Raw genomic sequence first — 55,491 nt, 5'->3', positions numbered from 1 at the left:
CAGATCCGGCGCCGTGCCGCCATGCCCGGCACACCGCCCCGTCCCCACCGCGCGTCCAGGGGCGGGGCCCGTACATGGCATCCACTGAATTCCGCCCCGTATACCATCCCGCCGGCCCCGATCACGCGTTACGCGTGGCGTCCCAGGATCTGCGCACGGGCCGGTGGCTCTCCATGCGCGACCTGCTGGAGAGCACCCCGGACTGGACCCTGTGGACCCAGCGCACCCAGGTCCTGGCCGCCGTGGCCGCGGGCTCGGACACGGTGCACGCCTGGCTGGCCGAGGAGCCACGGAGCTCGGCGGCGCGGGTGATGCACGCCCGGGTGACTGTGGAGCGGGCGGTCCGGGCGCACCGGGAGCGGCGCCCTGGTGCCCAGCAGTTGTGGCACGAGGCGTGGGAGGGGTGCCGGGCCGCCGCGCAGGCCTCGCCCGAGGACCCCGTGCCCTGGGTCTGCCTGCTGGCGCTGTCGCAGCTCGACGAGGGGCAGCGCCTGGAGGAGCACCGGATGCTTCCGCCGGGTCCCATGCTGTTCCCCGGGCCGTGGGGACTGCTGGCGGAGGCCGACAAGCGCGATCCGTTCAACCGCGAGGCCTATCACCGGATGCTGCAGTTCGTGTACGCCCGCCAGTCGGGCGGCACACTGTCGGAGGCCGTCAACTTCGTGCAGTGGGCGTCCTCTTCGGCCCCTGAGGGCTCGCCGCTCCATGCGCTGCCGCTGTACGTCCGGGTGGAGCGCTACCGGCGCGAGAACGGCAACGAGAAGGCGCTGGACCTGCACTGGGTCACCGAGGACGGGGAACGCGACGCCCGGCGCGCGCTGGCCGTCTGGTTCGCGCGGGCCGAACCGGCTGCCCGATCGCTCCTCGACCTCAACCATCTGGCCCACGCGCTGTGGGGCTCGCTCCGCTTCGCGGACGCAGCACCGGTTTTCCACGCCATGGGCCCGTACTACACGTCCGCCCCCTGGGCCCACCGCACCCGCACACCGCAGGGCCCGGCGGGCGCCGAGGACGTGTTCCTGCGGGCCCGGAGCCGCTGTCTCGCCGCCGAGCACGAACCCGGGAGGGACCCGCACGGCTGACCGGCCGGCGCCCTCCCCCCAAGTCCCCCCACACACCCGTCCCCCACCGGAGGTCATCTCCATGTCCATATCCGCCTCGACACCGTCGAGCACGGCCCCGGCGCCCCAGAAGGACGAGGAGGCGCGGCTGCGCGAACTCGGCTACCAGCCGGTGCTGGCGCGCCGCATGGGCGGCTTCGGGAACTTCGCGATCAGCTTCTCGGTCATCTCGATCCTTTCCGGCTGCATGACTCTGTACGGCTTCGGCATGTCGGCGGGCGGCCCGTCCGTGATGCTCTGGGGCTGGGCCGGGGTCGGTCTGTTCGTGCTGTGCGTGGGCATGGCTCTCGCCGAGGTCACCAGCGCCTACCCGACGTCCGGCGCCCTGTACTACATGGCCGACCGGCTGGGCGGCCGCAAATGGGGCTGGTACACCGGGTGGCTCAATCTGCTGGGCCTGCTGGGAGCCATCGCCGGAATCGACTACGGGGCGGCCCTGTTCACGGGTGCGCTGCTGAACCTGCAGTGGGGTTTCGACCCCACCCCCGGGTCGACGATGGTGATCTTCCTGTGCATCCTGCTGCTGCACGCCGTGCTGAACCTGTTCGGTGTGCGCCTGGTCAGCGTGCTGAACTCGATCAGCGTGTGGTGGCACCTGGGCGGTGTCGCCGTGATCGTGGGCGTGCTGGCGGTCGTGCCCTCGCACCACCAGTCCCCCTCGTTCGTCTTCACCGAGTTCGTGAACGGTACCGGCTGGGAGAACCCGGTCTACGTCGCGGCGATCGGCCTGCTCCTGGCCCAGTACACCTTCTGCGGCTACGACGCCTCGGCCCACCTCTCCGAGGAGACCTCGAACGCGTCGGTGACCGCGGCGAAGGGGATCGTCCGGGCCATCTGGGTGTCATGGGTCGCCGGGTTCGTCCTGCTGGCCGGACTGACCTTCGCCATCCAGGACTACGCGGGCACGCAGAACACCTCCACGGGGGTGCCGCCCGCCCAGATCCTGATCGACGCCCTCGGTACGGCGGGCGCCACCGCGATGCTGCTGATCGTGATCGCGGCGCAGCTGTTCTGCGGCAACGCGGAGGTCGCCGCGGCGAGCAGGATGGTCTTCGCCTTCAGCCGTGACAACGCGCTGCCGGGATCCGCACTGTGGCGCCGGGTGAGCGCGCGGACACAGACGCCGGTCCCCGCCGTGTGGCTGTCCGTCGCCGTCGCCGCGCTGCTCGCGGTGCCGTCGCTGTACTCCGCGACGGCGTACGGGGCCGTCACGGCGATCAACGTCATCGGGATCACTCCGGCGTACGCCATCCCGATCTATCTGAAGCTCCGCGCCGGGGACCGATTCGAGCGCGGTCCCTGGCATCTCGGCCGCTGGTCGAAGCCGATCGGCTGGATCGCCGTGGCGTGGGTGGCGGTCGTGACCGTGCTGTTCCTGCTGCCGCAGTCCTCGCCGGTGACCATCGACTCGATGAACTACGCGTCCATCGCCCTAGTCGCCGTCCTGGTGCTGGCCACGGTCTGGTGGTTCGTCGCGCGGCGTACGTACAGCACGCCGGTCGCCTACGGGAACGCCCGTGAGCAGGCGGAGATCGCCGAGGGCATCGTCTGACCTCGCCCCTGGGCGGCCTTCAGACGAGCAGCAGCTGAAGGCCGCCCAGGACGGTGGCCCCGATCACGATCCGGTCGAACAGCTTCTGGTTGATCCGGCCGACGCAGGCGCGGCCCAGGTACGCGCCCGGGAGGACGAACAGCACAAGGACGGCGTCGAGCAGGAGCGACTGCGCGTCGATGAGGCCGAGTCCGACGCTGAAGGGCACCTTGGACGTGTTGACGATCAGGAAGAACCACGCCGACGTCCCGAGGAAGCCCAGCTTCCGGAAGCCGGCGGACAGCAGATAGAGGGACATCACGGGGCCGCCCGCGTTGGCGACCATGGTGGTGAACCCCCCGAGCACTCCGTACGAGCGGGCTTTGAGGCGCCCTCCGCGCGTGGGGCCGGACGTGTCCTCCTCCGTGGCCTCGTCGGGGCGCGCCCGCCGTCGCCACACGGTGACCCCGGCCATGAGGAGCAGGATCGCGCCGATCGAGGTGCGTACGGCGGCGTCGTCGGCCCACATCATGAAGACGGTGCCCGCAAGCACGCCCACGGCGACGGCGGGGAAGAGCCGCAGCAGGGTCGGCCAGTGCGCGTGGCGGCGGTAGACCAGCACGGCGAGCATGTCGCCCGCGATCAGGATCGGGAGCAGCACGCCGGTCGATCCGCGTGCCGGGAGTACGGCGGCGAAGACGGCGAGGCTGATCGTGTTGGCACCGCTCACGGAGGTCTTGGAGAAGCCGACGAGCGTGGATGCCGCCGCGAGCGCGGCCAGTTGCCAGAGTGTGATGGTGTCCATTGCGGGTCAGATGGTAGACACATATTCCTTTGGGCGGATCATCGTCCCGTCTTCCGATCGCACCGCGACCCGCCCCGCTCGCTATGCTGCGACCGCTCACGAAACGTTCAAACGAACACGGCACAGCGGTAGGCAAGGGGGCCAGCATGCGGGAGCCGGTCGAGCTGAGGCGCAAACGCATACTCGCGGTGGTGCACGCGCGGGGCGCGGTGAAGGTGAGTTCGCTCGCCACCGAGCTCGACGTCTCGGCGGTCACGCTGCGGCGGGACGTCGAGGAACTCGCCGTGGCGGGGATGCTGAGGCGCGGGCACGGGGTGGTCCGCCCGATGGAGGACGCCGGCCCGACGGAGCCGGAGCCCACAGCACGGGGCGGGCGGCCCGGCGGGGACGGCGGCGCCGTGGCCCTCGTCGTCCCGGAGCGGCATTCGTATCTGTACGAAACCCTGCACGGCGCCAGGACCGCTCTGGAGGAGGCCGGGGTCCGCATCACCCTGCGCATCGCCCCGCAGGCCGCCGGAGCCGAACGGCCCCAGGTGGAGCGGGCGCTGGCCGCCGGTGTGCGCGGACTGCTCATCGCTCCGCGGTGGCGCAGCGCGGCCGTCGAGGAGGCGGACTACGGCTGGCTCTCCGGGATCGGGGTGCCGACCGTCCTGATGGAGCGGCGCGCCCGTCCCGGCAGCGCGCTCCACGCCCTGGACTCGGTCTGCTCCGACCACTGGTACGGAATCCATCTGGCGGTCGACCACCTGGTCTCGCTCGGTCACCGGCGCCTGGTGCTCGCCGCCAGGAACGACAGCCCCACCGCGCGCGCGATCCGGGCGGCCTTCGCCGACATCGCGGCGGCCCGTCCCGAGGTGGAGGACTGGTCGGTCGTGCTCAGTTCACCGACGGCGGGCCCGGGCGACGGCCCCCAGGAGGCCGCACCGGACCTCGCGGCGCTGATGCGCGAGCGCGGGGTCACGGGGGCCGTTCTGCACGGCGACGAGGACGCTCTGATGCTGGTCCAGCGGCTGGCGGAGAGCGGGATACGGGTCCCGCGGGACTGCTCCGTGGTGGCGTACGACGACGTGGTCGCCGCCCTGGGCACCACTTCACTGAGCGCCGTCGCCCCGCCCAGGGCCGACATCGGGCGGGCTGCCGCGGAGTTGCTGCTGCACCGGCTGGGGCATCCGGCCGGCACCACCGGTCCGGTGCGCAGGATCGAGCTGCTGCCCCGTCTCGAAGTGCGGGGATCGACCTTGAGGCTGAGCACTCCGGAGAGCTGATCGTTTGAACACTTAAATCTTCTTTTGATCGATCTATTGACCGCTATCGATCAGCCGATCAGTATTCCCCGTGTCTCGAACCAGAGCCGCGGGAGGCGCACATGTCCGGTCGACAGAGCCGTCGATCCGTGCTCGCCACGATCGCCGCACTGCCTCTCGCGGGCGCGCTCAGCGCCTGCGGGAGCGGTGGCGGGGACACACGATCGGGCGGTACGAGCAGTACCGGCAGAACCGTGAGCCGCAGGACCGGCGGGAGGACGCGGATCACCTTCTGGTCCGCGCTGCGGGGCAGCCAGGAGGTCGTGGACGCGTTCAACCGCGGGCACCGCACCGTCCACGTCGACTTCCAGCAGATCCCCTCGGGGGCGCAGGGCGGCTACGCCAAGCTCAGCAACGCCGCCCGGGCCGGCAACGCCCCGGACGTCGCCACCATCGAGTACCCCCAGGTGCCCGGCTTCGCCATCGACGGGGTGTGCCGTGACGTCACCGGCCTGGTCAGCGACGCGCTCCGCGCGAAACTCCTGCCGCAGGCGCTGGAACTGACGACCTTCGAGAAGCGCGTGTTCAGCGTCCCGCTCGACATAGAGCCGATGGTGCTGCACTACCGCACCGACCTCTTCGAGCGGTACGGGCTCACCGCGCCGGCGACCTGGGAGGACTTCGAGGACGCGGCGAGGACCGTACGCCGCAGGAGCGCCGAGCGCCGGATGGCCCTCTTCCCGACGGACGGCGACACCCATCTCGCCGCGTTCGCGTGGCAGGCCGGCGCGCAGTGGTTCGACACGGCGGGCGGCGCCTGGAACGTCTCACTGGCCGACGCGCCGACCCGCCGGGTCTCCGCGTTCTGGCAACGGCTCACCGACCAGGACCTGGTCTTCATGAACGCGGTGGAGAGCCGGCACAGCGACGTCCAGATCGGCAACGGCCTGGTCCTCAGCAGGCTCAGCGGCGCATGGGACGCGGGCGCCCAGATGAAGGCCCGCCCCGGCCAGAAGGGCCGGTGGGCGCTCGCCCCGATCCCCCAGTGGGACCCGGGCGACCCCGGAGTCGGAACCCACGGCGGATCGACGTTCGCCGTGACCAAGGACAGCGCCCACCCCGAGGCCGCGATGGAGTTCATCGAATGGCAGGTCTCACACCCGGACGCGCTGCGCGCCCGGCTCTCCAGCGGGGCCAGCAGCCAGTACCCGGCCGCACCGGGGCTCGTCGAGGTGGGGCGGCAGGCCTTCGACCGCGCCTACTACGGCGGCCAGGACATCTACAGCCTCTTCGAGCAGGAGGCGCACAAGATCCGGCCGGGCTGGATCTGGGGGCCCCGGATGACGGCGACCGGCAAGCTCATGAAGGACGGACTGGCCCGGGCGAGCGGAGGCCAGGGCTCCATCATCGGAGCGGTCCGGGCGGCGCAGGAGGGCACCATGCCCGACCTGAAGGCACTCGGCCTCTCGACCACCCGCCGCTCCAGCTGACCGGCGGCCGGCATCCCGTAACCATCAGCAGAGAGGCAGGTGACACCCATGACCAGCGCCACCCCCGTGTCCGTCCCGGCGGATGCGCCGGACGCTCCCGCCCGCCCGTCGCCACGGAGTCCGGCCGCGGCAGCGCCCGCGGCCGGCCGCAGGTCCGCACGGCGGCGTGAACTCGGCGCCTGCGGCGTCCTGATGACGCCGTTCTTCGCCCTCCTGGTGACCGTCTTCCTGATCCCGGTCGCCACCGCCGTGTACCTGAGCTTCTTCAGCGACGACCAGCCGGGCCTCGGCTTCGGCCCGGAGCGCACGGTCTTCGCCGGACTGCGCAACTACACCGCCGTCCTGGCCGACCCGACCTTCCTCGGCGGGCTCGGCGTCGTCGCCCTGTACTGCCTGGTCTACATCCCCCTGATGGTGACCGGCGCGCTCGCCCTCGCACTGCTGCTGGACTCCGGCGTGGTCCGCCTCCGGGCCACCGTCCAGCTCTCGCTCTTCCTGCCGCACGCCGTGCCGGGCATCATCGCCGCCCTGATCTGGCTGTACCTCTACACCCCCGGCATCAGCCCGGTGATCGACCTGCTCGCCGGGGCCGACATCACCGTCGACTTCCTCGGGGTGCACACGGTGCTCCCGTCCATCGTGAACATCGCCCTGTGGAGCAACCTGGGCTACAACATGGTCGTCTTCTACGCAGCCCTGCAGGCCGTGCCCCGCGAGGTGATCGAGGCGGCGGTCGTCGACGGAGCGGGCCCGGTCCGTACCGCGCTGCGGGTCAAGGCCCCGCTGGTGCGGTCGTCGATCGTGATGGTCGCCATGTTCACCCTGATCTTCGCGCTCCAGCTCTTCACCGAGCCGATGCTGCTGAGCCAGTCCACCCCGATGATCAACTCCCGCTTCTCACCCAGCATGTACATCTACGACGCCGCCTTCACCCGCAACAACTACGGTCTCGCGGCGGCCGCCTCGGTGATCCTGCTGCTGTTCACGATCGCCCTCTCCTACGGCGTCACCCGCTGGACGAACCGCTCCGACGCAGCCGAGGAGGGCGCCCGATGAGCGCGCCGACCGCATCCCGTACCGTCCTGCCGCTGCGTCCCAGGCTGCTCGGGCGCTCCGTCGTCAACCTCGTGGTGTTCGTGTCCGTGCTCTACACCCTGCTCCCCGTCCTGTGGCTGGTGCTCGCCTCCGCCAAGGACCGGGACGCGCTGTTCAGCAGCAACATCCTGTCGCTGGGCGACTTCTCCTTCGTACGGAACATGAAGGACCTGTTCGCCATCGACGGCGGGCTGTACGGGCGCTGGTACGGCAACAGCCTGCTGTACGCGGTGGTGGGGGCCGCGCTCGGCGCGCTGATCAGCGTCGCGTGCGGCTACGCGTTCGACAAGTACCGGTTCGCCCACAAGGAGAAGCTGTTCGGAATGGTCCTGGCGGCCGTGATGGTGCCGCAGACGGTGCTCGCCCTGCCGCTCTACCTGATGGCGTCCGGCGCCGGGCTGGTGAACACCTTCTGGGCGGTCTTCATCCCCGTCCTGTTCAACCCCTTCGGGGTCTACCTCGGCCGGATCTTCAGCCAGGGGTACGTGCCGGACGAGGTGCTGGAAGCCGCGCGGATGGACGGCGCGGGCGAACTGGCCGCCTACTTCCGGGTGGCGCTCCGCATGCTGGGACCCGGGCTGGTCACCGTGTTCCTGTTCCAGCTCACCGCCATCTGGAACAACTTCTTCCTTCCCATGGTCATGCTCTCCGACCAGGACCTGTATCCGGTCAGCCTCGGTCTCTACACCTGGAACAGTGCCGCGTCCGTGTCGCCCGAGTACTACCCCGTGGTGATCATGGGATCGCTCCTCGCGGTGCTGCCCCTGATCCTCGCCTTCGCCCTGCTCCAGCGCTTCTGGCGCTCCGGACTGACGGCGGGCGCCGTCAAGTAGCCGTACCGCCCCGCCCGGACGACCGCACAGGAGAACCATGCCCAGCACTCCCCCCGCCCGCCGCCGGCCGCGCGCCGCACTCGCCATGGGAGCGGACGCCGCCGCCGCGGTGCTCTCGCCGGACTCCCTGGCCGCCCTGTCCGAGGTGTGCGCACTCGCGCCGCCGGTGCTCGACGACTTCTCGACCGGAGCGGCCCGTGCCGTGCTCGCGGACACGGAGGTCCTGGTCACCGGCTGGGGCTGCCCGCCGATCCACGCGGGCGTGCTCGCCTCCGCGCCGGCGCTGCGGGCCGTCGTCCACACCGCGGGCACGGTACGCGGTCATGTGACCGAGGCGTGCTGGGAGCGGGGCATCGAGGTGTCGTCGGCCGCCGCGGCCAACGCCCTGCCGGTGGCGGAGTACACGGTCGCCATGATCCTGCTGTCCGGCAAGCGGGTCCTGGAACGGGCCCGCGACTACCGCGCCACCCGGGCACGCGACGTCTGGCTCGCCACACCCCCCGACGTGGGCAACTACCGGCGCACAGTGGGCATCCTGTCCGCCTCGCTGATCGGCAGGCGGGTGATCGAACTCCTGCGGCCCTACGACCTGCGGATCCTCCTCCACGACCCGTACGTCACGGACGCCGAGGCGGCCGCTCTGGGCGTCCACCCCGTCGGCCTGCCCGCCCTGTTCGCCGGGAGCGACGTGGTGAGCGTCCACACGCCCCTGCTGCCCGCGACGACGGGGCTGGTGAGCCGGGACCTGCTCACCTCGATGCGGCCCGACGCCGTCCTCGTCAACACCTCCCGGGGGGCGGTCGTCGACCAGGAGGCCCTCACCGACGTACTGCGGGCCGAACGGATCAGGGCGGTGCTCGACGTCACCGACCCCGACCCGCTGCCGGCGGACCATCCGCTGTGGGACTGCGACAACGCCCTGATCACTCCTCACCTCGCGGGCTCCCAGGGCAACGAACTGCGGCGGCTGGCCGACCTGGCCGTCGGCGAGGTCGCCCGCTGGGCGGCGGGCGACGGCTTCGCCCATCCCGTACGACGCGAAAGGCTGGCATTCCTCGCATGACCTCCACTCCCTTTCAACTCCCCTCCGAGGACCGTGATTCGAGCCCGTACACCGGCTTCACCCGGGCGCACTGGGAGGCGGTGGCGGACGGCCTGCTGGACGCTGCCTGGAAGTGGGCCACCCCCGGCGGCGCCATGCTCGACCTGCCGGGGCGCCCCTCGCGCTCCGGTGTCCGCTCCGACGGTCTGGAGGGCTACGCGCGCACGTTCCTCACAGCCGCCTTCCGGGTCGCCGGCGCGGACGGAAAGGACCCGCACAACCGGCTGGAGCGCTACGCAGACGGCCTCACCGCCGGCACCCTCACCGCCGGGAGGGACGACGCCGAGTCCTGGCCCCTGATCCGGGACCACACCGTGTTCGGGCAGCCGATGGTGGAGTCCGCGTCCGTCGCCATCGGCCTGCGGCTCACCCGGCCCTGGCTGTGGGACCGGCTGGACGCGGGCACCCAGGACCGGGCGGAGGAGTGGCTGCGCGGCGCGCTGCGGCACACCCCCGCCCCGAACAACTGGTACCTCTTCCCCTACTCCGTGGCCGGCTTCCTCGAATCGGTCGGCCGGGGCGACGGGGAGACCGCCCGGGCGCGGCAGCGGGCGCTGGACCTGCTGGAGGGGTGGTACCGCGGCGAGGGCTGGTACTCCGACGGGGACGGGCGTGCCTTCGACCACTACAACGGCTGGGCGCTGCACCTGTATCCCGTTCTGGACGGCTACCTGTCCGGGGAGACGGACCTGTCCGCACCCCACGGCGCGCGCCTGCGCGAGCATCTGGAGAGCTTCTCGCTGATGTTCGGCGCGGACGGTGCCCCCATGCACTTCGGCCGCTCGCTCACCTACCGTTTCGCGGCGGGCGCGGCCGTCGCGATGGGCGCGGTCACCGGTCACACGCCGCTGTCCCCCGGCGTCTCGCGCCGGCTGATCAGCGGCTCGCTCAAATACTTCCTGGAGCGGGGTGCCGCCGGGGACGACGGCCTGCTGAGCCTGGGATGGCACGGCCCGCACGACGCCACGCTCCAGGAGTACTCGGGTCCCTCGTCGCCGTACTGGGCGTCGAAGGCGTTCGTGGCGCTGCTCGCGCCGGAGGAGCACCCGCTGTGGACGGCGCCCGAGGAACCCGCTCCCAGCGAGGGCCCCGACCGGGTGCTGTCCCTGCCGTCGCCGGGACTGCTGGTGCAGTCCACCCGGGCGGACGGCATCGTGCGGCTGCACAACCACGGCAGCGATCACGTCCGGCCCCATGAAGGCGACACGGCGCAGGTGTCGGACCCGCTCTACGCCCGGCTCGCCTACTCGACGGCCACCGGCCCCACGGCCTCCGGCAACGCCGCCGACAACCATCTGGCGATCCTGGTGGCGGGTTCGCGCAGCCGCCGGGTGCGGATCCACCCGCTGGGCGCGGGGCACGGGGACGGCTGGGGGTGGGCTGCCTCCTGGCACCGCCCCGTCTTCCCGGAGGGCCCGCCCACCGCACCCGGGCTGCGGGTGGAGAGCGTGACCGTGGTCCGGGGGCGTCACGAACTGCGGGTGCACCGGGTCATCGGCGCACCGGCAGGTGCCCGGGCCGAACAGACCGGGTGGGCGACGGACCCCGTGGGCACGGTGCGTTCGGCGCTCCACCCCCTGTGCGGCTGGACGGAGGAGGAGACCGTACGGGCGCCGCAGGGCACGGCGTTCACGCCGTGGGCGGTGCTGCCCCGGCTGGCCGCCCAGGTGGAGGGCACGGAGCTGCTGGTGGCCGTGGCCTCGCTGACGGCCGATCCGGACGCCGTCCCGCTCGACGCCGCAGTGGACTCGGTGGAGGTGAACGGGGAGAAGGTGACCGTGCGTTGGGCGGACGACGGCGCGGTCACCCGCGTGGCCCTCGCGCCGCTGGAGGTGACCCACGCGCCGTAGGGGACGGGGACCTTACGGGCCGGCACCCGGCCGTCGAGTCCCGGTCCGGGCTCCGCCCCGCATCGGGACACCGCTTCGCGGCGGGACACATCCGGGGGAATCCCGCGAGCCGTGCCGAGTCCTGCGGCGGCCACCGCCCGGCGGCCGTACTGTCGGAGCCGAACCGAGGAGGACTTCAGATGCGCAACGTGACCTACTCCATGGGCGTCTCCCTTGACGGCTACATCGTGGGACCCGACGGCAGGTTCGACTGGACGGAGCCGGATGCGGAGGTCTTTCGATTCTGGATCGACGAGATCCGGGACATCGGCGTCCATCTGCTGGGGCGACGCCTGTACGAGACGATGCTCTACTGGGAGACCGCCGACCAGGACCCGGCTCTCGACGACGCGTCGCGGGAGTGGACCTCACTCTGGAAGCCGCTCCCGAAGGTGGTGTTCTCGACCACGCTGTCGACGGTGGAGGGCAGTGGTGCCCGTCTCGCCTCCGGCGGTCTGGCGGACGAGATCGAGCGGCTGCGGGCCTCGCCGGGCGAGGGCGACATCGCGATCGGCGGCGCGGCCCTGGCCGCCGCGGCGGCCGATCTGGATCTGATCGACGAGTACCGGGCCGTGGTCCACCCGGTACTGGTCGGGGGCGGCATTCCCTACTTTCCCCGGCACGAGCGCCGGTCCGACCTCGAACTCGTCGAGACGCGCTCCTTCGCCGCCGGCGCCCTCTACCTCCGCTACCGGGTGGTGCGCCCCGGTGGTTCCGGGAAGTGACGGGTCGTCGGCCGACGGGTCGTCGGCCGACGTGTCGTCGGTTGACGTGTCGGACAGCGTGCTCCGGCATCCCTCGTGGCGCGCGCGGGGTGCGGGCTACACGTCGGTGCGGATCACGACCGCGAGCGTGCGGGGGCCGTGTACCCCCTCCACCCGCTCCAGCTCGATGTCGGAGGTGGCCGAGGGCCCGCTGATCAGGGTGGTCGGCCGCTCCGGCACCAGCCTGGCCACCGCCTCCGGCACCCCCGCCACGACGGAGGAGAGGTCGACGACGCAGACATGGAGGTCGGGTACGAGCGACAGCGCCCGCCGGCCCTGGTCCGGCGACCCGTCCAGGAAGATCGTCCCGGTCTCGGCGCAGGTGACCGCCGAGGCGGTCACGACCCCGTCCAGTGCGTCGAGAGAGGGTGCGGGAATGTCGGCGGAGTCCCGCTGCGTCTCGCCGTCGTATCCGGTGAGCCACTGTTCGTCGAGGCCGGGCGGCACACCGATGCGCCGGGCGCCGCGCTCCCGCAGGATCGCGCCGATCACGTCGGCCGTGCGGTCGGCGGTGCAGGGGTGGACCTGCGCCTTGTAGTCGACGAGTCGGTCGGTCAGGAGCCCGATCCGTTCGTCGTCGGGGAGCGTACGCCCGGTGCGGTAGGCGCGGGGGATCGTCGCCTCGGGCGCGGGGGCGAGAGCCAGGGCGTCCCTGATCCGGCCGAGCACGGTGCTGCGTGCGTCCGTCGTGGTCACCGGTCCTCCTTCTCGTCCTGGGCAGTGCCCCGGGCGCCCTCGTCGGCGGCGGCGCGCATGGCCGCCGATCCCTCGGCCGAAGCGAGCCACGAGCGGAACGACTGCTTCGGCGGGGCGGGCGTGTCCCGGCTGTCGCTCCAGCCGTCGAAGGGGGCGGGCAGCCGGGAGATCGTCCCGTCCCGTCCGCCGGCGACCCGGCCGAGTGCGGCGGCCTTCTGCGCCGCCGTGAACAGCTTGGGCCTGCTCATCACCGCGGCCGCGGCCTTCATGGCCAGCTTCTCCGCGGTCGTGCCCGACTCCTCGGTGTGCTGGTGACGCAGTTCGACGAGCATCGAGGGAATGTCGATCTTGACGGGGCAGGCGTCGAAGCAGGCTCCGCACAGGCTGGAGGCGTACGGCAGCGAGCTGTTGGGGTCGTCCTTGGCCGCGTGCATGCCCGCGAGCTGGGGCGTGAGGACCGCTCCGATCGGACCGGGGTAGGTCGATCCGTAGGCATGGCCGCCGGCTCGCTCGTACACGGGGCAGACGTTCAGGCAGGCGGAGCAGCGAATGCAGTTGAGGGCCTCGCGGCCGATCGCGTCGGCGAGCGCGGCGGTGCGGCCGTTGTCGAGGAGGACCAGGTGGAAGTTCTGCGGCCCGTCGCCCGGGGTCACCCCCGTCCACATAGAGGTGTACGGGTTCATCCGCTCCCCGGTCGAGGAGCGCGGCAGCAACTGCAGGAACACTTCCAGGTCCTGATAGCGCGGCAGGACCTTCTCGATGCCCATGACGGTGATGAGGGTGTCGGGCAGGGTCAGGCACATGCGGCCGTTGCCCTCCGACTCGACGACGGCGAGGGTCCCGGTCTCGGCGATGCCGAAGTTGGCGCCGGACACGGCAACCCGCGTCGTCATGAACTTCTCCCGCAGGTACGTGCGGGCGGTGGCCGCCAGGTGCGCGGGCACGTTGTCGAGCTCGGGGTCGACGCCGGGAATCTCGTCGAGGAAGATCTGCCGGATCTCGTCGCGGTTGCGGTGGATCGCGGGCACGAGGATGTGCGACGGCTTGTCGTCGGCGAGCTGCACGATGAGCTCGGCGAGGTCGGTCTCGTACGGTGTGATGCCCGCCGCCTCGAGGTGTTCGTTGAGGCCGATCTCCTGCGTGGCCATGGACTTCACCTTGATGACGTCGCTGCTGCCGGTCTGCCGGATCAGCCGGGTGACGATCTCGTTGGCCTCGGCACCGTCACGCGCCCAGTGGACGGTGCCGCCGCGTTCGGTGACGTTGCGTTCCAGCTCCTCCAGGAGGTCGGGGAGCCGGTTCATGGTGTCCGTCTTGACGGCCGATCCGGCGTCGCGCAGGGCCTCCCAGTCGGGGAGTTCGGCGGTGACGTGAAGCCGTTTGGCCCGGATGGTGCGGGTGGCCCTCCCCAGGTTCCGCCGCAACTGCTCGTTGCGCAGCTCGTCGTGGGCCGCCTCCGGGAACGGGCGGTCACCGCGCAGGTTTCCCGTGCCGTACGGCGAGCGGGGCGGGGCTGCGGGCATGCCGAGGAACGTGCTCATCGGGTGGCCTCCAGCGGGGCGTAGGGCGCGGTCCGGGTGGAACCGAGGATCTGGGCGAGATGCAGGGTCCGCGTGCCGGACCTGATGCGGGAGAGACCTCCGCCGATGTGCATGAGGCAGGAGGAGTCCCCGGCCGTGCACACATCGGCACCGGTGTCCGAGATGTGGCGCATCTTGTCCTGGAGCATCGCGGTGGACGTCTCGGCGTTCTTGACGGCGAAGGTGCCGCCGAAGCCGCAGCAGGCGTCGGCCTCGGGCAGTTCGACGAGGTCGATGTCCTCGACGGCGCGCAGCAGCCGCAGCGGCTTGTCGCCCACTCCGAGCAGGCGCAGGGAGTGGCAGGTCGGGTGATAGGTGACACGGTGCGGGAAGTACGCCCCGACCCGGGTGACGCCGAGGACGTCGACGAGGAGTTCGGAGAGTTCGTACGTCTTGGACCTCACCGCGGCGACCCCGGCGCGCAGCGGCGCGTCACCGTAGCGCTCGGCGACGATCGCGTGCTGGTGGCGTACGGAGCCCGCACACGAACCGGACGGCATGACGACGGCGTCGATCGAGGAGTCCCCGAACTGCTCGGCGAAGTTGCGCACCAGCGACACGGGTTCGCGCTGGTAGCCCGTGTTGACGTGCATCTGGCCGCAACAGGTCTGGCCGGGCGGGAACACCACGTCGTGGCCCAGGCGTGCGAGCAGCAACGCGGTCGACTTCACCGCCTCGGGGAAGAGCGTGTCACCCAGACAGGTGGCGAAGAGTCCGATACGCATGGGGCCTCCTCGGGAAGTTATGGTCCGACCATACTAGCCTCGGTCCGAATCGGGAAGCGGCCGCGCGCACGCGGCGGCAAGGAACGGTCGGGACCGCCGCGCGGGGGCGCCGCGCCAGAACCACACCCGAAGTGGCGGAACCCGATCCCGACACCTCGGCACCACAAGCTCTCCGGGGTCGGCATGATCACTGCGGTTGACGCATGCCTATATCGGAATATGATTGGGCCATGGCACGAGCAGCGACGACGTCGGACGTCTTCAACGCGATCGCCGAGCCGCAGCGCCGGAAGATCCTGGTGCTGCTGCGGGCGGGCGAGCGGCCGGTGAACGAGTTGGCCCAGGAGCTGGGGATGACCCAGCCGGGCACGTCCAAACACCTGCGGGTGCTCAAGGAGGTCGGGCTGGTGCGGGACCGCAGGGCGGGCAAGCAGCGCCTGTACGGCCTCGACGCCCGCGGACTGCGACCGGTTCACGAGTGGACTGGCGGGTTCGAGGCCTTCTGGAACGCGAGCTTCGGCCGGCTGGACGAGTACGTGCAGGAACTCAAGCAGCAAAAACAGGAGGACTGACCCATGAAAGCGACAGCGCGTGACGCGTCCCCGCAGTCGGCTGCGGCCGACCGCGAGATCGTGATCTCCCGGGCCATCAGCGCCTCGCGGGAGCTGGTGTTCGAGGCATTCACCGAGGTGCAACACCTGTCACGGTGGTGGGGCCCGGACGGATTCACCACCACCACGCGAGCGTTCGAGTTCCGCGTCGGCGGGGCGTGGGACTTCGTGATGCACGGACCGGACGGGACGGACTACCAGGAGTGGATCTCCTGGACCGAGATCACCGCGCCCGAGCGGATCGCATTGCTCCACGGTGAGTCCCACGACGACCCGAACGCCTTCGAGTCCGTATTCACGTTCGCGGCCGACGGCCCGGAGACCCGCATCGAGATGCGCACGCTGTTCCCGACCAAGGAACTGCGCGACGAGGCCGTCGAGAAGTACCACGCCGTCGAGGCCGGCCGGCAGACCCTGGGCAACCTGGCCGCCTACGTCACCGAAACCCTGCGGAAGGGAGCGGAGGGCTGATGGCCGGGAAGGTGTTCTTCAGTGTGTCGATGTCGCTGGACGGGTTCATCGCGCCCCAGTCCTCCGAGGAGTTGATGGGGCGTCAGTGGATGGAACTGCAGCAGTGGATCTTCCCGCTGCGGTTCTTCCGGGAGAACCTGAAGCTGGGCAGGGGCGGCGAGGAGGGCCGCGACAACGACATCGCGCGGGAGACGTTCGAGCGCACCGGCGCGAGCATCATGGGCAAGCGCATGTTCGATGCCGGAGAGACGATGTGGCCGGAGGAAGCGCCCTTCCACACGCCGGTGTTCGTCGTGACGCACGAGAAGCGTGACCCCTGGGAACGGCCCGGCGGAACCACGTTCCACTTCGTCCACGACGGCATCGAGACCGCACTCGACCGGGCCCGCGAGGCAGCCGGCGACCGCGACGTCCGCATCGCGGGCGGCGGCGAGACGATCCTGGAGTACGTGAACGCGGGCCTGGTCGACGAGTTCTCGATCGCGCTGTCCCCGGTGCTCTTCGGCTCCGGAATCCGCCTGTTCGAGGGGGTGGACGCGAGCCGGGTGGCGCTGACGCAGGTCCGCTCGGAGCCCTCCCCGAAGGTGACGCACCTGACGTACACCGTCCGGAGGCGATGACCGCGATCGGAGGATCCCGGCCACGGCCGGGGTCCTCCGCCCTACGCGCGTACGGATCACTGGCGAACCGGCAGCCGGTGACGGGGCACGCGACCCGAGGATCGCCGATCGCCGGGGGCGCCCCCGCAGCCTGGCCCGCAGCCGAGCCCGGGGCTCACTCGCTTGCGAGCCCGGGGGTCGTGTCCCGGCTGGGCGCGCGGCCCTCTGACGCACCGCTGTCGCTGTCGCTGTCGCTGTCGCTGTCGCTGTCGCTGTCGCTGTCGACGAGCGTCCCGTGCAGGCCGCGGATGTGCTCCTCGACCAGGTCCGCCGCCTCGCCCCCTCGTCCTTCGCGGACCAGCCCCAGCAGCCGCGCGTGCTGGCCGTTGAGCGCGCCCGCCGTCGCCGGCCAGTCGTCGGCGTTCTCCAGCGCCCGGAGGATCAGCGGGCGCACCGACTCGCGAACCGCCGAGGTGAGTGTGGAGGTCAGCGCGTTGCCCGAACTGCCCGCGATGAGGACGTGGAAGCGCGTGTCCAGGTCGTTGAACTCGGCCACACCGACGTCAGGTTGTCCCATCCGGTCGACCAGTTGTTCCGCCGCGTCGAGATCCTCGGCCCGGGAGTGCCGCGCGGCGGCATCCCAGCTCGACCGCTCGAGCACGACTCGCGCCTCCAGCACGTCGTGCAGGCTGTAGCTGCCCAGCGCGAAGTGCAGACGCAGCAGACGGCCGAGCGCGTCGTCGGGGTTGCGCACGATGCGCGCACCCGAGTCGGGGCCGCGTCCCGGCTGGGCGACCAGGACACCGATGGTCTCCAGCACCCTGAGCGCCTCCCGGAGTGCGGACCGGCTGACCCCCAGGACCGGCGCCAGCTCCCGCTCGGGCGGCAGACGGTCGCCCGCTTTGAGCTCTCCGGCGAGGACCTGCTCCTCGATGCTCTGCAACACGAGTTCGTGGGTGCGCGACTGCCGTACGGGCTGCCACTCGACGGGCATCCGCTACTCCCTGTTCCGGGCGATACACATGGGCCGACTATGTCACACAGGTCGTGTGGTCGGACCGTACCCGCCGTGCAGCGAACGCGATTCGGCGAACGCGATTCGGCGAAGACGATTCACCGAGGGCGGGGCATCCGCCTCCGGGTCCTGCGCCGCTCCGGGTCGAAGAGCTGGCCGGCCGCACCGGCCAGCACCAGGCCCGCGGCGATGAGCAGGCCGTGGCCGATGACGATCCCGGCCCCCAGCCCCGCGATGCCGAGGGCGAGCCACAGCCAGGCACGGCCGTAGCCGCGCCCGCGCGGGGTGTCGCGCCGAGGCGCACCCCCGCGTTCGGGCCCGGCCTCCTGGGGCCCGCCCCCGAGACCGCTCAGCCCCTCGTAGTCGTCGGACATGGTGACTCCCTCCCGGATCAGCACCCGTTGGGCCGATTCCATCGTCGGGGCGAACGGGGGCCGGAGACCATAGGGGTTGGCACCCATCTTGCGGGGGGTCTGCCATGCAGACGCGACTGAGGAGCCTTCGTGCAGCCCTACGCCGTCACGGAACGGCCATAGTGGGAGGCAGATCGCCCGCGTACCCGTCCGAAGGAGGCCCAGCGGTCTTGTCCCTGTTCTGGCGCATCTTCCTGCTCAACGCCGCGGTGCTGGTGGCCGCCGGGGCACTCCTGCTGCTCGGCCCGATCACCGTCTCGGCTCCCGTCGTACTGACCGAGGCCCTCATCCTGGCCGGCGGCATGGCGCTGATGCTCGGCGCCAACGCCCTCCTGCTGCGGCTGGGGCTCGCTCCGCTGCAACGGGTCACCAAGGCGATGACGACCATCGACCTGCTCAGCCCGCGGCCCCGTCCCGAGGTCGCCGGGGAGGGGGAGGTCGCGGCTCTCATCGAGACGTTCAACAGCATGCTCGACCGTCTGGAGGCGGAACGCGCGACCAGCAGCGCACGGGCTCTCTGGGCCCAGGAGGCGGAACGCCGCCGTGTGGCCCGGGAACTGCACGACGAGGTGGGCCAGACCATGACCGCGGTCCTGCTCGAACTCAAGCGGGTCACCGGCCACGCACCGGCCCCGTTGCGGGACGAACTGGCACAGGTCCAGGAGATCACCCGGGGCGGTCTGGACGAGATCCGCCGGATCGCCCGGCGGCTGCGCCCCGGGGTGCTGGAGGAACTGGGTCTGGTCAGCGCACTGACGGCCCTGTCCACCGAGACACCGACCCCCAACGGGCTGGCCATCAGGCGGCGCCTGGAGAAGGACCTCCCCGAACTCGGCGAGGAGGCCGAGCTGGTCGTCTACCGCATCGCCCAGGAGTGCGTCACGAACACCGTCCGGCACGCGGGGGCCACCGTGCTCGAACTCTCCCTGCGGCGGAGCGCGGCCGGTGTGGAACTCCGCGTCCAGGACGACGGCCGGGGCATCGGGGACGTCCCGGAGAACGCCGGCCTGCGCGGCATGCGCGAACGCGCCCTGCTCATCGGCGCCACGCTCACCATCGGTACCGGGGCCACGGGCGGCACCGACGTACGCCTCGACGTGCCCGTACGGAACGGAAGTGCCTGACGATGCCCCACACCCCCACCGGCTCCGCCCCGACCCGCATCCTGCTCGCCGACGACCACGCCCTGGTACGCCGGGGTGTGCGGCTGATCCTGGACGGCGAACCGGACCTCCAGGTGGTCGCCGAGGCGGGCGACGGCGCCGAGGCGATCGAGATGGCGCGCGCGGAGCGCCCGGACCTTGCGGTGCTCGACATCGCCATGCCACGCCTGACGGGCCTCCAGGCCGCTCGCGAACTCTCCCGGGTCATGCCCGGCCTGCGCATCCTCATGCTCACGATGTACGACAACGAGCAGTACTTCTTCGAGGCTCTGAAGGCCGGCGCCTCGGGGTTCGTGCTGAAGTCGGTCGCCGACCGGGACCTGGTAGAGGCGTGCCGGGCGGCCATGCGCGACGAGCCGTTCCTCTACCCGGGCGCGGTGACGGCCCTCATCCGGAACTACCTGGACCGGGCCGAGGAGGGCGGAGACCTGCCCGCGCGGGCGATCACGGAGCGGGAGGAGGAGATCCTCAAGCTGGTCGCCGAAGGCCATTCCTCGAAGGAGATCGCGGGCCTCCTGGTGATCAGCCCGAAGACGGTGGAACGCCACCGGGCCAACCTGCTCCAGAAGCTCGGCCTCCGAGACCGCCTGGAGCTCACCCGGTACGCCATCAGGGCCGGACTGATCGAGCCGTAGGACCGGCGCGGCCGGAGCTCGGGCGCGGTCGGCGTGAGCGCCGCAACCGCGTGCACGCACAGGGACGCGAGCGCCAGGGAACGTGACGACGACCACCCTGTGAGTTTCATACGATTCTCAGTCAGTGCGCCTACGGTGCTCTCGTGACGCAGACGACCCCGCCCGGCTGGCACTCAGACCCCGGGCACTCAGGAATCGGCCCCGCGCAGGAACGCTGGTGGGACGGAAGCCGCTGGACCGACCAGCTCCGGATCGCCCCGGCGACCCTCCGACGCCGGCGGATACGCATCGGGGCGGGAATAGCCGCCGGTGTCGTGCTCCTGGCCGCCGTCGGCGGCGGCGCCTACATGCTGGGCAACAGCAGCTCCGACGACACGGACAACGCCTCCGCGGGGGCGCCCCCGAACCCCTCGGAGAGCCCCCGTCTCCCCGGCGCACCTGACGGCGGCCAGGGGCGCGGCGACAACAGCGGCCCGGACGGCGGCGAGGGCGGGAACCCGGGCCGGCAGATGCCCGAGACCGAGAAGGGGTACGCGACCGACGCGGCCAGCGGCATCAGCATCCCCGTGCCGGACGGCTGGACGGGCCAGTCCGGCCCGATCGGCGCCGGCCTGACCACAGGCGACTACGCCTGCCCCGGCGACACGTCCCAGAAGTGCGTACGGGGCGGAATCTTCTCCGCCCCGGCCCAGGCCCTGAAGATCAAGCCGACCACGGCGAAAGCAGCGGCCGAGGCGGACATCAGGACGAACGCGGAGGAGTCGTACGGCGAGAAGATCTACGGCGGAATCACCTCGCACGAGGAACTCGTCTCCGAGGCCGTCACGGTCGCCGGTCAGAAGGGCTACAAGGTGCGCTGGAAGGTGGTGACGAAGAACGGCGACGACGGCTACGTCGAATCGCTCGCCTTCCCCTCCCCCAACCTGAAGAGCATGCTGGTCGTCATCCGCTCCGGCTTCGACGTAAACGCGAAGGCGCCGAAGCTCTCGGTCCTCGACGACATCACCAAGGGCATCAAGAAGGCCGAGGGAGCGGGCATCGGCGCCGGCCCCGGCGAGACCGCCTGATCACTTCGACGCCTCTGCCTCTGGGGGGCCGCACCGGACACATTGGGTGCGGCCCGCCGATCGCGAACACGTCACACCGCCTCGCCCGTCGGCCCCCGCACCGTCCGGGAGCGACGGGCATCGGACATTGGGCATCGCTACGGCAGGGCATACTCCGGAAAACGTTCGAGGGGCCGGATCGGAATGTTCCGATCCGGCCCCTCGAACAACGACTCTCACGAGTCGGGACGACAGGATTTGAACCTGCGACCCCTTGACCCCCAGTCAAGTGCGCTACCAAGCTGCGCCACGTCCCGCTGACCGTCTGACCTGGGGTTTCCCCTGGGCCGAACGCGCATGAGAACAATACCGCACTTGTACCGGTGCTCACGAACCCGTTTCCCGTCGCTGATCTCGGTCCCGTCGGCCGTGGACCACCACGACCTGGGACGGCACGCCGTGCCGACCGGCCCTGCGGAGGAGCGGAACGCACCGGTCAGGCCCGCCACCCGGGCCCTTGCCAGGCGGGCGAGGGCAGAACCGCGCCGGCACCGGCGTGCGGCATCGGCGCCCTCCGAGCGGCCCTCGCCCACCGCGACCACACCTGGTGGACGGCCGTCAACGGCCGGTCGTCAGCGGCCGGCCAGGAAGCCCCGGTACCAGTCGAGCGTGATGTCCACACTGTCGCGGAGCGGATTCGGCGAGAGCCCGAACGTCTCCTCGATCGCGGAGGAATCGACCGTCTGCCCCTCGGTGTGCTGGTAGAACATCTCGGCATACTCCGCCATGAAGACCTCGTCGAAGGGCCCGAAGGGGCGCGGTTCGGCGATCACCACGAGGTCGAGGGGCCGGCCGACGCGCTCCTCGATCATGGCGTACACCTCCCGGGTGGTGACCGCGGGCTCCGTGGGAAGGTGCCACACGCGCCCGTCCGCGTCCGGATTCTCGCCGAGCGCGGCCAGTCCCGCCGCGACGTCACCTAGGTACGTGTAGCTGTGCGGCAGATCGATGTCCCCGAGTGCGGGCACCTCTCCCCCGGTGAGCGCCGCGGGGAAGACGGCTCCTCCCAGCGTCGAGCCGAGCACCCCGGGACCCACGAAGTCGGCGGACCGGCCGAGGGCGACGCGCAGCCTGCCTTCCGCGTGCGCCGCGAGATAGCGGGCGTCGAGCTCGGCGCGCATCACTCCCTTGCGGCTGGTCGCCCGCCACGGGGTGTCCTCCGTCATCACGGCACCATGGGTCTCGCCGTACGGGTAGAGCGTGTCGAGGACGACCAGGCGTGCGCCCGTCGCTTCCGCGGCCGCCAGGACCGCCGCCTGGATGCGGGGCATGACCTCGACCTGCAGGTGGTAGCCGACGTTGACGCAGTGGTACACGACGGCCGCACCCTCGACGGCCGCACGTGCACCTTCGGCGGTCGACACGTCGGCGGCGAACCGGTCCACGCCGTCAATGGCGGAGCCCCGCCCTTTGCGGTCGACGAGGCGGACGCTACGACCCGGCCCGGAGAGCTCACGGGCGAGAGCGGTGCCTGCCGGACCAGCGCCGAGCACGACATGGGGAGCGGATGCGGTGGTCATGGTGTGCCCCTTCGCCTCAAGAACGACAACGCTTATCGTGATGCACTCTTCCTTCTGTTAGAGACTGTAACTCCAGCGATGATGTATCACAAGAGGCAGGGTTAGACTCCGTAACAAAAGTGAGCGCGCCTCGCAGCGCCTCGCATGCGTCGTCTATCGACTGGAGGAGCCGGTGATGGCCCGAGCGCAGGAAGGCCCGCGCGCCAGGTACCGGGAGCAGACCCGGGCGGAGATCAAGGACACCGCGCTGCGTCAGCTGGCCGAATCGGGGGCCGGGGCGCTCGCACTGACCCGAATCGCCAAGGAGATGGGTCTGTCAGGACCTGCGCTCTACCGCTACTTCGCCAGCCGGGACGACCTCCTGAGCGCGCTGATCCGCGATGCCTACGACGACGCGGCTTCGGCCGTCGCCCACGCGGCCGCCGAGGCGGAGGCCGGGGAGTTGGGCCCGCGCGCACGCCTGCACGCACTGGCAGGGGCCTACCGGGCCTGGGCGGTGGCCGAGCCGCACCGCTACCTGCTGATCCAGGGCGCTCCCGTCCCCGGCTACATCGCCCCGGACGACACGCGCGACCGGGCGAGGGCGGTTCTCGGCCCGTTCCTTCCGCTCTTCGCCGACGGCTCACCGGGGACGAGCCACTCCGCCCTGGTGGCCGAGATGACGGCATGGCTCGCCGCCGACGCCGCGGGGGTGGCTTCCTGGGTCGCCGGTTACGCCCCGGACGCCGCCGGCGACCAACGGCGCGCGGCGTACGGACTGGCGGGCGCAGTCCTCGTGTGGGCGCAGTTGCACGGCTCGGTCGGGCTGGAGGCGGCGGGACAGTTCGCGGGGATGGGACACACCGGCGACACCCTGCTCACCACGCAGCTCGACCAGCTCGCGGACGCGTTCGCCCTGACCTGACCTGACGACCTGACCTGAAGGCTGAACGCGCTGAACGCGCCGGGATCACGACGCACGCGGGCCAAACGCCGTACGGAGCCGCCGCAGACGCATCCGCTGTCGGCGCAGGCGGGTGGAGGGTCGGCCGGCCCTCCACCTCCCGCGCGACGGGACGCGCCCGGTTCAGGCCTGAGCGGCCCCGGAGCCGGAAAGCGGGGCCGGCGCGGTGGCGTTGATCAGGTGCTGGACGAGGGTGACCAGCGCACCGGTCCCCGAGCTCGCGATGCGGGCGTCACAGAGCACGACCGGGACCTCCGGCCCGAGGTCGAGTGCCGCACGCACCTCGTCCGGCTCATAGCGGTAGGCGCCGTCGAACTCGTTGACGGCGACGATGAAACCGATGCCGCGCCGCTCGAAGAAGTCCACGGCGGCGAAGCATTCGGCCAGCCGCCGGGTGTCGGCCAGCACGACCGCGCCCAGCGCACCCTTGGACAACTCGTCCCACATGAACCAGAACCGCTCCTGACCGGGGGTGCCGAACAGATAGAGAACGTGCTGTTCGGAGAGCGTGATCCGTCCGAAGTCCATGGCCACGGTCGTCGCGGTCTTGGATTCGATGCCTTCGAGACTGTCCGTGGCAGCGCTGACCTGCGTCAGCAGCTCCTCCGTGCTCAACGGCGCGATCTCGCTGACGGCGCCCACGAACGTCGTCTTGCCGACGCCGAACCCACCCGCGACCAGGATTTTGAGGGCCACGGGAAAGTATTCGGAGCTGTCAGAGCTGTCGTCGTAGACCATCGAGCACTGCCTCCAGCAGAGATCGGTCGGTGGGCATGTCATGAAATGCGGGGGCGTGTGCGGTGACCGCCCCGCAGTCGACCAGGTCGGACAGGACGACCTTGGTGACGACCGCGGGCAGCCGGAGGTGGGCGGCGACCTCGGCCACGGAGGTGGGGCCTTCGCAGAGTTCCAGCGCGACGGTGTGTTCGGGGCCGAGGTACGCCCGAGGTGTGTTTCCCGTGGCCATCACGAGAGAGAGCAGATCGAGAACAGTGGTCGGCCTCGTGCGGCCGTTGCTCACGGTGTACGGGCGGATGAGCCGGCCGGCCGCGTCGTCGAGCAACGGCCCGTCCTGCGGGGCCGGCACCCTCACAGCCCCGGAGTGAACGGCGCTCCGGCCGGCTGCCGGAGCGGCGTCGTCAGGTAGGGCCGCACACTCTTGACGAGCATGGCCATCTCGTAGCCGAGGACAGCGGCGTCCGCCTCGCGGCCGGCGAGGACGGCGAGGCAGGTTCCGGAACCCGCGGTCGAGACGAAGAGCAGTGTCGAGTCGAGTTCGACGACGACCTGCCGCACATCCCCGTTGTCACCGAAGCGGGCGCCCGCGCTGCGGCCGAGGGAGTACAGGCCGGCGGCCAGCGCGGCCATGTGGTCGGCGCTGTCCGCGTCCATTCCGTGGACGGACTTCACCAGCCCGTCGGCGGAGAGGAGGACCGCACTGCGCGTGTAGGGCACACGCTGGACGAGGCCGCTCAGCAGCCAGTCGAGGTCCGAGACCTGACCGGACGGCATTTCGCTGGTCATGGTGCATCTACTCCTTGAACGAGTTCTCGGTTCGGGGGTCCTGATCGGGCGGCTGCGGTACCGGACGGCCCGTGCCTCGCGGATCCGTTCCGGCCGCGACGGTTCCGGCCGATCCTCGGAAGGGGAGCGGGGCGAGGCCGTGGGAACGCTGTGCGCCGACGGTCACGGCCGTGGTCACGGGCTCGGCGCCCGCCGCGCCGTAAAACCCGGCGGGTTCCACCTCGTCGGCGGTCTGGGCCTCCGCCAGATCGATCCCGCGACGGAAGGCGGCCATCAGGCCCGGGTCGTGCAGGGCGTTGTCGTCCTCGGCTCTCGGGACGGGTGCCTCGCGGAGCTGGGGAACCAGATGCTCTTGGTTGCTGCGCCTCGGAAGCTGCGGGCGGCCCGCGCCCTCGGGCGCCGCCGCCGGAGCCGGGGCCGGGGCTGGGGCTGAGTGAGTGCCGGTGCCTTCGGCGGACACGGCCGGAGCGAGGGCCGCCTCGGACACCCCCGCCCCCGGAGGACCCAGAGGTTCCGCGGTCCGGGCGACCGGGGGAAAGGCGGCCGGGTTCGGACGGTCGACCCGTTCAGCGCGCAGCGGCAGCGGCGGCCCCTGTTCCTGGCGCCCCCCGGATGCGGGCTGCTGTCCCTGGCCGGGGAACGGCTGTGGCGCGGGGCCGGCGGGCTGGACGTCGCCGGCGGGGAGGGACGCGGCCCCGGAGGGCGCCACGGCCGCCGTGCCCGGAGCAGCCGTGGCATCGATGTCGATGCCCAGGAGGACTTGGGGCAGTACGAGAACGGCCTGTGTGCCCCCGTAGATGTTGCTCTGCAGCCGCACGGCGATGCCGTGCCTGCGGGCCAGCGAGGCGACGACGAAGAGCCCGATGCGACCGTCCTGCAACAGGTGGGCCACGTTGACCTGGTCCGGGTCGGAGAGCAGCGTGTTCATGCGCTTCTGCTCGGGCCCGGGCATACCGAGCCCGCGGTCCTCGACCTCCAGGGCGAGCCCCGCGGTGACGCGCTGTGCGCGCAGCAGGACCTGGGTGTGCGGGGCGGAGAACACCGTTGCGTTCTCGACGAGTTCGGCGAGCAGGTGGATCACGTCGGCCACGGCGTGTCCGCGCAGGGTCCCGTCGATGGGCGGGACCAGCTCGACCCGGGGGTACTGCTCGACCTCGGCGATCGCCGAGCGCAGCACTTCGGTCAAGGTCACCGGACTGCTCCACTGGCGCCGCGACACGGCACCGCCCAGCACGGCGAGGTTCTCGGCGTGCCGCCGGATGCGGGTGGCGAGATGGTCGACGTGGAAGAGCCCCTTGAGCAGGTCGGGGTCCTCGACCTCGTGTTCCAGTTCGTCGAGGATCTGGATCTCGCGGTGCACCAGGGACTGAAGCCGCCGGGCGAGGTTGACGAAGACCTCGACCTTCTGTTCGTTCCCGTTGCCGCGGAACAACTGGGAGGCCTGCACGACCGCGGTCACCGCCTCGTCCTGCGCGCGTCCCATCTCGTGGGCGAGCAGGTCGAAGGCGTCGGCGTGGGGAGCGGCGGGAGGCGTGGCCGGGCGGGCGGGCACGGGTTCACCGTCGCGGAGCTGCTCCACCAGCCCTTTGAGTTCGGCGTGGTGACGGGCACTCGTACGACGCAGCGCGAGGCAGCGGTCGAGGACCCCGGTGGTGACGCGGCCCGCGCCGATGAAGGCCGCCGCCACGGCGGCCACGGCAAGCGCCCCGGAACCTCCGAGGGCCGCGACGAGACTGCCTGACGGGCGCACGCCGGAGGCCCGGATGGTGAAGATGACGGCTGCCGCCCCGCTGAGGACCGCGGCCACGGTCGGCAGGAGGGCGGCGCGCAGCAGTTGCGGTCGCAGGCGGCCCTCGGGTGCTGTGGGCTGTGCGGCACGCGGCCGGCTCGGTGCCGAGTGTGAACGGCCACCCGGACGGCCGTGCCGTCCACCCTCACGGCGTTCCGGTCGCGCGGTGGGTGCGCGAAGTTGAGACATCAGCGTCCTCGGTACGTGGGGGCACCAGGAATCGGCATTCGTGTGGTGACACCTACGGTGGTCGGTCAGGACCGGGTCAACGGCTGGGGCAGGCTCGACCGATATGAGCCCACCGTTGATCACCGACCACACACGGTAGTCGTCAATCGCCCATGCTCGACGTGCAGTTGTCGAACTTGCCCGCCAGGCGTCCCGCTCTGGTATGACGCCTCGCACGAGCAGCCGATTACATAAGCGGCCGCAACCGCACGCAGGGCCGGATGCCGTCCGCGCGTGCGATTTGCTCCGGTAGCGGGACGGGCGTTCCGGTAGCGGGACGGGTGTCCCGGGGAGGGGACTAGCACCCCTGGGCCGGGCCTCCCCCGGTATGGATCAGGCGGCCCTCGTGGACAGGATCGCCCGGACGACGTGGATCACGGGGCCGCCGGGGGCAGTGACGTCGCGGCGGGCAGTGACGTCGCGGCCGCACGCAACGCCGCGGCGTGCCGGGAGAGCTCGGGTTCGCTCCCCCGGTCCGCGGGCATGGAGGCGGTCAGGGCCAATCGGTCCCGCCAACTGCTGCCCATCAGGGGCACGGCCACCTCGTTCATGCCCCGGGCGGCCTCACCCGCACAGTCGGCCCGGCCGAAGGCGCGGGTGCGCTCCAGTTCGGCGAGGAGGGCGGTGCGCGAGGTCAGGGTGCGTTCGGTGACCCCTGGCAGCTGTTCGTAAGGGTAGAGGGCGCAGACCTGTTCGGTCGTCAGCTGCGCCAGCAGCACCTTGCCCGCCGCCGTGGCATGGGCCGGGTGGGCCCGGCCGGTCTCCAGCACCACCCGTACGGCGTGCGAGGACTCCCGGCCGTCCGTGATGATCACCTGGTCACCGATCAGGGCAGCGGCACTGATCGTCTCGCCCGTCGCTTCCGCCGCCGAGTCGAGCACGATCTCCAGACGCGCAGCGATCTCCGGTCCGTAGCCCGCCGGGCGTCCCAGGGTGACCAGTTCGGGTCCCGCGGAATAGCCACGCCCCGACGTGTCCCGGGTGGCGAATCCACGCGCCTCCAAGGTGGTGAGCACCCGGTGCGCGGTGGAGCGCGCCACTCCGAGTTCCCTGGCCGCGCCGGTGACCGACAGGCTGTCGTGGACGAGGAAGAGGCGCATGAGGCGCAGTCCGGTGTCCAACGACTCGATGATGTAGCGCTTCGCGTCGGTCATCAGGTCCTCTGGGTCTCACGGGTGCCGGACGGCACCGGCTGCGAACGTACGGCCGCTCCGTCCATCATTCCGGCTCGGACCGCGCCCGCCGCACCGTCCGCCGAAATCTCGCCGCGCACGGCCCGGGGCCGGGCATCGGCACCGCACGGGCCGGTCGCTGACGACGGTGCCCTGACACCGGGCGCCAAGGGCTGGACCGGTCTTGACCGCTTGTCAGCGATGCTGCTTGGATCACCCGCATGAAGCGCAGCCGGGAACTCACGCGACGACGCCACGTCGATCTCGCGCGTACCGCCGGCGCACTCTGTCTTCGCGCCCTCTGACTCCGCGCGGCCTCTCTCCCTGTGATGTGTCTCCGCGCGATCTGTCTCCGCGCCTATTGTCTCCGAGCGTACTGATCTTGCCGATGGCCGGCCGGTCGGCGCCGATCATCCCTGCTCCTCGACGGACCGGACGCGGTTTCGTCCTCTCCATGAAGGAGTACCGGCGCTCATCGGCGTCCGCGCCTCGCTCCTGACGGCGGCCCGGCACGCACGGATCCGCTCACATCGGCGCGCCCGGCCCCCGGCCTTGAGCGCCGGTGGGCATGGGCGTCGCGGGCTGGCACATCCGTCACGGACCTGTACGCGCGTCCTACGTGTCGGGGCAGGGGCGCCGTCGGCCGCCAACTCCTCGCCCATTCCCACACTTCCGCCCCAGAGAGGACCACCTCGTCGTGTCCACCTTCCGCGGTCACCACCTAACCGATCCAAGCGATCCAACTGATCGAACCAATCGAACTGCTCGAACTGCTCGATGGAAGCCCGTCGGTGCCCTGCTCGCCGCGTTCGTCCTGGGATGCGCCGGCCCTGCGTCCGCCCTCTCCTCCGCGCCGTTCGGCCCGACGCCCCCGCACAATCCCTACGCGGGCCCCGACGGCACCGCCACCATGCACGGGGACACCGGCTCCTCGGACACCACGCCCCTGGCCGGTCCCGGTACCGGAGCCCTGTCGTCCTCACGCACCGCGCTCGCCTCCGCCTGCCCGACCGTCCTGGTGGGAGCCGACGGCTACCCGGTGGCCCTGTGCACACCGATCTTCGGACAGGTTCCGACGGTGCATCTGCTCGATCCGGGCAACGGCTCCTCCCTCACCTCCCTGAAACTCACCAAGGGGTCACTGCTCGGGGGCGTGTACGCCTACATCGACCACCAGGACCGGCTCGTCGTCGCGGACGGCAGCCGCAGCCTGCTGCGCGTCGGCCACCACAGGAACAGCGACGGGAAATGGTCCCTCACCGTCGACCGGAGTCTGTCCCTCGCTTCGGTCATACCCGAGGGCGACGCGGTAACAGGACTGTCGCCCGACTGGAAGGGGCGCGTGTGGTTCGCCACCGGCGGAGGCGTGGTCGGGACGGCGGACGAGACCACCGGGGCAGTGAACGCGCTCGCCCTCCCCGAGGGTGAGCGCGTCGCCAACAGCATCTCCACGGCACCGGAGGGAACCGCGGTCACCACCACGCACGCCACCTACCTGCTGACCACGACCGACGGGACCCCGGAAGTCGTCTGGCGCAAGGAGTACGACCGCGGGTCGGCTCGGAAGCCCGGTCTGCTGAGCTGGGGCAGCGGATCGACCCCGACGTTCTTCGGCCCGAGAACGGGGACGGAGTACCTCACGGTCGTCGACAACGCCGACTCCTCGGCGAACCTCCAGGTGTACCGCTCCTCCGACGGGTCGACCGTCTGCTCGGTCCCGGTACTCCGGGCGTCGGGCGGCCCCGGCAGCGAGAACTCGCCCGTGGGTGCCGGACGCAGCGTCTTCGTGGCCGGCACCTACGGGTACCCGTACCCCGCCGCCCCGGAGGGGGCCGGCGCCAGCGCGCCCGCGTCGGCCGACTTCGCCGGTGGGCTCACCCGGGTGGACGTACGGGCGGACGGGACGGGCTGCTCGCTGAAGTGGGACAACACCCTGCGTTCGGCCGCCGTGCCCAAGCTGTCGACGGCCGACGGGCTGCTCCACACAGTCGTACGTGATCCGCTGATCCCCGGCACCAGGGGGACGAGCATCCTCGACCCGTACCGCTACGTGCAGATCGACCCCGACAGCGGTGAGGTCACGCGTTCCGCGAAGGTCGGGGTGGGCTCCTTGTACGACACCCTGCAGATGGCGGGCACGGTCGCACCGGACGGGGCTTACCTCCAGGGCACCGTGACAGGCGTCCTGCGGATCACGGCTGGATGAGTGCGGGGGCGGGGCACGGCGTCAGGCCGACCTCACACCCTGACGCCCTGTCCGGGTGCGCGCGGCTTCGCGCAGCCGCACCCGGGCGGCCGGGCCGGCGCCGCTGGTGGTCCAGTACGGATGCCACTGGATCCAGACGGAAAGCCGCAGCAGGGTCCGACGCAGTTCGGTCGAGCGGCGGGCCCGTGGCCGGGCCAGTTCCGCGTAGGCGGTGTTCCAGTCTCGCTGGGCCTGGACGAGTTCGTGGGGGAAGACGCTGCCATCCATTCCCGTATTAGATCGCATGTTCGAATTTCGTGTCATCCCGGCGGCCTCGAAGCCCGGGTCACTCACCCGAACGGCCCGCGCGGGCAACGAGGAAGCCAGGACAGCCAGGACCGGCGCCGAAGGCGCAGCCAGGGCGAGCGCTTCCAGGACCGGGCGCCACAAGCACGGCGAGGGCGGGGCGAGCGTGTCCAGGACCGGACAGGGTCCGGGGCGAGGCGGGGCGGGGGCCGGGCGCCGAATCCCCACCCGCTCCGCGGGTCACGGGTCAGCCCGAAGCTCCCCGGGATCGGCGCATCGGCGCACCGGTTCCGTCCCCCGTCAGCGCTCTCCGGCCAGGTCGACGTCCGACGTCCGAACCGATGCCGCGTCGACCTTCTCGGCTCGGCGCCACGGGCGGGCGACCGGAGCCGACACCGCACGCCACCAGGCGTCCGACGGAAGCTTCCCCGCCGGTTCGAACGGCTCGCCCGGCCTGGGGAAGACTGCCACCTGCCCTGCTTCCTCGGCAGCGTCCTTCATCCACTCACCCGGCTCGGCCCAGGCATGCAGTGCGAGGTTGAAGGTGCCCCAGTGGATCGGCAGCAGCACCCCGTGCGGGCGTCCGCCCTGGAGGTCCAGGTGCGCCTGGACTCCTTCGGCAGGTGACATGTGGATGTCCGGCCACGCTCCGGGAAGCGGGGTGCGGCCGGTGTGGTTCTCCGGCCAGTACTGGGAGTAGGCACCCACCTGGATCATGGTCGCGTCGAACGGGCCGTGCTCGGCGCCGATCCCCTTGAACCCGGAGAAGTAGCCGGTGTCCCCGCTGTGGTAGACGCGGTGGTCCGGCCCCGCGACGACCCACGACGCCCACAGCGTGTGCTGCTGGTTGCGCAGCCCGCGCCCGCAGAAGTGGCGGGCCGGGGTGGCGGTCAGGCTGATGCCCGCGATCTGCACGGTCTCGTTCCAGTCGAGTTCGTGGATGCGGTCCAGGGGCACCCCCCAGCGCTCCAGGTGCGCGCCGACACCGAGGGGGACGGCGAAGACGGTGTCCGTCCCCGCCAACGCCTTGATGGTGGGCAGGTCCAAGTGGTCGTAGTGGTCGTGCGAGATCACCACGACGTCCACGGGTGCGAGGGAGCCGAGCGGCAACGGCACGGGGTGCACGCGCTTGGGCCCGACGAAGGCGAACGGCGAGCAGCGTTCGCCCCAGACCGGGTCGAAGAGCACCCGGGCACCGTCGATCTCGGTGAGCACACTGGAATGGCCCAGCCAGGTCAGCCTGAGGCCCGTCTCCGGCGGTGCGGCCAGATCGGCCAGCGTCGTGGCGTGGATGGGGACCGTGCCCGTGGGCAACCGCCGGACGCGCTCCTCCTTGCGGAAGAAGACCTTGGCGAATTCGAGCATCGACCCCGACGGCCTGGTCCGGGTCCCCTCGGGATTCTGGAAGACCCCGTCGGCGAAGTTGGGCGAGCGGCGGATCCGCTCCATCCTCGCCCCGGCCGGATCCGCCCCGAAGGCGTCCGGACGCAACGAGCGCAGTCGGGTGCGGAGCGAGGGCTGGTTGTCGGCGCCGGTCACAGCTTCTCCTGAGGGAGTGGGTGTCGTCTCATTATGGTCGGGAGTCCGGACGGGGCGAGAGATCGGCGGTGAACGGAGCATTCCGCGGACTCTCCCGGCGCCCCGCCGACCGCGGGTGGAGCCTCAGGCACGCGGCTGCCCGTACACGTGCTCGATCCGGAGGGTCAGGACGACCCTGCGTTCCTCGACCATCGCACGCCGGTACTCGTCCCAGTCGGGGTGCTCACCCCGGACGTCCCTGTAGAGCCGCACCAGCTGCTCCACGGTCTCGTCGTGAGGGTCCTCGGCCGGCGGAGTCAGCTCGGCGGAGACGTCCGCCACGACCCATGCCCACCGGTCGTGACTGGTCACGTGATAGCTCGCGCGCGGGTCCCGGCGGAGGTTACGGGTCTTCGCCCGCCCCTCGGTGACGGACACCCGGATCACTCCCTCGTCCGGGTCGTACGCATGGTTCACATTGGACAGCTGGGGCCTGCCGTCACGCTTGATCGTGACCAGCACACCGCCGTCGTGCTCGCCGAGGAGCCGGAGCAGCGCCTCGCGCCCTGGTTCGAAGTCCGTCATGCCGACTCCAACGTCCGTACCGGCTCCAGGATTCCGCGAACGGGGTGCCGACCGGTCGCATCCGGCCGGATTCCGCGCGTTGACAGGCGGCGCACACCTCTCGATACTGACTCGCTGTTCAGTAAATTACGCCGATACATCCCGGAGCCGCACCGTGACGCCCCCTTCCACCGCCCCGCTGATCTCCCTGACCTGGACGGACCACGTCACCGGGACCGAGGGCTATCTCGTCGTGGACCGCCTGGTGCGCGGCGTGTCGAGCGGAGGGCTGCGCATGAGGCAGGGCTGCACCCTCGCGGAGGTGGCGGGCCTGGCGCGGGGCATGACCATGAAGGAGGCCCTGCACTTCGACGCCGACAACACCCGGGCGCGCTACATCCCGCTGGGCGGCGCCAAGGGCGGCATCGACTGTGACCCGCGCGCCCCCGAGGCGTTCGGGATTCTCGTTCGCTTTCTGCGGGCCGTGCGCCCGTACGTGGAGCACGTCTGGACGACCGGCGAGGATCTGGGGCTCACCCAGGACCTGGTGGACCGGGCGGCCGCGGAGGCGGGTCTCGTCTCGACCGTGCAGGCGGTCTTTCCACTGCTCGACGACGAGACGGCGGCCCGCCGGCGTCTGGCGGACGCCTTCGCGGTCACGGTGGACGGGATCGGACTGGACGAACTGGTCGGCGGGTGCGGTGTCGCGGAGTCCGCACTCGTCGCGCTCGACCGGGCCGGTGTGGCCCACGGCGGCGCGCGCGTCTCCCTGCAGGGCCTCGGCACGATGGGGGGAGCGACCGCGCGATTCCTGTCCCGTGCCGGGCTCAGGGTGGTCGCCGTCGCCGACGTGAAGGGCACCATCGCCAATCCGGCGGGCCTGGACGTCGAGTCCCTGCTCGCCTCGCGGGACGCGTTCGGCACGGTGGACCGGGGGGCGCTGCGACCGGGGGACGAGGAGCTGCCCGCCGACGCATGGCTTGCGGTGGATGCCGAGGTACTCGTGCCCGCAGCGGTGTCGTACGCCGTGGACGTCGTGAACCAGGCCTCCGTCAGGGCCCGTTGGATCGTCGAGGCGGCGAACATGCCGGTGCTGCCCGAAGCGGAGGAGCTGCTCGCCAGGCGCGGGATCACGGTGCTGCCGGACGTGGTGGTCAACTCCGGTACGAACGCCTGGTGGTGGTGGACATTGTTCGGGGACATCGGAGCAGATGCCGACGAGGCGTTCGCCCACACCCGTCGCTCGATGCGGTCCCTGATAGGCAGGGTCCTGGAGCGGGCGGAAGCGGACAGCTGCACCCCGCGGGCCGCGGCGCACGCGCTCGTCGAGGACCGGCTGCCGGTAATGGCGGAGAGGTTCGGCTGGTACGGATAGGTCTGTACGCCCCGGGTGGTCCGGCCGGTACGGACAGGCACCTGTAACCCCCGGGTGGTCCGGCCGGGTGGCCCGGTGGTCCGGCCGGGGAGCTGTCTTGGCTAGGGTGGCTTCGTGGCGAGAGTACGGCTGAGCGTGGCAGAACGTCGGGAAGAGCTTCTGCGCGCTGCCGTCGAGCAGATCGAGGTACGGGGTGTGGCCGCGGTCCGGATCGCGGACGTCGCCGCCGTCCTCGGGGTGAGCAACGCGCTGGTGCTGTACCACTTCTCGTCCAAAGAGAAGCTGGTGGCCGCCGCGTTCGCCTACGCCGCCGAGGCCGATCTGGCCCACCTGCGCAGGCTGCTGTCGCGGAGGACCAGCGCCGTACGACGGCTGCGCGCCGCCGTGCGCTGGTACGCGCCGACCGGCCAGGCCAAGGGGTGGCGGCTCTGGATCGAAGGCTGGGCGTCCTCCCTGCGGGATCCGGCGCTCCGGGAGGTGGCGGGCGATCTCGACCAGCAGTGGAAGGCGGAGCTGGCGGAGGTCATCGACGAGGGCGCCGCGGCGGGCGAGTTCCGGTGCGACGACCCCATGTCGGTGGCCTGGCGGCTGACGGCGCTGCTGGACGGTCTGGCCGTCCAGATGACGTCGTACGCGGGTCCGCTGTCCAGAGCGACCATGCTGCGGTGGACCGAGGAGGCGCTCGCCCGCGAACTCGGCATCGACCACGCGGCGCTGACCGCCTGACGGCCGGCGCGCAGGAGGTGCCGGCCGTCCGACCCCGGCACTGCCGGCCCGAAGCACCTCCCCCGGGTGCCGCCGGTCCGGTCAGGTCTGCCGCAACGGCGCGTAGGCCTCCCCCTCCAGCCCGAACGTCCACGCGACCCCCTCCTTCGCGGTCCCGGTCCTCGGCGGGACTCGGAGCCAGTAGGTGCGGTGCGTACCGTCCGGCTCCGGTGTGGAGTTGACCACCTCGACCATCACCACGTCCTCGTCGCCCTCCATGGCTATGCGCCACAGGACTCCGGTCTCGTCCTGGTGCACGGGCCGCGCGCCCGATTCGGAGAGATAGCGGTCGTAGCCGTAGTACTCGAGCATGACCCGCCGCAGCTCGGCGTTCTCCTCGGCACGTATGCGTTCGGGGGTCAGGGACCCCAGGGAGTCGAGGAACTCGGCGGGCACGGGCATTCCGCGCCAGGCGTGGAGAGCGAAGCCGTCGGGGTAGGCGAGGGCCGGGCCGTCGCCCCGGTCCAGCCGTCCCGCCTCGTCCCGGTGGAGCGCCTCGGGACGCTCGCTGATCACCACGGCGTGTTCGTAGGGCCACCACCAGCCCGCGTTCCTGGCGACCTCGGCCAGTCCGGTCAGCCGGTCGCCCCGGCCGTCGAAGGCCGCCAGCCAGGCCGCGTCGTGCTGGCCCAGGACCGCGTCGAGCAGGACGAGACGGACGTCGGACTCGTCCTCGGGCCGGGTGGCGAGCTCGGCGACGATCCCCGTCCGGATCCGGTCGGCCAGTGCGGCGGTGGTCTCCCACAACTGGGCACCGGTGGCGGACCACAGCGCGGACCAGCCGGCCGGGCCCAGCTCGTCGTAGATCCGGCGACGCTCCTCCGCCCATGGGCGGGTACGCACTTCCTCGCGGACGGAGCGTCCGGCACCGACGAGTTTCTCCACCGCTTCGACCGCCGCCTTGGGCGAGTCGGCCCAGATGACGCGCTCGGGCTCGGCGAGCCCCGCACGTCGGTAGGCCAGCCGCACACCGTCCTCGGCCGCACCCCGGTCCGCCCGGCCGGTCGCCGCCGCGACCGCCCGCCACGCGTTCACGTACTGCATAGCTGTTCCCCGTCCCCTGTTCCCGCTCTGACTGTCATGCCTGCCGCCACCGCAGTGCCTGTCCGCGACCGCGCCTCACGGTTCCGCATCCGCCGGACTCCTCAGTCCGCGACCGCGCCTCACGGTCCCGCATCCGCCGGACTCGTCAGTCCGCGACGATCCGGACCGCGCCCGGTGCGTACTCGCGCTGCCGGACGACGCGGAACCAGCCCTTGGGCAGTGCTATCACCGCGTGCTCCTCGTGGACCACGCGTCCGCCGTCGGGAAGGTGGAGCAGCATCGGGCCGAAGGGCCCCGCCTCCCGCATCAGCCTGCCGGGTCCCTGCACGGCGTGTGCGTGGCCCGTGACTTCGCCGAGCGCAAGGACCAGCCTCCCCCGGCCGTCCCGGAGTTCACCCGGCGCGTCGAGGAAGTGCGCGGGCACCTCCGACTCGTCCAGCCCCACGATCAGTACGTCGCCCTGCCGGTACACAGACGTCTCCCCTCCGCCCCGGCACCCCCTGTGCCGGTCACAGATGAAACGCTACGAGAGGGGTCTGACAATCCGTCGACGGCCGCGGCCCGCCGGTCGCCCGGACCCTCGACGCGCGGCCCTCGCGCGGGGGTGTCCGCCGCACGAACGGTGGGCCTCCGCTGCCGGACCGGCCGGCCGGTCCCGCCCGGCCCCGCCCGGTGCGTCCAGCCGCGCGCAGGCGGTCGGCGGGGCCCGGTCACGGTGTTGTCAGTGGGCCTTGATAAACCTTTGCGGACATCAGCCGTTCCCAGCATCAGGAGCTCAGTGCCATGTCCGACGCGGACCGTCTGCACGAGTTGCTCGGCCTTCGAGCCGTCGATTTCCAGCGCGAGACCGAGGAGTCGGCGCGCCCCGCGGCCGAAGCCGTGGCCTGGCGCGTCAGTGTCGACCCGTTCGGCCCCGAGGGGGACAGGAGCTGGGAGGAGGAGTTCGACGCCTTTCTCGACGCCGTCGACCCCTCCCGCGTCCGGGCTCTGATCATCGGGCAGTGGGGCGAGTCGTACGAGGAGGACTCGTCGTACCCGATCGGGCTCGTCGTGGCCGCGGCCGGCCGGCTGAGCTCGCTCACGGCGGTCTTCGTCGGCGACCTGGTGATGGAGGAGGCGGAGATCTCCTGGATCGAGCAGTCCGACGTCACCGCCCTCCTCACCGCCTTCCCGGCCCTCACCCATCTCGGTGTCCGCGGGGGCACGGGGCTCCTCTTCCCGCCCGTCGAGCACGGGTCGCTGCGTGAGCTCACCATCGAGAGCGGAGGGCTTCCGGCCGAGGCGCTGCGCGGTGTGCTGGACAGCGAACTGCCCGCGCTGGAAAGCCTGGACCTCTGGCTGGGCATGTCCGCGTACGGCGGCGACGCGGCCATACCCGACCTGGCGCCGCTGCTCACGGGCACTCGCTTCCCCCGGCTGCGGCACCTCGGTCTGCGCAACAGCGAACTGCAGAACGAGATCGCGGCCGCGATCGGCTCGGCCCCGCTCGTCGCCCGGCTCCGCACGCTCGACCTGTCGAACGGCACGCTGGGCGACGAGGGCGCGGCCGCGCTGCTGGAGGGCCAGCCGCTCGTCCATCTCGAAGCACTCGACCTGCACCACCACTTCCTCACCGAACCGATGGAGCGTCGCGTCACCGAAGCGCTCGCCCCTCACGGCGTCACCGTCGACCTGTCCGAGCGCTGCGAACCCTGGGACGACCGCGGGGCCGCCGGACGCTACACCGCGGTCGCGGAATAGGGGAGCGCGATGACCGACATCATTCACCCGGACGTCTTCCACGGCCTGCCGGTCCTCACTCTGCCCGCTCCCGACGCCCCCGGGGCCGGAAAGCCGGCCTCACCCGGATCCGTGGCGTGGCGGCTGGAATGCGCCTGGGGCGGAGAGACGTTCCCCGAGCACTGGCAGCGCTTCCTCGATGAGGTCGATCCGGCAGGAGTGCGGGCGCTGCTGATCGGGCCCTGGTGGGAGGACGAGTACTCCTCCTTCCAGCCGGTGGTCGACGCGATCGCCGCGGACGCGCACCGCTTCCCGGCCCTGCGCGCGCTGTTCCTCGCCGATGTGGAGAGCGAGGAGTGCGAGCTGTCGTGGCTGCAGATGTGCGACATCACCCCGGTCCTGGAAGCCCTTCCGCTGCTGGAGGAACTGACCGTGCGTGGCTGCGGAGAGGCTGCCGACGGGGTGAATCTCCGGCTGGACCCCGTGCGGCACGCGGGACTGAAGTCGCTGCGCTTCGAGTCCGGAGGCCTGCCGGGACACATCGTCCGAGCGGTGGGAGCGTCCGACCTCCCGTCCCTGGAGCACCTGGAATTCTGGTTCGGCTCCGAGTGGTACGGCGGTGACGCGTCCGTCGCCGACCTGGCACCGGTGCTGTCCGGGTCCGCGTACCCGGCGCTGCGCCACCTCGGTCTGCAGAACAGCGAGATCCAGGACGAGATAGCCGTCGCGGTGGCCTCGGCGCCGGTCGTCGCACGACTCGACTCGCTGTCCCTGGCGATGGGCACCCTCAGCGACGTCGGCGCCGAGGCCCTGCTGGGCGGGCAGCCGCTCACCCACCTCTCCGCCCTGGACCTGCACCACCACTACCTCAGCGGCCCGTACGTCGCCCGGATCGAGGAACTGTGCGCCGGGGCCGGTGTGCGGGTCGATCTCGAAGGAGCCGAGGACTGGGACGACGAGGACGACGAGTCGCGCTATGTCGCAGTCAGTGAGTAGCGCGCTCCCGCGCCTCGCGGTCGTCGGCATCCCGGGCAACCGCAGGGTCGGCCTCTTCCAGGACGCGCTGCGCGCCGCCGGGCTTCCGGCGGCGCGCACGGTCCCCTGGCTCGACGTCCTCCGGGGCGACGCCCGCTTCCTGCCCGGGGAGACGGTGCGGGTCGACTCCCCGGGTGAGGACGCGGAGGTGGACAGGCTTCTGCGCGGGATGGACGATCCGACGAGGGTGGAGGGTTCGGCCCGCTGGTACGCCCGTTTCACTGCGGCCGTGCGGGATGTCGCCCGGGCCGCGGACGCCGCGGACGCCGAAGTGCTGGACGATCCGGGGGACATCGCCGTTCTGTTCGACAAGCGGATCTGTCACGGTGTCCTGGACACGGCGGGAGTGCCCGTACCGGAGTCTCCCACCTCGGGGCCCGCGGCCGCACCGGTGCGGGGCTGGGCGGATGTGCGGGCGTTGATGGCCGGTCACCGGATGCCGCGGGTGTTCGTGAAGCCGGCCCACGGTTCGTCCGCCTCCGGCGTGGTCGCCCTGGAGACGGCCGGCCCCGGGAGGATCCGTGCGGCCACATCGGTGGAGCGGGACGCCGAGGGCCGGCTGTTCAACTCGCTGCGGGTGCGCAGGTGCACGACGGAGCGTGAGGTGGCGGCTCTGATCGACGCTCTGGCGCCCGACGGACTGCACATCGAGCGCTGGCTCCCCAAGGCCTCCCAGCGGGGCCGGGTCGCCGACCTCCGGGTCGTGGTGGTCGCGGGCCGGGCGACGCACGCCGTCGTGCGGACCAGCAGGTATCCCATGACCAACCTGCACCTGGGAGGGGCGCGAGGCGATCTCGGCCACGCAAGGGCGGCGGTGGAGGCGGCCGGCGGCAGCTGGGAGGCCGCCCTGGCGGTCTGCGAGCGGGCCGCCGCCTGCTTCCCGGGCACGCTCTGCGTCGGGGTCGACCTGCTGCCCTCCACCGGCTGGCGGCGCTTCACCGTCGGCGAGGTCAACGCCTTCGGGGACCTCCTGCCCCGGCTGACCGGACTCCCCGGCAGCGGCGCGGAGGACCTGGACACCTACGGCGCGCAGATCGCCGCCGTACTGAACCGGACAAGGAACGACCGTGTCACCGACGCCCCCTGATCCCACGCACACCGGCGTGGAGAGCCCGGGCCCGAACCCGGACATGAACGCGGTCGTGGGGAGCCACGATCTGCTGCTGGTCACCCTGGACACGCTGCGGTTCGACGTCGCCCGGGATCTGGCCGCGGCGGGGCGCATCCCGAACCTCGCCCGGCATCTCCCCGGCGGCGTCTGGGAGGAGAGGCACGCGCCGGGAAGCTTCACCTACGCCTCCCACCAGGCGATCTTCGCGGGTTTCCTGCCGACGCCTGCCGCCCCGGGCCCCCACCCGCGCCTGTTCGCGGCACGCTTCGCCGGCAGCGAGTCGACCGCGGACGGCACCTTCGTGCACGAGACGCCCGACATCCTCTCGGGCCTCGCCGCGGTCGGCTACCGCACGGTCTGTGTGGGCGGCGTGGGCTTCTTCAACCGCCGCCCGCCCCTCGGCTCGGTGCTGCCCGGCATGTTCCAGGAGAGTCACTGGGAGCCGGAGTTCGGTGTCGCCTCACCGACGTCCTTCGAGGCGCAGGTCGCGCGCGCGGAGCAGGTCGTCGCCGGACTCCCCTCGGAACAGAGGCTCTTCCTCTTCGTCAACGTGGCGGCGCTGCACCAGCCCAACTGGTTCCATCTGCCGGGCGCGACGGCCGGAGCCGGCGACTCGTTGGCCACGCACGCGGCCGCCCTGGAGTACGTGGACCGGCACATCGGCCGGCTCTTCGACGCGGCGAGCAGTCGCCGCAGGTGTTTCGCGATCGTCTGCTCTGATCACGGCACGGCCTACGGGGACGACGGCTACACCGGTCACCGGCTCGGTCACGAAGTCGTGTGGACCGTGCCCTACGCCCACTTCTTCCTCGACCCGGGGGCATCACGATGACCGTCACCACCACGAGCCCCTACGTGAGCTACGTGTACGCCTATCCCCACAAGACCGCCTACCGTCCGCTCAGCGCCCACCCCGCCGGACGCCCGCTGCTGAGCGGGCTGTGGGCGGACGAGAGCAAGGACGCGCTCTCCCTCTACGCGCACATACCCTTCTGCGAGGTCCGCTGCGGTTTCTGCAACCTGTTCACGAGGATCGGCGCCCCCGACGAGCTGACGACCCGGTACCTCGACGCACTCGACCGGCAGGCCGTGGCCGTCCGTGACGCGCTGGGGGACGACGCACCGGTGCGTTTCGCGGCGGCGGCGTTCGGCGGCGGCACTCCCACCTACCTCGACGCCGGGGAGCTGGAGCGCCTCTGCGACATCGCGGAGAAGCGGATGGGCGCCGATCTGCGCTCCATCCCCCTGTCGGTGGAGACGTCACCGTCGACCGCCACGGCCGACCGGCTGTCCGTCCTGGCCGACCGTGGAGCCACCCGGATCAGCATCGGCGTGCAGAGCTTCGTGGACGCCGAGGCCCGTGCGGCGGTGCGCCCTCAGCACCGGTCCGAGGTGGAGGCCGCCCTCGGCCGTATCCGGGAGGCGGGCGTCCCGGTGCTCAACATCGACCTGATCTACGGCATGGACGGCCAGACGGAGGCGAGCTGGCGCACCTCGCTGGACGCCGCTCTGGCCTGGCGCCCCGAGGAGCTGTACCTCTACCCGCTGTACGTGCGCCCGTTGACCGGCCTCGGGCGCCGGAGCGCGGCGTCCGGGCCGGCGGAATCCGGCCCGGACGCCGCCTGGGACGAGCAGCGGCTCCGGCTGTACCGCGCGGGCCGCGACCACCTGCTGGCACACGGCTACGAGCAGGTGTCGATGCGGATGTTCCGCCGCGGGGACACCACGCCCACGGGCCCCGAGGACTACGCCTGCCAGACCGACGGCATGATCGGGCTCGGCTGCGGGGCGCGGTCGTACACCTCTTCCCTCCACTACTCCTTCGACTACGCGGTGGAGATGCGGGAGATCAGGGGCATCATCGACGGTTTCACCGGCACGTCGGACTTCTCCCGGGCGGAGGTCGGCCGTCACGTCGACGAGGGCGAGGCGCGCAGACGGCATCTGCTGCAGTCGCTCCTCCAGGCCCGGGGCATGAGGACCGCCGATTACCGCGACCGCTTCGGGGTCGATCCGTACGCCGACTTCCGGGCCGAGCTGGAGCTGTTCGCCGCGCGCGGCTGGCTCGACGGCACCGCGGACGCGGGCCTGCTGCGGCTGTCCCCCGAGGGGCTGGCCCACTCCGACGCGCTCGGGCCGGAGCTGTTCTCCCCGGAGGTACGGGCCGCGATGGCCGCGTACGAGGCGAAGTGAGCGGGCCGGTGGGCAAGGACCTGACCATCCTGTACCGGGGTCCGCTGGCCTCGTGCGACTACGACTGCCCCTACTGCCCGTTCGCCAAGCGCCGGGACAGCGGTGAGCTGCTGCGCGCGGACCGTGCGGCCCTGGAGCGCTTCACCGCCTGGGCGGCCGCGCAGCAGGGCGACCGGCTGTCGGTGCTGTTCACTCCGTGGGGCGAGGCGCTGGTCCGTTCCTGGTACCGGCGGGCGCTCGTCGAGCTGTCCCGCCTGCCGCACATCGCGAGGGTCGCCGTACAGACCAATCTCAGCGGCCGTACCGCATGGCTGGCGGAGGCGGACCGGGACAAGGTGGCCCTGTGGTGCACCTACCACCCGGGCCAGACGCCCTACGAGCGGTTCCTCGGCCGGTGCCGGGAGCTCACGGCTCTCGGGGTGCGCCACAGCGTCGGGATCGTCGGCCTGCACGAGCACCTGGCCGAGGCCCGCCGGCTGCGCGCCGCGCTGCCGCCCGAGGTGTACCTCTGGGTCAACGCCGCCGAGGGGCACACCTATACCGACGAGGAGGCGGCCGACTGGACGGCCCTGGACCCGCTGTTCCCCTACAGCAGGCACCCCCACCGCTCGGCGGGCCTGCCCTGCCGGACCGGTGAGTCCGTCGTCTCGGTGGACGGTGACGGGACGGTGCGGCGCTGCCACTTCGTCCGCGCCGAGCTCGGCAATCTCTACGACGGCAGCTACCGTGACGCCCTCGGCCCGCGCGGCTGCCCGCTCGAGGTGTGCGACTGTCACATCGGCTATGTGCACCTGGAGACGCTGCCGCTGTACGACGTCTTCGCGGGCGGCGTGCTGGAGCGGATACCCGCCCGTCCGGTGCGGATACCCGCTCCGGACGGGCTCCCCGTGTCCGCGGATCCGGCGGCCCGGCCGCTCCTGCCCGTCGTCAGCGTCTCCTGAGGACCCGACGAGCCGTCAGAGCGGCAGCAGGTCGGGGCGTTTGGCCTCCACGTGGTCACCGGAGGACTCACCGCGCAGCCGTCGGCCGATCCACGGGACGAGGTACTCCCGTGCCCAGTTGATGTTGTCGCGGCGCGCTTCCAGGGTGCCCCGCTGCGCCTGCGGGGGCCACGCCTGGTCGGGGTCGGCGGGCACGTCGAGTCCGAGGACCTGGGCGGCGCGGAGCGCGACCCGGGTGTGACCCTCGGGCGAGAGGTGCAGCCGGTCGTTGTCCCAGGCCCTCCGGTCCTGCACGGAACGCAGGGACCACAGGTCGAGAACCGGGCAGTCGTACCGGTCGGCGATGGACCGGACGTGTGCGGTGTAGGTGGCGATCTTGCCGCGCAGGTGCCTGAGCACGGGGATGCCGCGGGTGTCGAAGCCGGTGGTCACCATCACCGTTCCGACGGCCTGGGTGAGGTCGGCCACCGCGCGTTCGAAGCGCTCGGCCACGTCGTCCGGGTCCGAGCCCGGGCGGAGGATGTCGTTGCCGCCCGCGCAGAAGCTGACCAGATCAGGGGCCAGCTGCTTCGCGCGGGGTACCTGTTCCTCGACTATCTGGTCGAGGAGTCGTCCGCGTACGGCGAGATTGGCGTACCGGAAGATTCCGTGCGGGTCGTCCACCGGGCCGGCCATCGCATCGGGAACCGGGAGCTGGTCCGCGAGGAGGACCGCGAAACGGTCCGCCCAGCCGACGAGCCTGCCGTCCGGGCCGGGGTCCCCGACGCCCTCGGTGAAACTGTCGCCAATCGCTGCGTACGACCCGATGATGCCTCGTTGTTTGTTTCTCGAATCGTCTGCCACAAGGGCTTATCCTGCACCCTCGAATGTGACCTACGCGACCGTAATAAGGGGTTGACGGGTGGTGACAAAGACCACCCGGTCAGGTTTTGGTAAAGCCGGAATAAGCCGAGGGGCGATGCGCCGTCGCGCATCGCCCCTCGACCGGACCCCTGGGTCATGTCCCTCAGATGGTGACGCCGTGCGAACGCAGGTAGGCGATCGGGTCGACGTCGGAGCCGTAGCCCGGGCCGGTGCGGACCTCGAAGTGGAGGTGCGGGCCGGTCGAGTTGCCGGTGGTTCCGGACAGGCCGATCTGCTGGCCGCCCGTGACGGTCTGTCCGGCCGAGACCTCCAGCGAGGACAGGTGCGCGTACTGGGAGTACATGCCGTCGCTGTGCTGGATGACGACCTCGTTGCCGTACGCACCGCTCCACCCGGCGGAGACGACGGTGCCGGGTCCGATGGAGCGGACGCTGGTGCCCGAGGCGGCCTGGAAGTCGGAGCCCGTGTGGTAACCGCTGGACCAGCTGGCGCCGGCCACGTGGTACTGGGTGGTGACGGTGGGGTGCTCGACCGGAGCCACCCAGCCGGAGGCGGTGGCCTCCGACGCGGCGGTGGTCTTCTCGGCCGGAGCGGCCTTCTCGGCGGCGGGCGCGGCCTTCGCGGCCGGCTTCGCGGCGCCGGACGCCTTGGCGCCGAGGGTCAGCTTCATACCCGGGACGATCAGGCTCGGGTTGCCGCCGATGACGTCGCGGTTGTCCTTGTACAGCTTCTGCCAGCCGCCCTTGACCTTCTTGGCGGTGGCGATCTTCGCGAGGGAGTCGCCGGAGACCACGGTGTAGGTCTTCGGTGCGTCCTTCGCGACGGCGGCGGGCGCGCTCCGGGTGACGGCGGCGGACTTCACCGCAGGGGACGCCGGCTCGGCCGCGTGGGCGCCGGTGGCGCCGATCAGCGGGAGGGCGAGTACGGCGCCGCCGGCCCCTGCGGCAAGGATGCCTCGGGAGAGCGGACCGGACTTCTTACGACGGTGCTTGCCGTGTGCGGGCATGGGGAATTCCTCTCCGGCGCCTGCGAGGTGAGCTGTCGGGTTCGGGCTGGAGATGCCCGGCCGCGTGGTGACGCGTCTTGACCCCGAGCCGTTCCGGATCGCTCCGGCCGGCGACTTACCTGGTTCCCCCGCTCCTGCCACGCGTGAGTCGGTGCGGATTCCGGGCGGCGGCAGGATTCGGCGTTCCGTCCGGATTGAGCGTGACCGTAGGCGAGCGAGGACTCGGGTAACAAGCCTCGGATTCCCGGCCGGAATCCCCGATTCAATTCCGTTATGGAATTCCCGTCACACTCCGTGGATTACGGATCTTGGTTTTCCGTAAGGCGTCCGGAATACCCACGGGCACCTTCACCACACACCGTCACGGATATGATCCCGCTCACCCGCCTCCCCTCATGTCCCGCACAATCAGGGCATGTTCCAGTAAATGCACCAATACGGACATCACACTGCCCGCTCCTCCGCACAGGGCGATACGGCGGGGACGCGACGCGTGCGCGATGCAGCCATGTCGTATCGTCGCGAGCGTGTCCCGTCGGCGAGCGGCGCCGGCGCCAGACCCTCCAGGAGCCCTTGTGACGCAGCTGCCAGAGGTCCCCCCGGCCGGCCCCGAGCCGACGGACGTGGACCTGACCGGTGTCCGCAACTTCCGCGACGTCGGCGGGCTCCCGACGAGCGACGGCCGCACCGTCCGCTTCGGGCGCCTCTTCCGCAGCGGGCACCTGGCCCACGCCACCGAGGCCGACGCCGCGTTCCTCGCCGGACTGGGCCTGCACACGATCTTCGACTTCCGCAACGCCGCCGACCACAAGCTCGACGGACACGACGTGGAACTGCCCGGCGTCCGGAACGTCAGCATCCCGCTCTCCGACCCGGCCGACGGCGCGGAGTTCTGGCGGCTGGTGCGCGACGGGAACATCCAGCAGCTGCGCTCGATCCTGGCCGACGGCAAGGGCACCGAACGCATGGTCCTGTCCTACCGCTCGATCATCACGGACCGGACTGCCGAGCACAGCCGGGTCCTGCACGCGCTGGCCGAGGACAGCGTCCCCGCGCTCATGCACTGCGCCGCGGGCAAGGACCGGGCGGGCCTGTCGGTCGCGGTCTCGCTGCTCGCGGTCGGCGTCGAGAAGGAGGCCATCGAGGCCGACTACCTCAAGTCCAACGACGCCCACCGCCGCTACAAGGTGCACCGCAGCGACACGTCGCCGGTGGGCATGTCGGAGGAGGTCATGGAACTGCTCAATCCGCTCTTCGGCGCCCACCGCGAATATCTCGACGCGGCGTTCGACACGATCGAGGAGACCTGGGGCAGCACCGACCGCTACCTCCTCGAAGGGCTGAAGATCAGCCACGAGACGCGCGAGAAGCTGCGTGAGCGCCTCGTCGAGGGCGCCTGACGGCGACGGAGCGGGCCCTGCCCGGCCGTGGAGGGAGACGGGCAGGGCCGGCAGTCGGGCTCTCAGCCCTTGCCCGCCACGGTGAAGAGCAGGAAGAGGAAGGCCGCGACGACGTGTCCGGCCACCAGGTAGGCGATGAGCCGGATGACGACCCCTCGGGGCATCCGCCGCTCCTGTGTGTCCCGGTCGTCCCCCGGCCGGGGGCGCGGGGTGAGCGGGTCGTAGTACTCGGAATCGGACATGTCAGCCCTTCCTTGCGGCCCCTGGGAGACCGGAGCGACGGCACTCCGGCCTCCATGAGCGGCCGAAGCGGGAACGATACGTGAGGTCAGAGCCGGACCGCGGGCCCGAGGCACAGCTCGGCGGCCGGGCTCTGGAGCAGCGTGTGGACGAACAGCAGGCTCGCCCCGCCGCGACCGAGGGCCGCGATCCGGTGCGGGGTGAGGGAGTCGAAGTGGGCGCTGTCGCCCGCACCGAGGTCGTGCACGGTTTCCCCGAGCACGACCCGCAGCCGCCCGTCGAGGACGTACAGCCACTCCTCGCCGGGGTGGACGCGCACGAGTTCGCTCTCGGTACCGTGGGGGACGTGGACGCGCAGCGCCTGCATGGCGCGTCCCGAGCCGCCGGCCTGCCGGTAGAGCCAGCCGCCGGACCCGTCGCCGAGTGCGTCGTCGATCGGTCCGCCACGGACGATCGCGTCACGTTCGGGCGGCATCTCGCCCAGGAGCTCGGAGACGGTCGTACCGTAGATCCGGGCGAGACCGAGCAGCATCGGCAGCGAGGGCTGGCGGCGCCCGGTCTCGAGCCGGGAGAGGTGGGCCGGGGAGAGTCCCGCCCGCGCGGCGGCGCTCTCCAGGGTGAGACCGCGGTCGCGGCGCAGCTCGCGCAGGCGTGGGGCGACGCCCGGAAGGTCGTCGGCCACCCCTCCGTCAGGAGGATTCATGCCCCCATTGGGCCAGGAACTTTCCCCTGAGGCAAATTTATTGCCTCAGGGGCAAAAGACGGGCGGAGCCGGGTTCAGCGATTGACGGCGGCCTGCTTCACCAGCGTCCTGCCGAAGTCCCACATCAGCCCGTTGCCGCTGTGCGCGTCGTCCATGACGGCCGTGAACGCGGCCACGAACCGTTCCACCTCGGGCTCCCCGATGACCAGGGGCGGAATCAGCTTGATCACCTCCAGGTGGTCGCCGGAGACCTGGGTGAGGATGCGGTGCTTGCGCAGCAGCGGCACCACCACCATCTGCGCGAAGAGCCCCTTCCTTGCCGCCTGCAGCATCGTCCAGCGGCTGCGCAGCCGGAGGGACGACGGCCGGCCGAACTCGATCCCGATCATCAGCCCGCGCCCCCGCACCTCGTGCAGCAGCTCGTAGCGGCCGACCAGCGCGGAGAGCCGTTCGCGCAGCAGGTCGCCGGTGCGGCGGGCGTTCGCGACGGTCTCCTCCTGCTCCATCACGGAGAGGACGGCGAGCCCGGCCGCCATGGCCTGGGCGTTGGATCCGAAGCTCGCGGAGTGCACGAGGACCCGGTCCATGGAGGAGTAGACGCGCTTGAAGATCCAGTCCCTCCCGAGCGTCGCACCCACGGGGACGTACCCGCCGGAGAGCGCCTTCGCGACGCACAGCAGATCCGGCTCGACCCCCTCCTCGTGCTGGTAGGCGTAGAAGTCCCCCGTCCTGCCGAGCCCGGTCTGCACCTCGTCGACGATGAGCAGGGCCTTGTGCCGGCGAAGCAGTTCCTGTGCCTCCCGGAGGAAACCGGGGGGCGAGGCGTGCACGCCCTTTCCCTGGATCGGCTCCACGATCAGCCCGGCCACGTCCCCGCGCTTCAGCTCGCGCCGCAGCGCGTCGAGGTCGCCGAGCCCGATGGCCGTGTCCGGGAGCAGGGGTGCGAAGCCGTCCCGGAACCCCTTCTCCCCGTTCACCGAGAGGGACCCCGTCGTGAGGCCGTGGAAGGCGTGGCCGCAATAGAGGATCCGGGGCTTGCCTGTGGCGTACCTGGCGAACTTCAGGGCGGTCTCGACCGCCTCCGTCCCGCTGTTGCCGAAGAAGACCCGGTCCAGGTGCGGGCTGTGCACCAGCAGTCGCTCGGCGAGCAGTCCGGGCAGCGGCTGGCAGTCGAACCGGGTGAGGTCCGCGAGCGAGGCGTCCAGGACGTCGTGCAGCGCCTTGCGCACGACGGGGTGGTGCCGGCCCAGGCCCATGACCCCGAACCCGGCGAGCATGTCCAGGTAGTCGTTGCCCTCGGCGTCCCAGAAGTACGCGCCCTCGGCCCGCTCGTAGACCTTGTCGAAGCCGATGGTGCGCAGCATCCGCGGCAGCTGGTGGTTGAGGTGGCGGGCGTGGAGCTCGTAGCGTTCGTCTCCTCTTTCGGCGAGGAGCCGCGCCAGGTCGAACCCCGGCCGTTCGTCGGTCATGCTCCGGACTCCTTCGGCGTGTCCCGCTCCCCCGCTGCGCCGCGGCGCTCCAGGACGGCAAAGACGCGTCCCGCGATCTCCACCGGGGTGAGCCCGATGTCGGCCAGCACCTCGTCGCGTCCCGCGTGCGCGAGGAACTGCTCGGGAATGCCGAACGTCCGCAGCGGTACGTCGACGGAAGCGTCGCGGAGCGCCTGTCCGACGGCCCATCCGACGCCCCCCGAACGGCTGTTGTCCTCGACCACGGCCACGAGCGCGTGCCGGGCGGCGAGGGCGGGCAGCTGCGCGTCGACCGGCTTGACCCAGCGGGGGTCGATCACGGTGCAGCGGACGCCGGACCCGGCGAGCAGGTCCGCCGCCTCCAGGCAGACCGGGGCGAGTGCCCCGACGGCCACGAGCAGGACGTCGGCCTCCGGTTCCCGGCGCAGGACGTCCATCCCGCCGATCCTCCCGACGGCCGGGACGGGCTCGCCCACCGCCGCCTTGGGGAACCGGATCACGGTCGGCGCGTCGTCGACCTCCACGGCCTCACGGAGCTGCTCGCGCAGGCGGTCGGCGTCGCGCGGCGCGGCGATGCGCAGACCGGGGACGGTCTGGAGCAGGGACATGTCCCACATGCCGTTGTGGGAGGGTCCGTCGACCCCGGTGACACCGGCCCTGTCCAGCACGAACGTCACTCCGCACCGGTGCAGGGCGACGTCCATCAGCAGCTGGTCGAAGGCCCGGTTGAGGAAGGTGGCGTACACGGCCACGACCGGGTGGAGCCCGCCGGTGGCGAGACCCGCTGCCGAGACCGCGGCGTGCTGCTCGGCGATCCCGACGTCCCAGACCCGGTCGGGGAACTCCCGGGCGAACCTGGTCAGTCCGACGGGGTGCAGCATCGCCGCGGTGATCGCGACGACGTCCGGGCGGACGGCGCCGATCTCCGCGATCTCGTCGCCGAACACCGAGGTCCAGGAGGGGGCCGCCGGGACGACGAGCGGCGCGCAGGTGAGCGGGTCCATCCTGCCGACGGTGTGGAAGCGGTCGGCGTCGTCCGCCAGGGCGGGCGGATAGCCCCTGCCCTTCTGGGTGATGCAGTGCACGAGCACGGGCCCCTTGAAGCGCTTGGCCCGGTGCAGGGCGGTCTCGACCGCGGCGGTGTCGTGTCCGTCGACCGGGCCGACGTACTTGAGGCCCAGGTCCTCGAACATGCCCTGGGGGGCGAAGGTGTCCTTGAAGCCCTTCTTGGCACCGTGCAGGGACCCGTACAGCGGCTGTCCGATGACGGGCGTCTGCTGGAGCACGCCCTTGCCCCAGGACAGGAAGCGCTCGTAGCCGTCGGTGGTGCGCAGGGTCGCGAGATGGCTCGCGAGACCGCCGATGGTCGGGGCGTACGACCGCTCGTTGTCGTTCACGACGACGATGAGCGGGCGGTCGCCGGCCGCGGCGATGTTGTTGAGGGCCTCCCAGGCCATGCCGCCGGTGAGGGCTCCGTCCCCGATGACAGCGACGACGTGGTGCGGGCGTCCGAGCACCTCGTTGGCCTTGGCGAGGCCGTCGGCCCAGCCGAGCGCGGTGGACGCGTGGGAGTTCTCGATCACGTCGTGCTCGGACTCCTCGCGGGAGGGGTAGCCGGAGAGGCCGCCCTTGCCGCGCAGTTTCGAGAAGTCCTGTCGCCCCGTCAGCAGTTTGTGCACGTAGCTCTGGTGCCCGGTGTCCCAGAGGATGCGGTCGACGGGCGAGTCGAAGACCCGGTGCAGTGCGACGGAGAGCTCGACGACTCCGAGGTTGGAGCCGAGGTGCCCCCCCGTCCTCGCCACCGCGCGGACGAGGAACGCCCTGATCTCCTCCGCGAGTTCACCGAGTTCCGGCAGGCTCAGCGCCTTCAGGTCCTGCGGCCCCTTGATGGATTCCAGCATCGTCATAACCGGGCCCCCTCTCTTCGGTCCTGTTATCGGCTCACGGTCACGGCGGGGGCCCCGGTGGGGGTTCCCGCCTCCTCCATACCCTCCGCGATCTTCATGGCCTCCTCGATGAGGGTCTCCACGATCTTCGACTCCGGGACGGTCTTGATGACCTCGCCCTTCACGAAGATCTGACCCTTGCCGTTACCCGAGGCCACACCCAGATCCGCCTCACGCGCCTCACCCGGACCGTTCACCACACAGCCCATCACCGCGACCCGCAACGGGACCTCCATACCCTCAAGCCCCGCACTCACCTGGTCCGCCAGCTTGTACACATCCACCTGCGCACGCCCGCACGACGGACACGACACGATCTCCAGACGCCGCTGCTTCAGATTCAAGGCCTCCAGGATCTGCAACCCGACCTTGACCTCCTCCGCCGGAGGAGCCGACAACGACACCCGGATCGTGTCCCCGATCCCCTCCGACAACAACGCACCGAACGCCACCGCCGACTTGATCGTCCCCTGGAACGCCGGACCCGCCTCCGTCACACCCAGGTGCAACGGATAGTCCGACTGCGCCGCCAGCTGACGATAGGCGTTCACCATCACGACCGGATCGTTGTGCTTCACCGAGATCTTGATGTCCCGGAACCCGTGCTCCTCGAACAGCGACGCCTCCCAGAGGGCCGACTCCACGAGCGCCTCAGGCGTCGCCTTCCCGTACTTCCTCAGCAGCCGCGCGTCCAGCGAGCCGGCGTTCACACCGATCCGGATCGGCGTCCCCGCATCCCCCGCGGCCTTCGCGATCTCCTTCACCTTGTCGTCGAACTGCTTGATGTTCCCCGGATTCACCCGCACCGCCGCACACCCCGCGTCAATCGCCGCGAACACGTACTTCGGCTGAAAATGAATGTCCGCGATCACCGGAATCTGCGACTTCCGCGCGATCGTCGCCAACGCGTCCGCGTCATCCTGCGTCGGACACGCCACCCGCACGATCTGACAACCCGACGCCGTCAGCTCCGCGATCTGCTGCAACGTCGCACCGATGTCCGACGTCCGCGTCGTCGTCATCGACTGCACCGACACGGGTGCGTCCCCACCGACCGCCACCGACCCGACCTGGATGCGCCGCGAGGGGCGGCGCACCGCGAGCGGTCGGGCCGGCAGTCCGGGGAGGCCCAGGGCGACTGGTTCTCCAGTGGTCATGACGTCACCGGCTCCCGCCGATGGTCTCCCGCGCCGCCCGCAGGGATTCCTTCAGCGATCCCATGGTGGCGAGCACCGCCGTGGGCTCGTAGCCGCAGTGCGCCATGCAGTTGGCGCAGCGCGGGTCCTTGCCGCGGCCGTACTTGTCCCAGTCGGTCTCCTCGATGAGCTCGCGGTAGGTGGGCACGTACCCGTCGCTCATCAGGTAGCAGGGCCGCTGCCAGCCGAACAGCGAGTAGTTGGGGATCGCCCAGGCCGTGCAGTCGAAGTCGGCCTTGCCCTCCAGGAAGTCCAGGAAGAGCGGCGAGTGGTTGAGTCTCCAGCGCCGACGGTTGCCGCCCGCGAAGGTCTTCTTGAAGAGCTCCCGGGTCTGCTCGACGCCCAGGAAGTGCTCCTGGTCGGGTGCCTTCTCGTAGGCGTAGGCGGGCGAGATCATCATCTCGTCCACCTTGAGGTCGTCGTTGAGGAAGTTCAGCACCTCGATGATGGTCTGCGGGGTGTCCGTGTTGAAGAAGGTGGAGTTGGTCGTCACCCGGAAGCCGCGCCGCTTGGCCTCCTTCATCGCCTCCACGGCCTCGTCGAAGACGCCCTCCTTCGCGACGGACTCGTCGTGCCGCTCGCGCAGCCCGTCGATGTGCACCGCGAAGGCGAAGTAGGGCGAGGGGGTGAACTTCTCCAGCTTCTTGCGCATCAGCATGGCGTTGGTGCAGAGGAAGACGTACTTCTTCTTCGCCACCAGCTGACGCACGATCTCGTCGATCTGCGGGTGCATGAGGGGCTCACCGCCGGCGATGGACACCATGGGGGCACCCGATTCGAGTACAGCGCCGACCGCCTGCGCGACGGGCATGCGCTGCTTGAGCACTCCGGCCGGGTGCTGGATCTTGCCGCAGCCCTCGCATGCCAGATTGCAGGCGAACAAGGGCTCCAGCTCGACGATCAGCGGGAATTTCTCCCTCTTGCGGAGCTTCTGTTCGAAGAGATACGTCGCAACCTTGATGGTCTGACGGAGTGGCATGGCCATCTGGGCTCACCTCCTGGGGAGCAGCAAAGATCGGTGCCATTCATGGAAAGCCGGAAGGACAGCACGAAGAACGCGGAATGCCGATATTCCACCGCGGACCGTGCCGATACGGACGAGCTCATGCTCTGGAGCGTCCACGACCACCCGTACGGCCGCAACTGGACGCGGCCCGGTGCGTACGGCGGTACGGAGCGTGGCCGCCGACTCCATGTCGACGGCGATGGCACCGGTCGCCAGCAGGCCGGCCCGCTCGGGGCCCCGGACGACGTGTGCGGAGCCGGCCAGCGGGCCGGTGTGGACGGTCCGGCCCGGCACCGCCCTGGTCAGCGCGTCGACGAGGAGGCCGGTCCCCGTGCAGGCCGTCGTGCCCGACGCGTCGCGGGTCTCCTCCGCCACCACCAGGTCGCCGGGGTGCATGCCGGGTGCGAGACCGGCGCAGAAACCGGAGGCGATGACCGCGGTGCCTCCGGCCCCGTGGCGCCCCAGAGCGGCCCGGACGGCGTTCTCCGCCGCCCGGGGGCCCATGCCCGTGCTGATGACGCTCACCGGGCCCGGCGCGTCGCCCCGCCTGCCGGTGCGCAGGGCGAGGCGTTCGATGCCGAGCGCGCAGGCGATCAGCAGCGGTGCGGCCGGGCCGGGCGGCGCTTCCTGCGCACCGTCCACCGGATCAGGCCCCTTCACCGGTGGCGGCGCCGATGCCGGAGGCGGTGGCGAAGGGATCGCCGTACACGTACCGGCCGAGGGCCGTGAGGGGGAACACCTGACGGTAGAGGTGGTAGTTGATGGAGAAGTCCCAGGGAAAGCCGGTGCCGGTGAAGTGCGGCTCGTCCCAGGAGCCGTCGGCCTGCTGGGTCTCGGCCAGCCAGGCGACGCCGCGCTCCACGGAGCGGGTCTCGCGCTCCCCGGCGGCCAGGAGCGCGAGGAGCGCCCAGGCGGTCTGGGAGGCCGTGGACGCGCCGTGGCCGATCCACTTCTCCTCGCGGTAGGAGCGCAGGTCCTCGCCCCAGCCTCCGTCGTCGTTCTGGACGGACTTCACCCACTCGACGGCACGACGGACCGCGGGGTGCGCGGCAGGCACCCCGGCCGCGACGAGGGCGGGCACCACCGAGCCGGTGCCGTAGATGTAGTTGACGCCCCATCGGCCGAACCAGGCGCCGCTGCGCTCCTGTTCGGCGATCAGCCAGTCGATGCCCCGGCGCGTGCGGGGGTCGCCCGCACGGCCTTCGACGGCGAGCATCTCGACCACGTGCCCGGTGACGTCGGCGGACGGCGGGTCGATGACCTCGCCGAAGTCGCAGAACGGGAGCCGGTTGGGGAAGGGGCTGGTGTTGTCCGCGTCGAAGGCACCCCAGGCTCCGTTGCGGGACTGCATGCCGAGGGTCCAGTTCACCCCGCGTTCGATGGCCGCCTCGACCCTGGCGGGCTCGGGATGGCGGACGCGCCGCAGCGCGAGGACGACTTCGGCGGTGTCGTCGATGTCCGGGTAGCTGTCGTTGTGGAACTCGAACGCCCATCCGCCGGGGGCGAGCTGAGGCCTGCGAACCGACCAGTCGCCCGGCCTGTGGATCTCCTCGCGGAGCATCCAGTCGGCGGCCCGCACGAGCGCGGGGTGATCGGGGCTGACACCGGCGTCCGCGAGTGCGATGGTCGCGAGACAGGTGTCCCAGACCGGCGACTGACAGGCCTCGACCATGCGGGCGCCGTCCTCGCGCCACACGGTGAACCGGTCGAGGGAGGCGAGTCCGGCCCGCATGACGGGGTGGTCGAGGTCGTAGCCCAGCAGGTGCAGGGCGATGACGGAGTACACCGCGGGGGGCTGGATCCCGCCCCAGCAGCCGTCGTTCTCCTGGCGCTCGATGATCCACCGGGCTGCCGTGTTCATGGCGATACGTCTCAGCCGGCGCGGCGCGACCTTGTGATAGAGGTGCAGCGCCTTGTCGAGTCTCTGGAAGACTCCGTCCCAACTGACCACCGGGGCTGCGGGTCTGGGCGGGCGGGGGCACGCCGGATCGGTGTGCAGCTCGTCCAGCGCGAAGGGCGCGGGCCGCACCGGCCGCTTCGCGGACACGATGGTGAGCGGCACGATGGTCTGACGCGCCCAGCACCCGAAGTCGTAGATGTTGAGCGGGACCCACTTCGGGAAGAACATCAGCTCGGGCGGGAGTTCCGGCAGGTCGTCCCACTTCCACCAGCCGAAGAGGGCGAGCCAGATCCGGGTGAAGACCCGGGACTCCGCGATGCCGCCCTGTTCCCTGACCCAGCCCGCGGCACGCATCATGTGCGGGTCGTCGGGATGGTCTCCGGCCAGCCGGAGGGCGACGTACGCCTCGATGGTGGCCGAGAGGTCGGGCGGTCCCTCGTAGAAGGTGTTCCAGGTGCCGTCGCCGAGCTGCTCGCCCCGGATGAAGCGGGCTGCCGCCCGGAGGGTGTCCGGATCCTGGATTCCGAGGAACTGACGCAGCAGGAGGTCCTCCGCGTCCATGGTGACGTTGGTGGCGAGGTCCCCCTTCCACCAGCCCTGCTCGTCCTGCCTGCCGAGGAGGTGCTCGACAGAGCGCTCCGCGGCCCGCCGCGCGACGTCCAGGATGTCGTCCGCGGCGATGGTTGGTTCGGTCGGATCGCCTGCCGGCACTGCGCGGAGGTGCGCGGCCCCGGTGCTTCCGTCGGTCGTCGCTGTCATGGCTTCCCCTTCGTGCAGTTGGTCCTCTGCTGTGCTGGGGTCTCCGTCGGCGGGGGGCCCGGGGGGGGGCCCCCCCCCCCCCCCCCCCAGGCCAGTAGCGCTGGCGGCCACAATTTTAAGCACACAAAAAAAAGGGCGGGGGGGGGGTTTTGGCGCCCCCGCTAGAAGCCACGTGGGACCCG

54 protein-coding genes, 1 tRNA gene and 1 riboswitch are annotated in these 55,491 nt (G+C 71.2%); of the genes, 27 read left to right on the top strand and 28 right to left on the bottom strand.

What is annotated here, in order from left to right; genetic code table 11:
- Window positions 1–74 precede the first annotated feature (74 nt).
- Complete coding sequence (locus ACFYY2_RS00755; RefSeq protein WP_388735192.1) at window positions 75–1,082, top strand: hypothetical protein; 1,008 nt, start codon at window positions 75–77, stop codon at window positions 1,080–1,082.
- Between the two features lie 61 nt (window positions 1,083–1,143).
- Window positions 1,144–2,673, top strand: coding sequence for an amino acid permease (locus tag ACFYY2_RS00750; RefSeq protein WP_388735191.1), 1,530 nt, complete (start codon window positions 1,144–1,146; stop codon window positions 2,671–2,673).
- A 19-nt stretch (window positions 2,674–2,692) separates the two neighbouring features.
- On the opposite strand, the gene ACFYY2_RS00745 is transcribed toward ACFYY2_RS00750, so the two are convergent.
- Window positions 2,693–3,457 (bottom strand): sulfite exporter TauE/SafE family protein, encoded by a 765-nt coding sequence (locus ACFYY2_RS00745; protein ID WP_388735189.1) that lies wholly within the window; start codon window positions 3,455–3,457, stop codon window positions 2,693–2,695.
- A gap of 146 nt (window positions 3,458–3,603) precedes the next feature.
- Between ACFYY2_RS00745 and ACFYY2_RS00740 the strand changes: the two genes are divergently transcribed.
- The 7 genes from ACFYY2_RS00740 (at window position 3,604) to ACFYY2_RS00710 (ending at window position 11,835) form a co-directional block, all read left to right on the top strand.
- Complete coding sequence (locus tag ACFYY2_RS00740) at window positions 3,604–4,722, top strand: substrate-binding domain-containing protein (protein ID WP_388735187.1); 1,119 nt, start codon at window positions 3,604–3,606, stop codon at window positions 4,720–4,722.
- A gap of 101 nt (window positions 4,723–4,823) precedes the next feature.
- Window positions 4,824–6,191, top strand: a complete 1,368-nt coding sequence (locus tag ACFYY2_RS00735; RefSeq protein WP_388735185.1) for an ABC transporter substrate-binding protein — start codon at window positions 4,824–4,826, stop codon at window positions 6,189–6,191.
- 48 nt (window positions 6,192–6,239) lie between these two features.
- Window positions 6,240–7,247 (top strand): sugar ABC transporter permease, encoded by a 1,008-nt coding sequence (locus ACFYY2_RS00730; RefSeq protein ID WP_329042085.1) that lies wholly within the window; start codon window positions 6,240–6,242, stop codon window positions 7,245–7,247.
- Window positions 7,244–8,119, top strand: coding sequence for a carbohydrate ABC transporter permease (locus tag ACFYY2_RS00725; protein ID WP_388735183.1), 876 nt, complete (start codon window positions 7,244–7,246; stop codon window positions 8,117–8,119). The genes ACFYY2_RS00730 and ACFYY2_RS00725 overlap by 4 nt, the downstream gene beginning before the upstream one ends.
- Before the next feature lie 37 nt (window positions 8,120–8,156).
- On the top strand, window positions 8,157–9,182 hold the full coding sequence (locus ACFYY2_RS00720; protein WP_388735181.1) for a hydroxyacid dehydrogenase: 1,026 nt from the start codon (window positions 8,157–8,159) through the stop codon (window positions 9,180–9,182).
- Complete coding sequence (locus ACFYY2_RS00715) at window positions 9,179–11,071, top strand: DUF2264 domain-containing protein (RefSeq protein WP_388735179.1); 1,893 nt, start codon at window positions 9,179–9,181, stop codon at window positions 11,069–11,071. The genes ACFYY2_RS00720 and ACFYY2_RS00715 overlap by 4 nt, the downstream gene beginning before the upstream one ends.
- A 179-nt stretch (window positions 11,072–11,250) precedes the next feature.
- On the top strand, window positions 11,251–11,835 hold the full coding sequence (locus tag ACFYY2_RS00710) for a dihydrofolate reductase family protein (protein ID WP_388735177.1): 585 nt from the start codon (window positions 11,251–11,253) through the stop codon (window positions 11,833–11,835).
- A 96-nt stretch (window positions 11,836–11,931) separates the two neighbouring features.
- On the opposite strand, the gene ACFYY2_RS00705 is transcribed toward ACFYY2_RS00710, so the two are convergent.
- Genes ACFYY2_RS00705 through ACFYY2_RS00695 form a run of 3 tightly spaced genes read right to left on the bottom strand, consistent with a single transcriptional unit; the run spans window position 11,932 to window position 14,875 of the window.
- Window positions 11,932–12,570, bottom strand: a complete 639-nt coding sequence (locus ACFYY2_RS00705) for a lactate utilization protein C (protein WP_388735175.1) — start codon at window positions 12,568–12,570, stop codon at window positions 11,932–11,934.
- Complete coding sequence (locus ACFYY2_RS00700; RefSeq protein ID WP_388735173.1) at window positions 12,567–14,111, bottom strand: lactate utilization protein B; 1,545 nt, start codon at window positions 14,109–14,111, stop codon at window positions 12,567–12,569. Before ACFYY2_RS00700 ends, ACFYY2_RS00705 begins: the two co-directional genes overlap by 4 nt.
- Complete coding sequence (locus ACFYY2_RS00695; protein WP_388735171.1) at window positions 14,108–14,875, bottom strand: (Fe-S)-binding protein; 768 nt, start codon at window positions 14,873–14,875, stop codon at window positions 14,108–14,110. The genes ACFYY2_RS00700 and ACFYY2_RS00695 overlap by 4 nt, the downstream gene beginning before the upstream one ends.
- A gap of 230 nt (window positions 14,876–15,105) precedes the next feature.
- Between ACFYY2_RS00695 and ACFYY2_RS00690 the strand changes: the two genes are divergently transcribed.
- The 3 genes from ACFYY2_RS00690 to ACFYY2_RS00680 are packed head-to-tail and all read left to right on the top strand — an operon-like array spanning window position 15,106 to window position 16,577.
- On the top strand, window positions 15,106–15,447 hold the full coding sequence (locus tag ACFYY2_RS00690; protein ID WP_388735169.1) for an ArsR/SmtB family transcription factor: 342 nt from the start codon (window positions 15,106–15,108) through the stop codon (window positions 15,445–15,447).
- A 3-nt stretch (window positions 15,448–15,450) separates the two neighbouring features.
- Window positions 15,451–15,957, top strand: a complete 507-nt coding sequence (locus ACFYY2_RS00685) for an SRPBCC family protein (RefSeq protein ID WP_388735167.1) — start codon at window positions 15,451–15,453, stop codon at window positions 15,955–15,957.
- On the top strand, window positions 15,957–16,577 hold the full coding sequence (locus ACFYY2_RS00680) for a dihydrofolate reductase family protein (protein WP_388735166.1): 621 nt from the start codon (window positions 15,957–15,959) through the stop codon (window positions 16,575–16,577). The genes ACFYY2_RS00685 and ACFYY2_RS00680 overlap by 1 nt, the downstream gene beginning before the upstream one ends.
- A gap of 154 nt (window positions 16,578–16,731) precedes the next feature.
- Here ACFYY2_RS00680 and ACFYY2_RS00675 read toward each other — a convergent pair whose 3' ends face one another.
- On the bottom strand, window positions 16,732–17,550 hold the full coding sequence (locus ACFYY2_RS00675; RefSeq protein WP_388735164.1) for a FadR/GntR family transcriptional regulator: 819 nt from the start codon (window positions 17,548–17,550) through the stop codon (window positions 16,732–16,734).
- Window positions 17,551–17,669: 119 nt separating this feature from the next.
- Window positions 17,670–17,945 carry a hypothetical protein gene (locus tag ACFYY2_RS00670; protein WP_388735162.1) on the bottom strand — a complete coding sequence of 92 codons (276 nt, stop codon included), beginning with the start codon at window positions 17,943–17,945 and terminating at the stop codon, window positions 17,670–17,672.
- Window positions 17,946–18,154: 209 nt separating this feature from the next.
- On the opposite strand from ACFYY2_RS00670, the gene ACFYY2_RS00665 reads away from it, so the two are divergent.
- The 3 genes from ACFYY2_RS00665 (at window position 18,155) to ACFYY2_RS00655 (ending at window position 20,849) form a co-directional block, all read left to right on the top strand.
- Complete coding sequence (locus ACFYY2_RS00665) at window positions 18,155–19,108, top strand: HAMP domain-containing sensor histidine kinase (protein WP_388735160.1); 954 nt, start codon at window positions 18,155–18,157, stop codon at window positions 19,106–19,108.
- 2 nt (window positions 19,109–19,110) lie between these two features.
- Entirely contained in the window at window positions 19,111–19,782 is a 672-nt protein-coding gene (locus ACFYY2_RS00660) for a response regulator (protein WP_388735158.1), read from the top strand.
- A 143-nt stretch (window positions 19,783–19,925) separates the two neighbouring features.
- Window positions 19,926–20,849 (top strand): DUF2510 domain-containing protein, encoded by a 924-nt coding sequence (locus ACFYY2_RS00655; protein ID WP_388735156.1) that lies wholly within the window; start codon window positions 19,926–19,928, stop codon window positions 20,847–20,849.
- A gap of 222 nt (window positions 20,850–21,071) precedes the next feature.
- On the opposite strand, the gene ACFYY2_RS00650 is transcribed toward ACFYY2_RS00655, so the two are convergent.
- Window positions 21,072–21,145: transfer RNA gene (locus tag ACFYY2_RS00650), tRNA-Pro, on the bottom strand.
- 315 nt (window positions 21,146–21,460) lie between these two features.
- The gene (locus tag ACFYY2_RS00645) at window positions 21,461–22,408 is read right to left on the bottom strand and encodes an NAD-dependent epimerase/dehydratase family protein (protein WP_388735154.1); all 948 of its coding nucleotides are present in this window, start codon (window positions 22,406–22,408) and stop codon (window positions 21,461–21,463) included.
- A gap of 175 nt (window positions 22,409–22,583) precedes the next feature.
- On the opposite strand from ACFYY2_RS00645, the gene ACFYY2_RS00640 reads away from it, so the two are divergent.
- Window positions 22,584–23,312, top strand: coding sequence for a TetR/AcrR family transcriptional regulator (locus ACFYY2_RS00640; protein ID WP_388735152.1), 729 nt, complete (start codon window positions 22,584–22,586; stop codon window positions 23,310–23,312).
- Window positions 23,313–23,474: 162 nt separating this feature from the next.
- Here the strand turns inward: ACFYY2_RS00640 and ACFYY2_RS00635 are convergent, their stop codons facing one another.
- The 5 genes from ACFYY2_RS00635 to ACFYY2_RS00615 form a co-directional block, all read right to left on the bottom strand.
- On the bottom strand, window positions 23,475–24,089 hold the full coding sequence (locus ACFYY2_RS00635; RefSeq protein WP_388735150.1) for an ATP/GTP-binding protein: 615 nt from the start codon (window positions 24,087–24,089) through the stop codon (window positions 23,475–23,477).
- Window positions 24,067–24,438 carry a DUF742 domain-containing protein gene (locus ACFYY2_RS00630; protein ID WP_388736752.1) on the bottom strand — a complete coding sequence of 124 codons (372 nt, stop codon included), beginning with the start codon at window positions 24,436–24,438 and terminating at the stop codon, window positions 24,067–24,069. Before ACFYY2_RS00630 ends, ACFYY2_RS00635 begins: the two co-directional genes overlap by 23 nt.
- Window positions 24,439–24,440: 2 nt before the next feature.
- On the bottom strand, window positions 24,441–24,875 hold the full coding sequence (locus ACFYY2_RS00625; protein ID WP_388735148.1) for a roadblock/LC7 domain-containing protein: 435 nt from the start codon (window positions 24,873–24,875) through the stop codon (window positions 24,441–24,443).
- Between the two features lie 7 nt (window positions 24,876–24,882).
- Window positions 24,883–26,853 carry an ATP-binding protein gene (locus tag ACFYY2_RS00620; protein ID WP_388735146.1) on the bottom strand — a complete coding sequence of 657 codons (1,971 nt, stop codon included), beginning with the start codon at window positions 26,851–26,853 and terminating at the stop codon, window positions 24,883–24,885.
- Window positions 26,854–27,266: 413 nt separating this feature from the next.
- Window positions 27,267–28,046 (bottom strand): IclR family transcriptional regulator, encoded by a 780-nt coding sequence (locus tag ACFYY2_RS00615; protein WP_388735144.1) that lies wholly within the window; start codon window positions 28,044–28,046, stop codon window positions 27,267–27,269.
- 239 nt (window positions 28,047–28,285) lie between these two features.
- Between ACFYY2_RS00615 and ACFYY2_RS00610 the strand changes: the two genes are divergently transcribed.
- Window positions 28,286–28,369 (top strand): putative leader peptide, encoded by an 84-nt coding sequence (locus ACFYY2_RS00610; RefSeq protein ID WP_388736749.1) that lies wholly within the window; start codon window positions 28,286–28,288, stop codon window positions 28,367–28,369.
- A gap of 605 nt (window positions 28,370–28,974) precedes the next feature.
- Window positions 28,975–30,270: a hypothetical protein gene (locus tag ACFYY2_RS00605; protein WP_388735142.1), complete on the top strand. Its 1,296-nt coding sequence runs from the start codon at window positions 28,975–28,977 to the stop codon at window positions 30,268–30,270.
- Between the two features lie 21 nt (window positions 30,271–30,291).
- Here the strand turns inward: ACFYY2_RS00605 and ACFYY2_RS00600 are convergent, their stop codons facing one another.
- The 3 genes from ACFYY2_RS00600 to ACFYY2_RS00590 form a co-directional block, all read right to left on the bottom strand.
- Window positions 30,292–30,537 (bottom strand): hypothetical protein, encoded by a 246-nt coding sequence (locus tag ACFYY2_RS00600; RefSeq protein ID WP_388735140.1) that lies wholly within the window; start codon window positions 30,535–30,537, stop codon window positions 30,292–30,294.
- A 318-nt stretch (window positions 30,538–30,855) separates the two neighbouring features.
- Window positions 30,856–32,094 (bottom strand): MBL fold metallo-hydrolase, encoded by a 1,239-nt coding sequence (locus ACFYY2_RS00595; protein ID WP_388735138.1) that lies wholly within the window; start codon window positions 32,092–32,094, stop codon window positions 30,856–30,858.
- A gap of 123 nt (window positions 32,095–32,217) precedes the next feature.
- On the bottom strand, window positions 32,218–32,658 hold the full coding sequence (locus ACFYY2_RS00590; protein ID WP_388735136.1) for a PPOX class F420-dependent oxidoreductase: 441 nt from the start codon (window positions 32,656–32,658) through the stop codon (window positions 32,218–32,220).
- Between the two features lie 154 nt (window positions 32,659–32,812).
- On the opposite strand from ACFYY2_RS00590, the gene ACFYY2_RS00585 reads away from it, so the two are divergent.
- Window positions 32,813–34,012 (top strand): Glu/Leu/Phe/Val dehydrogenase dimerization domain-containing protein, encoded by a 1,200-nt coding sequence (locus tag ACFYY2_RS00585; protein WP_388735135.1) that lies wholly within the window; start codon window positions 32,813–32,815, stop codon window positions 34,010–34,012.
- Between the two features lie 135 nt (window positions 34,013–34,147).
- Entirely contained in the window at window positions 34,148–34,738 is a 591-nt protein-coding gene (locus ACFYY2_RS00580) for a TetR/AcrR family transcriptional regulator (protein ID WP_388735133.1), read from the top strand.
- A gap of 81 nt (window positions 34,739–34,819) precedes the next feature.
- Here ACFYY2_RS00580 and ACFYY2_RS00575 read toward each other — a convergent pair whose 3' ends face one another.
- A complete protein-coding gene (locus tag ACFYY2_RS00575) occupies window positions 34,820–35,821 on the bottom strand; it encodes a DUF6745 domain-containing protein (protein ID WP_388735131.1) in 1,002 nt (333 codons plus the stop codon).
- Between the two features lie 145 nt (window positions 35,822–35,966).
- Window positions 35,967–36,293, bottom strand: a complete 327-nt coding sequence (locus ACFYY2_RS00570) for a hypothetical protein (protein WP_388735129.1) — start codon at window positions 36,291–36,293, stop codon at window positions 35,967–35,969.
- Between the two features lie 311 nt (window positions 36,294–36,604).
- Here ACFYY2_RS00570 and ACFYY2_RS00565 point away from each other — a divergent pair, with 311 nt between their 5' ends.
- Genes ACFYY2_RS00565 through ACFYY2_RS00540 form a run of 6 tightly spaced genes read left to right on the top strand, consistent with a single transcriptional unit; the run spans window position 36,605 to window position 42,820 of the window.
- A complete protein-coding gene (locus ACFYY2_RS00565) occupies window positions 36,605–37,561 on the top strand; it encodes an STM4015 family protein (protein WP_388735127.1) in 957 nt (318 codons plus the stop codon).
- Between the two features lie 9 nt (window positions 37,562–37,570).
- Complete coding sequence (locus tag ACFYY2_RS00560) at window positions 37,571–38,536, top strand: STM4015 family protein (protein ID WP_388735125.1); 966 nt, start codon at window positions 37,571–37,573, stop codon at window positions 38,534–38,536.
- Window positions 38,517–39,662: an STM4014 family protein gene (locus ACFYY2_RS00555; protein WP_388735123.1), complete on the top strand. Its 1,146-nt coding sequence runs from the start codon at window positions 38,517–38,519 to the stop codon at window positions 39,660–39,662. The genes ACFYY2_RS00560 and ACFYY2_RS00555 overlap by 20 nt, the downstream gene beginning before the upstream one ends.
- Window positions 39,663–39,705: 43 nt before the next feature.
- Window positions 39,706–40,518: an STM4013/SEN3800 family hydrolase gene (locus tag ACFYY2_RS00550; RefSeq protein ID WP_388736746.1), complete on the top strand. Its 813-nt coding sequence runs from the start codon at window positions 39,706–39,708 to the stop codon at window positions 40,516–40,518.
- The gene (locus ACFYY2_RS00545) at window positions 40,515–41,879 is read left to right on the top strand and encodes an STM4012 family radical SAM protein (protein WP_388735122.1); all 1,365 of its coding nucleotides are present in this window, start codon (window positions 40,515–40,517) and stop codon (window positions 41,877–41,879) included. The genes ACFYY2_RS00550 and ACFYY2_RS00545 overlap by 4 nt, the downstream gene beginning before the upstream one ends.
- 8 nt (window positions 41,880–41,887) lie before the next feature.
- A complete protein-coding gene (locus tag ACFYY2_RS00540; protein WP_388736743.1) occupies window positions 41,888–42,820 on the top strand; it encodes an STM4011 family radical SAM protein in 933 nt (310 codons plus the stop codon).
- Between the two features lie 15 nt (window positions 42,821–42,835).
- On the opposite strand, the gene ACFYY2_RS00535 is transcribed toward ACFYY2_RS00540, so the two are convergent.
- Both ACFYY2_RS00535 and ACFYY2_RS00530 read right to left on the bottom strand, forming a co-directional pair.
- A complete protein-coding gene (locus tag ACFYY2_RS00535; protein ID WP_388735120.1) occupies window positions 42,836–43,663 on the bottom strand; it encodes an SGNH/GDSL hydrolase family protein in 828 nt (275 codons plus the stop codon).
- A gap of 163 nt (window positions 43,664–43,826) precedes the next feature.
- Complete coding sequence (locus ACFYY2_RS00530; RefSeq protein WP_388735118.1) at window positions 43,827–44,690, bottom strand: peptidoglycan DD-metalloendopeptidase family protein; 864 nt, start codon at window positions 44,688–44,690, stop codon at window positions 43,827–43,829.
- A 4-nt stretch (window positions 44,691–44,694) separates the two neighbouring features.
- A riboswitch (cyclic di-AMP (ydaO/yuaA leader) is annotated at window positions 44,695–44,854 on the bottom strand.
- Window positions 44,855–45,265: 411 nt separating this feature from the next.
- Here ACFYY2_RS00530 and ACFYY2_RS00525 point away from each other — a divergent pair.
- On the top strand, window positions 45,266–46,090 hold the full coding sequence (locus ACFYY2_RS00525) for a tyrosine-protein phosphatase (RefSeq protein WP_388735116.1): 825 nt from the start codon (window positions 45,266–45,268) through the stop codon (window positions 46,088–46,090).
- 62 nt (window positions 46,091–46,152) lie between these two features.
- Here ACFYY2_RS00525 and ACFYY2_RS00520 read toward each other — a convergent pair whose 3' ends face one another.
- From ACFYY2_RS00520 to shc, 8 genes are all read right to left on the bottom strand, one after another.
- Window positions 46,153–46,332: a DUF6126 family protein gene (locus ACFYY2_RS00520; RefSeq protein ID WP_388735114.1), complete on the bottom strand. Its 180-nt coding sequence runs from the start codon at window positions 46,330–46,332 to the stop codon at window positions 46,153–46,155.
- Between the two features lie 86 nt (window positions 46,333–46,418).
- On the bottom strand, window positions 46,419–47,033 hold the full coding sequence (locus tag ACFYY2_RS00515; protein WP_388735112.1) for a helix-turn-helix domain-containing protein: 615 nt from the start codon (window positions 47,031–47,033) through the stop codon (window positions 46,419–46,421).
- 74 nt (window positions 47,034–47,107) lie between these two features.
- Window positions 47,108–48,502, bottom strand: a complete 1,395-nt coding sequence (locus ACFYY2_RS00510; RefSeq protein WP_388735110.1) for an aspartate aminotransferase family protein — start codon at window positions 48,500–48,502, stop codon at window positions 47,108–47,110.
- Window positions 48,499–50,409 (bottom strand): 1-deoxy-D-xylulose-5-phosphate synthase, encoded by a 1,911-nt coding sequence (gene dxs, locus ACFYY2_RS00505; RefSeq protein WP_388735108.1) that lies wholly within the window; start codon window positions 50,407–50,409, stop codon window positions 48,499–48,501. The genes ACFYY2_RS00510 and dxs overlap by 4 nt, the downstream gene beginning before the upstream one ends.
- A 26-nt stretch (window positions 50,410–50,435) precedes the next feature.
- Window positions 50,436–51,605 carry a flavodoxin-dependent (E)-4-hydroxy-3-methylbut-2-enyl-diphosphate synthase gene (gene ispG / locus ACFYY2_RS00500; protein WP_388735106.1) on the bottom strand — a complete coding sequence of 390 codons (1,170 nt, stop codon included), beginning with the start codon at window positions 51,603–51,605 and terminating at the stop codon, window positions 50,436–50,438.
- 4 nt (window positions 51,606–51,609) lie between these two features.
- The gene (gene hpnH, locus ACFYY2_RS00495) at window positions 51,610–52,629 is read right to left on the bottom strand and encodes an adenosyl-hopene transferase HpnH (RefSeq protein ID WP_388735104.1); all 1,020 of its coding nucleotides are present in this window, start codon (window positions 52,627–52,629) and stop codon (window positions 51,610–51,612) included.
- Between the two features lie 6 nt (window positions 52,630–52,635).
- Window positions 52,636–53,292, bottom strand: a complete 657-nt coding sequence (locus ACFYY2_RS00490) for a 1-hydroxy-2-methyl-2-butenyl 4-diphosphate reductase (RefSeq protein ID WP_388735102.1) — start codon at window positions 53,290–53,292, stop codon at window positions 52,636–52,638.
- Between the two features lie 4 nt (window positions 53,293–53,296).
- A complete protein-coding gene (gene shc, locus ACFYY2_RS00485) occupies window positions 53,297–55,309 on the bottom strand; it encodes a squalene--hopene cyclase (protein WP_388735100.1) in 2,013 nt (670 codons plus the stop codon).
- Window positions 55,310–55,491: the final 182 nt, after the last annotated feature.

The sequence above is a fragment of the Streptomyces sp. NPDC001822 genome (genome assembly GCF_042892135.1).
In the GTDB taxonomy this organism is placed as follows: domain Bacteria; phylum Actinomycetota; class Actinomycetes; order Streptomycetales; family Streptomycetaceae; genus Streptomyces.
This window is presented reverse-complemented; position numbering and strand designations above follow the sequence as displayed.

Coding starts and splice junctions, on each gene's coding strand:
- ACFYY2_RS00730 (WP_329042085.1), top strand. CDS start 6,240: ATGACCAGCGCCACCCCCGTGTCCGTCCCGGCGGATGCGCCGGACGCT.
- ACFYY2_RS00715 (WP_388735179.1), top strand. CDS start 9,179: ATGACCTCCACTCCCTTTCAACTCCCCTCCGAGGACCGTGATTCGAGC.
- ACFYY2_RS00600 (WP_388735140.1), bottom strand. CDS start 30,537: ATGGATGGCAGCGTCTTCCCCCACGAACTCGTCCAGGCCCAGCGAGAC.
- ACFYY2_RS00670 (WP_388735162.1), bottom strand. CDS start 17,945: ATGTCCGACGACTACGAGGGGCTGAGCGGTCTCGGGGGCGGGCCCCAG.
- ACFYY2_RS00555 (WP_388735123.1), top strand. CDS start 38,517: ATGTCGCAGTCAGTGAGTAGCGCGCTCCCGCGCCTCGCGGTCGTCGGC.
- ACFYY2_RS00605 (WP_388735142.1), top strand. CDS start 28,975: ATGCACGGGGACACCGGCTCCTCGGACACCACGCCCCTGGCCGGTCCC.
- ACFYY2_RS00550 (WP_388736746.1), top strand. CDS start 39,706: ATGAACGCGGTCGTGGGGAGCCACGATCTGCTGCTGGTCACCCTGGAC.
- ACFYY2_RS00685 (WP_388735167.1), top strand. CDS start 15,451: ATGAAAGCGACAGCGCGTGACGCGTCCCCGCAGTCGGCTGCGGCCGAC.
- ACFYY2_RS00720 (WP_388735181.1), top strand. CDS start 8,157: ATGCCCAGCACTCCCCCCGCCCGCCGCCGGCCGCGCGCCGCACTCGCC.
- ACFYY2_RS00515 (WP_388735112.1), bottom strand. CDS start 47,033: ATGAATCCTCCTGACGGAGGGGTGGCCGACGACCTTCCGGGCGTCGCC.
- ispG (WP_388735106.1), bottom strand. CDS start 51,605: ATGACCACTGGAGAACCAGTCGCCCTGGGCCTCCCCGGACTGCCGGCC.
- ACFYY2_RS00735 (WP_388735185.1), top strand. CDS start 4,824: ATGTCCGGTCGACAGAGCCGTCGATCCGTGCTCGCCACGATCGCCGCA.
- dxs (WP_388735108.1), bottom strand. CDS start 50,409: ATGACGATGCTGGAATCCATCAAGGGGCCGCAGGACCTGAAGGCGCTG.
- ACFYY2_RS00610 (WP_388736749.1), top strand. CDS start 28,286: ATGAAGCGCAGCCGGGAACTCACGCGACGACGCCACGTCGATCTCGCG.
- ACFYY2_RS00690 (WP_388735169.1), top strand. CDS start 15,106: ATGGCACGAGCAGCGACGACGTCGGACGTCTTCAACGCGATCGCCGAG.
- ACFYY2_RS00725 (WP_388735183.1), top strand. CDS start 7,244: ATGAGCGCGCCGACCGCATCCCGTACCGTCCTGCCGCTGCGTCCCAGG.
- shc (WP_388735100.1), bottom strand. CDS start 55,309: ATGACAGCGACGACCGACGGAAGCACCGGGGCCGCGCACCTCCGCGCA.
- ACFYY2_RS00560 (WP_388735125.1), top strand. CDS start 37,571: ATGACCGACATCATTCACCCGGACGTCTTCCACGGCCTGCCGGTCCTC.
- ACFYY2_RS00660 (WP_388735158.1), top strand. CDS start 19,111: ATGCCCCACACCCCCACCGGCTCCGCCCCGACCCGCATCCTGCTCGCC.
- ACFYY2_RS00700 (WP_388735173.1), bottom strand. CDS start 14,111: ATGAGCACGTTCCTCGGCATGCCCGCAGCCCCGCCCCGCTCGCCGTAC.
- ACFYY2_RS00530 (WP_388735118.1), bottom strand. CDS start 44,690: ATGCCCGCACACGGCAAGCACCGTCGTAAGAAGTCCGGTCCGCTCTCC.
- ACFYY2_RS00635 (WP_388735150.1), bottom strand. CDS start 24,089: ATGGTCTACGACGACAGCTCTGACAGCTCCGAATACTTTCCCGTGGCC.
- ACFYY2_RS00545 (WP_388735122.1), top strand. CDS start 40,515: ATGACCGTCACCACCACGAGCCCCTACGTGAGCTACGTGTACGCCTAT.
- ACFYY2_RS00695 (WP_388735171.1), bottom strand. CDS start 14,875: ATGCGTATCGGACTCTTCGCCACCTGTCTGGGTGACACGCTCTTCCCC.
- ACFYY2_RS00750 (WP_388735191.1), top strand. CDS start 1,144: ATGTCCATATCCGCCTCGACACCGTCGAGCACGGCCCCGGCGCCCCAG.
- ACFYY2_RS00590 (WP_388735136.1), bottom strand. CDS start 32,658: ATGACGGACTTCGAACCAGGGCGCGAGGCGCTGCTCCGGCTCCTCGGC.
- ACFYY2_RS00710 (WP_388735177.1), top strand. CDS start 11,251: ATGCGCAACGTGACCTACTCCATGGGCGTCTCCCTTGACGGCTACATC.
- ACFYY2_RS00645 (WP_388735154.1), bottom strand. CDS start 22,408: ATGACCACCGCATCCGCTCCCCATGTCGTGCTCGGCGCTGGTCCGGCA.
- hpnH (WP_388735104.1), bottom strand. CDS start 52,629: ATGGCCATGCCACTCCGTCAGACCATCAAGGTTGCGACGTATCTCTTC.
- ACFYY2_RS00565 (WP_388735127.1), top strand. CDS start 36,605: ATGTCCGACGCGGACCGTCTGCACGAGTTGCTCGGCCTTCGAGCCGTC.
- ACFYY2_RS00640 (WP_388735152.1), top strand. CDS start 22,584: ATGGCCCGAGCGCAGGAAGGCCCGCGCGCCAGGTACCGGGAGCAGACC.
- ACFYY2_RS00510 (WP_388735110.1), bottom strand. CDS start 48,502: ATGACCGACGAACGGCCGGGGTTCGACCTGGCGCGGCTCCTCGCCGAA.
- ACFYY2_RS00620 (WP_388735146.1), bottom strand. CDS start 26,853: ATGTCTCAACTTCGCGCACCCACCGCGCGACCGGAACGCCGTGAGGGT.
- ACFYY2_RS00680 (WP_388735166.1), top strand. CDS start 15,957: ATGGCCGGGAAGGTGTTCTTCAGTGTGTCGATGTCGCTGGACGGGTTC.
- ACFYY2_RS00745 (WP_388735189.1), bottom strand. CDS start 3,457: ATGGACACCATCACACTCTGGCAACTGGCCGCGCTCGCGGCGGCATCC.
- ACFYY2_RS00575 (WP_388735131.1), bottom strand. CDS start 35,821: ATGCAGTACGTGAACGCGTGGCGGGCGGTCGCGGCGGCGACCGGCCGG.
- ACFYY2_RS00740 (WP_388735187.1), top strand. CDS start 3,604: ATGCGGGAGCCGGTCGAGCTGAGGCGCAAACGCATACTCGCGGTGGTG.
- ACFYY2_RS00625 (WP_388735148.1), bottom strand. CDS start 24,875: ATGACCAGCGAAATGCCGTCCGGTCAGGTCTCGGACCTCGACTGGCTG.
- ACFYY2_RS00755 (WP_388735192.1), top strand. CDS start 75: ATGGCATCCACTGAATTCCGCCCCGTATACCATCCCGCCGGCCCCGAT.
- ACFYY2_RS00675 (WP_388735164.1), bottom strand. CDS start 17,550: ATGCCCGTCGAGTGGCAGCCCGTACGGCAGTCGCGCACCCACGAACTC.
- ACFYY2_RS00615 (WP_388735144.1), bottom strand. CDS start 28,046: ATGACCGACGCGAAGCGCTACATCATCGAGTCGTTGGACACCGGACTG.
- ACFYY2_RS00520 (WP_388735114.1), bottom strand. CDS start 46,332: ATGTCCGATTCCGAGTACTACGACCCGCTCACCCCGCGCCCCCGGCCG.